The 57,671-nt window shown below is 53.4% G+C and carries 51 protein-coding genes (2 of these 51 running past the window's edge); 24 read left to right on the top strand and 27 right to left on the bottom strand.

The window, feature by feature from the left end; all coding sequences use genetic code 11:
• From THS27_RS09365 to THS27_RS09355, 3 genes are all read right to left on the bottom strand, one after another.
• A protein-coding gene (locus THS27_RS09365) for an anti-sigma factor (protein WP_085590118.1) crosses the window boundary here: on the bottom strand, nt 1-271 show its beginning. The gene continues 878 nt to the left of window position 1, outside the view; only the first 271 of its 1,149 coding nucleotides appear in the window; its start codon is at nt 269-271; its stop codon lies beyond the left edge, outside the window.
• Complete coding sequence (locus tag THS27_RS09360) at nt 268-798, bottom strand: RNA polymerase sigma factor (RefSeq protein ID WP_085590116.1); 531 nt, start codon at nt 796-798, stop codon at nt 268-270. Before THS27_RS09360 ends, THS27_RS09365 begins: the two co-directional genes overlap by 4 nt.
• A gap of 84 nt (nt 799-882) precedes the next feature.
• A complete protein-coding gene (locus THS27_RS09355; protein WP_085590114.1) occupies nt 883-1,263 on the bottom strand; it encodes a hypothetical protein in 381 nt (126 codons plus the stop codon).
• A gap of 294 nt (nt 1,264-1,557) precedes the next feature.
• Here THS27_RS09355 and THS27_RS09350 point away from each other — a divergent pair, with 294 nt between their 5' ends.
• Nucleotides 1,558-2,349: a sirohydrochlorin chelatase gene (locus THS27_RS09350; protein WP_085590112.1), complete on the top strand. Its 792-nt coding sequence runs from the start codon at nt 1,558-1,560 to the stop codon at nt 2,347-2,349.
• A gap of 76 nt (nt 2,350-2,425) precedes the next feature.
• Here the strand turns inward: THS27_RS09350 and THS27_RS09345 are convergent, their stop codons facing one another.
• Together THS27_RS09345 and THS27_RS09340 are read right to left on the bottom strand one after the other, a co-directional pair.
• Nucleotides 2,426-3,349 (bottom strand): LysR family transcriptional regulator, encoded by a 924-nt coding sequence (locus tag THS27_RS09345; RefSeq protein ID WP_085590110.1) that lies wholly within the window; start codon nt 3,347-3,349, stop codon nt 2,426-2,428.
• Nucleotides 3,350-3,427: 78 nt separating this feature from the next.
• Nucleotides 3,428-3,619, bottom strand: coding sequence for a hypothetical protein (locus THS27_RS09340; RefSeq protein WP_085590108.1), 192 nt, complete (start codon nt 3,617-3,619; stop codon nt 3,428-3,430).
• Between the two features lie 285 nt (nt 3,620-3,904).
• Between THS27_RS09340 and THS27_RS09335 the strand changes: the two genes are divergently transcribed.
• Nucleotides 3,905-4,366, top strand: coding sequence for a PaaI family thioesterase (locus THS27_RS09335; RefSeq protein WP_085590171.1), 462 nt, complete (start codon nt 3,905-3,907; stop codon nt 4,364-4,366).
• Between the two features lie 220 nt (nt 4,367-4,586).
• On the opposite strand, the gene THS27_RS09330 is transcribed toward THS27_RS09335, so the two are convergent.
• The 3 genes from THS27_RS09330 to THS27_RS09320 all read right to left on the bottom strand — a co-directional run bounded on the left by THS27_RS09330 (nt 4,587) and on the right by THS27_RS09320 (nt 8,593).
• A complete protein-coding gene (locus tag THS27_RS09330) occupies nt 4,587-6,164 on the bottom strand; it encodes an aldehyde dehydrogenase (NADP(+)) (RefSeq protein ID WP_085590106.1) in 1,578 nt (525 codons plus the stop codon).
• An 875-nt stretch (nt 6,165-7,039) separates the two neighbouring features.
• Nucleotides 7,040-7,711 carry a FadR/GntR family transcriptional regulator gene (locus THS27_RS09325; protein ID WP_085590104.1) on the bottom strand — a complete coding sequence of 224 codons (672 nt, stop codon included), beginning with the start codon at nt 7,709-7,711 and terminating at the stop codon, nt 7,040-7,042.
• A 48-nt stretch (nt 7,712-7,759) separates the two neighbouring features.
• Entirely contained in the window at nt 7,760-8,593 is an 834-nt protein-coding gene (locus THS27_RS09320) for a sulfite exporter TauE/SafE family protein (RefSeq protein ID WP_085590102.1), read from the bottom strand.
• Between the two features lie 236 nt (nt 8,594-8,829).
• On the opposite strand from THS27_RS09320, the gene THS27_RS09315 reads away from it, so the two are divergent.
• From THS27_RS09315 to THS27_RS09300, 4 genes are read left to right on the top strand one after another with little or no spacing between them, the layout of a single operon-like run.
• Complete coding sequence (locus THS27_RS09315; protein WP_085590100.1) at nt 8,830-9,777, top strand: tripartite tricarboxylate transporter substrate binding protein; 948 nt, start codon at nt 8,830-8,832, stop codon at nt 9,775-9,777.
• Nucleotides 9,774-10,325 (top strand): tripartite tricarboxylate transporter TctB family protein, encoded by a 552-nt coding sequence (locus THS27_RS09310; RefSeq protein ID WP_085590098.1) that lies wholly within the window; start codon nt 9,774-9,776, stop codon nt 10,323-10,325. The genes THS27_RS09315 and THS27_RS09310 overlap by 4 nt, the downstream gene beginning before the upstream one ends.
• Nucleotides 10,326-10,368: 43 nt before the next feature.
• Nucleotides 10,369-11,883, top strand: a complete 1,515-nt coding sequence (locus THS27_RS09305; RefSeq protein ID WP_085590096.1) for a tripartite tricarboxylate transporter permease — start codon at nt 10,369-10,371, stop codon at nt 11,881-11,883.
• A gap of 24 nt (nt 11,884-11,907) precedes the next feature.
• Entirely contained in the window at nt 11,908-13,506 is a 1,599-nt protein-coding gene (locus THS27_RS09300) for a gamma-glutamyltransferase family protein (protein WP_085590094.1), read from the top strand.
• Between the two features lie 141 nt (nt 13,507-13,647).
• Here the strand turns inward: THS27_RS09300 and THS27_RS09295 are convergent, their stop codons facing one another.
• The gene (locus THS27_RS09295; protein WP_085590092.1) at nt 13,648-14,379 is read right to left on the bottom strand and encodes a GntR family transcriptional regulator; all 732 of its coding nucleotides are present in this window, start codon (nt 14,377-14,379) and stop codon (nt 13,648-13,650) included.
• 322 nt (nt 14,380-14,701) lie between these two features.
• On the opposite strand from THS27_RS09295, the gene THS27_RS09290 reads away from it, so the two are divergent.
• From THS27_RS09290 to THS27_RS09255, 8 genes are all read left to right on the top strand, one after another.
• The gene (locus tag THS27_RS09290; protein ID WP_085590090.1) at nt 14,702-15,787 is read left to right on the top strand and encodes an ABC transporter ATP-binding protein; all 1,086 of its coding nucleotides are present in this window, start codon (nt 14,702-14,704) and stop codon (nt 15,785-15,787) included.
• A gap of 34 nt (nt 15,788-15,821) precedes the next feature.
• Entirely contained in the window at nt 15,822-17,135 is a 1,314-nt protein-coding gene (locus THS27_RS09285) for a PotD/PotF family extracellular solute-binding protein (RefSeq protein ID WP_085590169.1), read from the top strand.
• 96 nt (nt 17,136-17,231) lie between these two features.
• Complete coding sequence (locus THS27_RS09280; RefSeq protein WP_085590088.1) at nt 17,232-18,089, top strand: ABC transporter permease; 858 nt, start codon at nt 17,232-17,234, stop codon at nt 18,087-18,089.
• Between the two features lies 1 nt (nt 18,090).
• Complete coding sequence (locus THS27_RS09275) at nt 18,091-18,915, top strand: ABC transporter permease (RefSeq protein WP_085590086.1); 825 nt, start codon at nt 18,091-18,093, stop codon at nt 18,913-18,915.
• Between the two features lie 10 nt (nt 18,916-18,925).
• Nucleotides 18,926-19,672 (top strand): aspartate/glutamate racemase family protein, encoded by a 747-nt coding sequence (locus tag THS27_RS09270; protein WP_085590084.1) that lies wholly within the window; start codon nt 18,926-18,928, stop codon nt 19,670-19,672.
• A gap of 789 nt (nt 19,673-20,461) precedes the next feature.
• The gene (locus tag THS27_RS09265) at nt 20,462-22,486 is read left to right on the top strand and encodes a glucan biosynthesis protein (RefSeq protein WP_246832910.1); all 2,025 of its coding nucleotides are present in this window, start codon (nt 20,462-20,464) and stop codon (nt 22,484-22,486) included.
• 73 nt (nt 22,487-22,559) lie between these two features.
• Nucleotides 22,560-24,653: a glucans biosynthesis glucosyltransferase MdoH gene (gene mdoH, locus THS27_RS09260; RefSeq protein WP_085590082.1), complete on the top strand. Its 2,094-nt coding sequence runs from the start codon at nt 22,560-22,562 to the stop codon at nt 24,651-24,653.
• Between the two features lie 174 nt (nt 24,654-24,827).
• Nucleotides 24,828-25,307, top strand: a complete 480-nt coding sequence (locus THS27_RS09255) for a hypothetical protein (protein ID WP_246832906.1) — start codon at nt 24,828-24,830, stop codon at nt 25,305-25,307.
• Between the two features lie 317 nt (nt 25,308-25,624).
• On the opposite strand, the gene THS27_RS09245 is transcribed toward THS27_RS09255, so the two are convergent.
• The 12 genes from THS27_RS09245 to THS27_RS09190 all read right to left on the bottom strand — a co-directional run bounded on the left by THS27_RS09245 (nt 25,625) and on the right by THS27_RS09190 (nt 38,922).
• Nucleotides 25,625-26,515, bottom strand: a complete 891-nt coding sequence (locus THS27_RS09245; RefSeq protein WP_085590079.1) for an NAD(P)-dependent oxidoreductase — start codon at nt 26,513-26,515, stop codon at nt 25,625-25,627.
• Nucleotides 26,516-26,587: 72 nt separating this feature from the next.
• On the bottom strand, nt 26,588-27,394 hold the full coding sequence (locus tag THS27_RS09240; protein ID WP_085590077.1) for an enoyl-CoA hydratase/isomerase family protein: 807 nt from the start codon (nt 27,392-27,394) through the stop codon (nt 26,588-26,590).
• Nucleotides 27,395-27,494: 100 nt separating this feature from the next.
• Entirely contained in the window at nt 27,495-28,028 is a 534-nt protein-coding gene (locus tag THS27_RS09235) for a thioesterase family protein (protein WP_085590075.1), read from the bottom strand.
• A 63-nt stretch (nt 28,029-28,091) separates the two neighbouring features.
• Nucleotides 28,092-29,876: an acyl-CoA dehydrogenase C-terminal domain-containing protein gene (locus THS27_RS09230; RefSeq protein ID WP_085590073.1), complete on the bottom strand. Its 1,785-nt coding sequence runs from the start codon at nt 29,874-29,876 to the stop codon at nt 28,092-28,094.
• An 11-nt stretch (nt 29,877-29,887) separates the two neighbouring features.
• Nucleotides 29,888-32,212: a 3-hydroxyacyl-CoA dehydrogenase/enoyl-CoA hydratase family protein gene (locus THS27_RS09225; protein ID WP_085590071.1), complete on the bottom strand. Its 2,325-nt coding sequence runs from the start codon at nt 32,210-32,212 to the stop codon at nt 29,888-29,890.
• On the bottom strand, nt 32,212-33,348 hold the full coding sequence (locus tag THS27_RS09220; protein WP_085590069.1) for a thiolase family protein: 1,137 nt from the start codon (nt 33,346-33,348) through the stop codon (nt 32,212-32,214). Before THS27_RS09220 ends, THS27_RS09225 begins: the two co-directional genes overlap by 1 nt.
• Nucleotides 33,349-33,392: 44 nt before the next feature.
• Nucleotides 33,393-33,800, bottom strand: a complete 408-nt coding sequence (locus THS27_RS09215) for a MerR family DNA-binding transcriptional regulator (RefSeq protein WP_085590067.1) — start codon at nt 33,798-33,800, stop codon at nt 33,393-33,395.
• Nucleotides 33,801-33,902: 102 nt separating this feature from the next.
• Nucleotides 33,903-35,597 (bottom strand): long-chain fatty acid--CoA ligase, encoded by a 1,695-nt coding sequence (locus THS27_RS09210; RefSeq protein ID WP_085590065.1) that lies wholly within the window; start codon nt 35,595-35,597, stop codon nt 33,903-33,905.
• Between the two features lie 96 nt (nt 35,598-35,693).
• Nucleotides 35,694-37,007: an OmpP1/FadL family transporter gene (locus THS27_RS09205; protein ID WP_085590063.1), complete on the bottom strand. Its 1,314-nt coding sequence runs from the start codon at nt 37,005-37,007 to the stop codon at nt 35,694-35,696.
• Nucleotides 37,008-37,074: 67 nt separating this feature from the next.
• Entirely contained in the window at nt 37,075-37,728 is a 654-nt protein-coding gene (locus THS27_RS09200) for a DUF6134 family protein (RefSeq protein ID WP_085590061.1), read from the bottom strand.
• A 37-nt stretch (nt 37,729-37,765) separates the two neighbouring features.
• Nucleotides 37,766-38,065 carry an SCP2 sterol-binding domain-containing protein gene (locus THS27_RS09195; RefSeq protein ID WP_085590059.1) on the bottom strand — a complete coding sequence of 100 codons (300 nt, stop codon included), beginning with the start codon at nt 38,063-38,065 and terminating at the stop codon, nt 37,766-37,768.
• A gap of 215 nt (nt 38,066-38,280) precedes the next feature.
• Nucleotides 38,281-38,922: an RT0821/Lpp0805 family surface protein gene (locus THS27_RS09190; RefSeq protein WP_085590057.1), complete on the bottom strand. Its 642-nt coding sequence runs from the start codon at nt 38,920-38,922 to the stop codon at nt 38,281-38,283.
• 389 nt (nt 38,923-39,311) lie between these two features.
• Here THS27_RS09190 and THS27_RS09185 point away from each other — a divergent pair, with 389 nt between their 5' ends.
• The 6 genes from THS27_RS09185 to THS27_RS09160 all read left to right on the top strand — a co-directional run bounded on the left by THS27_RS09185 (nt 39,312) and on the right by THS27_RS09160 (nt 45,584).
• Nucleotides 39,312-39,968: a LysE family translocator gene (locus tag THS27_RS09185; RefSeq protein ID WP_085590055.1), complete on the top strand. Its 657-nt coding sequence runs from the start codon at nt 39,312-39,314 to the stop codon at nt 39,966-39,968.
• 80 nt (nt 39,969-40,048) lie between these two features.
• Nucleotides 40,049-41,317, top strand: coding sequence for an MFS transporter (locus tag THS27_RS09180; protein ID WP_085590053.1), 1,269 nt, complete (start codon nt 40,049-40,051; stop codon nt 41,315-41,317).
• Between the two features lie 328 nt (nt 41,318-41,645).
• Nucleotides 41,646-42,704 (top strand): hemin-degrading factor, encoded by a 1,059-nt coding sequence (locus tag THS27_RS09175; RefSeq protein WP_085590051.1) that lies wholly within the window; start codon nt 41,646-41,648, stop codon nt 42,702-42,704.
• 2 nt (nt 42,705-42,706) lie between these two features.
• Nucleotides 42,707-43,579, top strand: a complete 873-nt coding sequence (locus tag THS27_RS09170; RefSeq protein WP_168184860.1) for a hemin ABC transporter substrate-binding protein — start codon at nt 42,707-42,709, stop codon at nt 43,577-43,579.
• Nucleotides 43,576-44,718, top strand: coding sequence for an iron ABC transporter permease (locus THS27_RS09165; RefSeq protein WP_246832905.1), 1,143 nt, complete (start codon nt 43,576-43,578; stop codon nt 44,716-44,718). The genes THS27_RS09170 and THS27_RS09165 overlap by 4 nt, the downstream gene beginning before the upstream one ends.
• The gene (locus THS27_RS09160) at nt 44,715-45,584 is read left to right on the top strand and encodes a heme ABC transporter ATP-binding protein (protein WP_085590047.1); all 870 of its coding nucleotides are present in this window, start codon (nt 44,715-44,717) and stop codon (nt 45,582-45,584) included. Before THS27_RS09165 ends, THS27_RS09160 begins: the two co-directional genes overlap by 4 nt.
• On the opposite strand, the gene THS27_RS09155 is transcribed toward THS27_RS09160, so the two are convergent.
• Both THS27_RS09155 and gcvA read right to left on the bottom strand, forming a co-directional pair.
• Complete coding sequence (locus THS27_RS09155) at nt 45,585-47,297, bottom strand: methyl-accepting chemotaxis protein (protein ID WP_246832909.1); 1,713 nt, start codon at nt 47,295-47,297, stop codon at nt 45,585-45,587.
• 126 nt (nt 47,298-47,423) lie between these two features.
• A complete protein-coding gene (gene gcvA, locus THS27_RS09150; RefSeq protein ID WP_085590043.1) occupies nt 47,424-48,377 on the bottom strand; it encodes a transcriptional regulator GcvA in 954 nt (317 codons plus the stop codon).
• 428 nt (nt 48,378-48,805) lie between these two features.
• Between gcvA and THS27_RS09145 the strand changes: the two genes are divergently transcribed.
• From THS27_RS09145 to THS27_RS09130, 4 genes are all read left to right on the top strand, one after another.
• Nucleotides 48,806-49,993 carry an FAD-binding oxidoreductase gene (locus tag THS27_RS09145; protein ID WP_085590162.1) on the top strand — a complete coding sequence of 396 codons (1,188 nt, stop codon included), beginning with the start codon at nt 48,806-48,808 and terminating at the stop codon, nt 49,991-49,993.
• Nucleotides 49,994-50,083: 90 nt separating this feature from the next.
• Nucleotides 50,084-51,385: an aspartate aminotransferase family protein gene (locus THS27_RS09140; protein ID WP_085590041.1), complete on the top strand. Its 1,302-nt coding sequence runs from the start codon at nt 50,084-50,086 to the stop codon at nt 51,383-51,385.
• A 77-nt stretch (nt 51,386-51,462) separates the two neighbouring features.
• Nucleotides 51,463-52,962: an aldehyde dehydrogenase family protein gene (locus tag THS27_RS09135; RefSeq protein WP_085590039.1), complete on the top strand. Its 1,500-nt coding sequence runs from the start codon at nt 51,463-51,465 to the stop codon at nt 52,960-52,962.
• 115 nt (nt 52,963-53,077) lie between these two features.
• Nucleotides 53,078-54,655 carry a LamG-like jellyroll fold domain-containing protein gene (locus tag THS27_RS09130; protein ID WP_085590036.1) on the top strand — a complete coding sequence of 526 codons (1,578 nt, stop codon included), beginning with the start codon at nt 53,078-53,080 and terminating at the stop codon, nt 54,653-54,655.
• A gap of 65 nt (nt 54,656-54,720) precedes the next feature.
• On the opposite strand, the gene THS27_RS09125 is transcribed toward THS27_RS09130, so the two are convergent.
• From THS27_RS09125 to thiE, 4 genes are all read right to left on the bottom strand, one after another.
• Entirely contained in the window at nt 54,721-55,329 is a 609-nt protein-coding gene (locus THS27_RS09125) for a superoxide dismutase (protein WP_085590034.1), read from the bottom strand.
• Between the two features lie 333 nt (nt 55,330-55,662).
• Nucleotides 55,663-56,610: a cyclase family protein gene (locus tag THS27_RS09120; protein ID WP_085590032.1), complete on the bottom strand. Its 948-nt coding sequence runs from the start codon at nt 56,608-56,610 to the stop codon at nt 55,663-55,665.
• Nucleotides 56,611-56,785: 175 nt separating this feature from the next.
• The gene (locus THS27_RS09115) at nt 56,786-57,091 is read right to left on the bottom strand and encodes a hypothetical protein (RefSeq protein WP_246832904.1); all 306 of its coding nucleotides are present in this window, start codon (nt 57,089-57,091) and stop codon (nt 56,786-56,788) included.
• A gap of 499 nt (nt 57,092-57,590) precedes the next feature.
• Nucleotides 57,591-57,671, bottom strand: the 3' portion of a protein-coding gene (gene thiE / locus THS27_RS09110) for a thiamine phosphate synthase (RefSeq protein WP_085590031.1). It continues 582 nt past the right edge of the window; 81 of the gene's 663 nt are visible here — the last part of the coding sequence; the start codon falls outside the window, past its right edge; the stop codon is at nt 57,591-57,593.

Here is a 57,671-nt window from a genome sequence, read left to right as displayed (position 1 = left end):
CTGCCGGGTCATGGCCGGAATAATCGTTTTGTTGTGTCTGTGCTGTTATGCGGGCCTGCGCGTTAATTTCCTGATCATCAGGGGAGGCGGCGGGCTGGAAAATGGTTTGCAAAAGCTGATTTTGCGCCTGCCAGTCTGCGACCTCGGCTGCTGCGTTTGGGTGCTGTGCCAGCCAGGCTTCAACCACGCGGTGGCGTTCGGGCGATAATTGACCATCAACATAGGCGTGAAGGTCGTCTTCCCCAATATCTTCGTTGTTCTGCCCGGTCATTTTGGTCTCCGTAACGCAATCACATTGGGGGGTGTCGTATGGTCGTCACCATTTTGCAAGGACAGATGTGTTGCCAAAAATTTGCGGGCGCGCGACAGGCGTGACATCACTGTGCCCTGGGGAATTTGCAAAATATCGGCACACTCCCCATAGCTATAGCCTTCAATTGCCACCAGCATTAGAACAGCCCGCTGGTCGGGATCAAGTAATTCAACAGCGCGGCGCAGGCTATCGTGTGTGGCAAAGTCGCCTGCGGGTGGGCTGGCGACGGTTTCGACGATATTTTCGCCGTCCTCGTCAAACAGGGCGCGTGTACTGCGTTGTTTGCGCAGCCGGTTATAATTCAAATTGGTCATGATCTTCATCAGCCATGCCTTGCGGTTGATCCCGCGCCAGCTTTGCGCATTGCCATAGGCAGAAACCAGGCAGTCCTGCAACAGATCCTCGGCGTCGTGGCTGTTGCGTACAAGGGCACGCGCATAGCGACGCAAATTGGGGATCAGTTCAAGAATGCCTGGTTCTTTCATCCGGGGTGCCTTTTTGTGCCCGTCATGCTCTGGTTGATCAAATTGATCGGAGGTAAGGCATTATGCAGCAGGGAGGCCTGGCCGTCAGGGGCGCGCAACATCCCAGACATTCAAAACACCGTTACCGGTCGTGTCACCCGGTTTGCTGTCCTTGATCCAGAAATAAAGCGGTTTGCCATCGTGCGCCCACTGCTTGCTGCCATCCTTACGGGTGATGATGGAATATGCGCCATCTGCCATCGCGCCTTCGGTTGCCGTGAATGGCGGCCAGTTGGCAGCGCATTTGTCATAGCAGTTTGACATATCCTTGCCGTCTTTCTGGAAGGTATAAAGGGTCATGCCGTTTTCTCCGGCCAGGACGGTGCCAAGGTCGGTATCCATGGATTTAACCGGCGCGGCAAGGGCGCTGGTCGCCCCGGCAATACACAGGGTCGTGGCGACCAGGATGGTTTTGACTGTAAACATGGTGGGTGTCCTTTTGTCTGATGTTCTGCTGCGTTTGTTGCCGTCAGAACAGGAAGGGATGAAGCGGCTGTTTTGCCAAAGTGGACAGGGCCTTAAAAAGCGTCTCATCCTGTCAGACACCACAGGCGGCTGATTTATTCCCGCCGGGACTAAAATTATTCAAATTCAGCGAAAAAAACTATTTAGGCTCAAAAAGCTGGATATAATTTTGATCGAAATTTCGTTTCGCTTCGTACCCGAATGTAGTTTGGCAACGTTATTCTGTTTTATCAGGCTGCAAAGTGACCGGTAACCATGCCCTATCGCGGTAAAACGACGTTATTGATTGTTGCACATGGCACCAGTGTTGCCGACGGCGACCCGGCCGGTGTGCTGGCGCGCCAGTTGCGCCCGCACTGGAACGGCCCTGTTACCCATGCCTATATGCGCAGTGACCCAGGCTTAAGGTCGGTGCTGGGAAAAATGATGCAAGCGGGGCAAACCGCACGGCTTGTGGTGGTGCCGTTGTTTTTTAGTGCCGGATATCTGGTGAATGATGAATTGCCCGCCATTCTGAACGAAGCGGGGCTGCGCCATGCGATGGTGTTACCCCCGGTAACGGGGCTACACGGGTTTATTCCGATGGTGGCCGATTGTTTGGCGACAACCCTTGCCGCCAGAAACTGGCAAGCAGGCGAGACAACCCTGTTTCTGGTGCCACACGGCCTTAAATCCCTGAAAGAACCCAGTGACGAGCAAATCTGGCAGGCCCAGCGCATTGCCAATGTTGTTCCTGAATTATCGGTGAAAATTGCCAATGTCGAGGGTCAGCCCTCGCTTGCTGACTGGAGATCGATGGCTGATCGTCCGCACAGCATGTTTTTGCCATTGCTGGCAGGCGGGGGCGTTCATGCCCGTACCGATGTGCCTGAAATGATGGCATTGACCGAAGCTGATGAAGCAGTCGTTTTATCGCCAATTGGAATATGGCCTGAATTGCCGCCATTGATTTTGGATCAGGCTCAAAAAAGAACCCGCCATGCTGTGGTGCTGGCAAATTTTACCACGGCTGATAAATTTGTGTCGCAAAGTGTACCGGCGGGCTGAATGTTCGGCATGTCAGGCGCGCCAGATGTGCAGGATCCCTAACGCGATGATCGACCATAGCCCGGATGAAAGAAATTTATTCCGGGGAAGCGGCAGCGTGGGATTTTTTCAGCAGATAATCGCGCAGGGTGCGGGTGGCGGTCGACAGGTTTTTTTCTGCCTCATGCACAATCAGCAACTGGCGCTTTGCCCAGTCATCGGCAATGGGTGTGCCGGAAATATTCATATGCGAGAGGTGTTCTTCAACGCTGGAGCGGCGTAAAAAACCGATACCAAGTCCGGCGGCTATGACACGGCGCAGTGAGCCAAAACGCATTACCTTGATATGCGGATGCATTTCATGGTTAAGTTTGTTGGCCGCTTCGCTGATCAGGTCATCAATAACGCCGCCCTCATGCAGGGAAATGATCTGATATTTGATGGCGTCGGCGAAATGAACCGGCTGCGGATTTTGCGGATCAGGAATAAGAGGATGGCCTTTTGGCGTTACCAGCCAGATAGGGTCGTCGCAAAACACATGATAATCAAGGTCATACCGGCCAACATTGTCGGCAACCACGGCCAGATCAGCCCGGCCATCACGGATTGCATCCACCGATTCACGGCTGGTCAGTTCGCTGACATCAACTGTAATACCGGGGAAATCAACCCCGAAATCAGCCAGATAGGTTGGTAATCCCGTCAGGATACCTGACGTGACAGTGGCCAGAAAAATCTCGCCTTTTTCACCGTAATTGAAATCACGTAATTCGTTTGACAGATGGCGCAGGTCGCCCAGAAGCTTTTCGCCATAACGGGCGAAAATAGTTCCTTCCGGCGTGGGTTCAACACCGCGCGGCAAACGCCGTAGCAAACGCACACCCAACAGGGCCTCAAGTTCGCCAATGCGGCGACTGACGGCGGATGTTGCGATATGTTCGCGCCGGGCTGCTTCGTTAATGCTGCCGGCCTTAACAATGGCGACGAACAGCCTGATCGTGACGATATCAAACTTTTGCATATAATCGTTTAGGTCGCCTGCAATGAAGCGGTCAAGCGCGATTATTACGGATCGTCGTCAAAGTTGGGGGAAGAACAATCAGTTCTTCGCATCCAGCATGTTTTTGCGCCATTCGTTGATCAGGGCAGTGTGATCACGGGCCGGGCTGTTTTGCAGAATCTGGGCCACGCGAACGGCTTCAAGAAAGTTTACAAACCAGCCAAATTTCGGTTTTGCGGCAGCCGGTTCGGTGCGGGCAACAGGGGCGCTGTCAAATGCGAGAGTAGCCATTTTGAAGTCTCCTTTAAGAAGAAGTTTGGGTCGTTTTCCTTGAGTTGAAAGTTAGCAAAAGCCAGCATTGCCCACTATCACCGGTTTGCGGCGTCCCCGTTCTTGTTTGGAGAACGATAGCTGTTAAGTTATTGAAAAATATCAATTCTGTGTTTTTGCGCCGCACAATCAAACTGCTTTATTTATGTTTTTACTTCAAAGAACACCTCGTTATTGATTGTTATTATGTGTAAAAAATTCATCAATCATGTGAAAAAATGGCACATATTGGAAAAGGAGGGCCTTTTGAGCAACGACGATGACAATCTTGCTTTCGAGCAGCAACATGGCAGTGGTCTTCAGGAAATGCTGGGATACCGGCTGGTCGAATGGCGCATGAACGAGGCCGTCGTCACATTGAAGGTTGCAGCGCAGCATTGTAACCGTGCGGGAATTTTGCACGGGGGTGTTTTGGCAACCTTGCTTGATACTGCATCGGGATATGCGTGTTGCTATTGCCCGGTGCCAGGCAATATTCGCCGGTGTTTAACCCTGTCGCTGACCACCCAGTTTATGGGGCAGGCAAGGGCGGGCGAGACTGTTTCTGTCGTGGCTCAATATCAGGGTGGGGGACGTAAAATTATTTTTACCACCGCAGCGGCCTATGACCAGCAAGGAAGCATTATTGCCTCGGCCAGCGGTACATTTCGGTATCATCGCGGCAGTGAAGATGAAGCCGGAATGCCGCGTGGAAGCGGGCAGCCCTAACCCGGTCGCGTTTTTGCTTTAAGATCCGGCGAATGCTGTATTTGTCCTTAAGGGAAAGCCGTGTGCTGTGGGGATTGGTATTGGTGCTTCATCTCCCCTTCTTCATCCTCTCCATTATGTATTCGGGTTTGCCTGACAGCAGGTTCACGGGGATAAACAAAAGGCGCTGCAATGAATGCAGCGCCTTTGTCATTTTATCGGGATATATGGTGACCGATGATTATTTCGGCATCTGCCATTTACCATCGACCAGACGCGGAATGTTCAGCGGATTGCCGTCTTTCAGCGCATCGGGCAGCAAGGCATCGGCAAAGGCCTGATAGGCAACCGGGCGGACAAAGCGTTTGATCGCCAGCGACCCAACCGAGGTTGCACGCGAGTCGGTGCTTGCCGGGTAGGGGCCACCGTGGACCATGGAATGGCAGACTTCAACGCCGGTCGGCCAACCATTGACCAGAATACGGCCAGCGCATTTTTCCAGAAGCGGGCGCAGCTTGCCTGCAAATTCGGCATCAGCATCGTCCATCTGGATGGTGGCGGTTAACTGACCGTGCAGTTTGGCGGAAATGGCCAAAATCTGATCGGTGCTGTCGCATTCAATGATGATGCCGGCCGGGCCAAACATTTCTTCGGCCAGTTCCGGGTTGGCTTCCCAGTCGGCAGCAGAAACGCGGTAAACAGCGGGGCTGCCTTCAAACGGGCCGTCACCATCGCGGCGTTTAAGCGCACAGGTGACTTTCGGGTGTTTTGCCATCGCATCATTGACGTCGTGATAGGCGCTTGAAACCCGGTCGGTCAGCATGGCCTGGCTGGCAACGCCGCCCAGTTCTTCAACGGCGGTGGTGACGAATGTATCAATATCGTCGCCCTTAAGGGCCAGCAAAAGACCCGGATTGGTGCAGAACTGGCCGACACCCATGGTCAGCGACCCGGCCCATGCCTTTGCAATGCCTGCGGCATTTTTCTTCATGGCGTTGGGCATCAGGTAAACCGGGTTGTTGCTGCCCAGTTCGCCGTAAAACGGGATCGGTTCCGGGCGGCTAACAGCAATATCAAACAGGGCACGACCCCCACCGGTAGAACCGGTAAAGCCAACAGCCTTGATCATGGGATGGGCGACCAGCGACTGACCAACAACCCGGCCCCCACCGTGAACCATGCTGAACACACCCTTGGGCATGCCGGTTTTTTTGATCGCAGCATCAATGGCCTGTGCCACGATTTCGGATGTACCAGGGTGGGCCGCATGGGCCTTGAACACGACCGGGCAACCCGCGGCCAGCGCCGATGCGGTATCACCACCGGCAACCGAAAATGCCAGCGGGAAGTTTGATGCGCCAAATACGCCAACTGGGCCAAGGGCCTTGAACATCGAACGGATGTCGGGTTTGGGCAGCGGGGCGCGGTCGGGCTGGGCGGTTTCGATGCGGGCTTCAAACCACGAACCTTCTTCGATCCAGTCGGCAAAGAAACGCAGCTGACCCACGGTACGGCCACGTTCGCCTTGCAGACGTGCGGGCGGCAGGGCCGATTCGAGGTTGCCCATTTCAGTCAGCTCATCGCCGCGGGCATCAATTTCATCCGCGCAGGCGCGCAGGAAACCAGCCCGTTTGGACGGCGACATGGATGCAAATTCTTCAGCGCATTCATTGGCCGCACGGGCAGCCTGATCGACATGCTGTTCAGTGCCCTGCTGAAATTTGGTCGGCAGCTTTTCGCCGGTTGCGGGGTTGTCCGCCTGAAAGACGTCCGGTCCGTCCAGCCATTCGCCTGCAATATAGTTTTTTCCGCTCAGCATCGGGTTCTCCTGTGGGTTGGATTTGATCATCCGTTATTGTGGCGCGCGCAGCGTCGACAGGTTTGACGCAGGTTTTATGGTTCTATTCGGGCCTTTGCCGTGACGGGAAAGGGCCGGTGTGAACTGCAAAAAACCTCCTTCTTTATAAAACTCATACAATAGTACGATACAAAGCAGGGCTTTGTCATCCGGCGCGCCTGATCCGGACGGGTGTTTGTTGATCGGGAATGTATGGTTCAGACCGTGGCTTGTAAAGTCATCATATGAAAAGTAATGCGGTTGACATCAATTCGCGCGGGCGGGCAACAGGTGTCGAAACAAATATATCATGATAACAAATGCATATTGGCTTTGTTCCCGCGCATTTGGGTAAGTGAATATTTTATGCAATTTAATCTGTTGCGAAAGATGAGGACTTTCCAGGTGCCAGACTGGTTGTGAAAGCCGACCGAATGGTATCGTAGATGGTCTTGCCAATAGAGGACATGACGGGACAAGCGCGCAAGGCTTGCAAACAAACGGCGTGCAATGGGTGGGGCATGGTGATGGTGGTGTCTGGCAGGGGCGTTTTCGCGGTGCGGGGTGCGAAGCCGGTACAGGGCGGTTAAATCCGGGGGCTGTGTGCTGTGTACCTGATCGCACGGGCGGAGAGCTGCAGTGTTAACTGCATTGCCAATCGACACATGTGTTGGTCATAACCGCACGGCAGAGGCAGCGTGCTGTTATCCATGTGTTTTGCTGTGTGGTGGGGGCGAAAGACTGACGTGAATGGCGAGTTCGCCCGGCAAGGGTGGGGTAGGCCGGTGATTGGCGGGGGCGGAGCGATATTTCAGGGCGGTGGCACGAAGGGATTAAATACCGGTTCCTGTTTGTAATCAGTTTTGGTGCAGGGCGCGTTCGACTTGTGAGAGGTGAGCGCGCATGGCTTCTTCCGCCTGGTTGGGGTCACGCATTTCGATCGCATTGACGATGGCGCGGTGCTGTTCGGACAATTTGGTGATCAGACGGTCGGAATGTGTACTTTCGCGCATCCGCGACCATGCGGCATCGCGTCTAACGGCGTTTACGGCCTCAAATACCGCTAAAAACAGGGTATTGCGCACACTTTCGGCCAGTTTTTGATGAAAGGCCGAATCCCATTTTTCATAATCGGCCTGATTTTGGGCATTGGCCGCGTTTTCAACCATCATGCGCATGGCATCAATATCGGCTTGTGACGCGCGCAGGGCGGCAAAACGCGCCATCGACGGTTCAATTTCCAGGCGAACTTCCATAATTTCATAAGGGCTGGTTTTGGTGGCGAGCCCTTCAAGGCGGCGCAAACGCGGGGTAGGCGGGGTGCCGACAAAGGTACCCTGGCCCTGACGGCGCCAGATCAGCCCGTCGGCTTCAAGTTCGTCAAGCGCCTTGCGCAGGGCGCGGCGGCCCACATCGAGTTTTTCGGCCAAGCTGCGTTCGGCAATGACGCGGCCATTCTCTACATATTGCCCCTGGTTAAAGGCATTGCGCAGCGTTTTGGCCAGCCCCTGTGTTGATATATCGTTCATGGCAGGTGTTTTTCTTGTTGCTACTGACGTTTCCGGTGCAATCAGCTATCAAAAAATCAGGTCGTGGAACATACGAATTGACGTAACGAGCAAGAAAAGCCCGAAACAGATGCGTAAGGCCCGCTGGGGAATGCTGTGGGCAATACGCGCGCCAACCGGCGCAAAAAGCACGGTCATGGGTATCAGAAGGGCGGCTGCCAGTACATTGACATACCCCACGGAAAAGGGCGGTCTGCCCGCAATGCCAATGCCCGACATGGCATAACCAATGGTGCCGGGCAGGGCAATGATCAATCCGATTGCCGATGCTGTGCCAACCGCTTTGCGAATGTCATAGCCCAGAAAGCTAAGCAGCGGTACGCAAATGGTGCCGCCGCCAATGCCCATCATCGCCGATAAACCGCCCGCCAGAACCCCCAGCGCAGCCCATACCGATTTGGGCGGGTTTTTTTGCGAATCGGTTGATCTGTCGCGTGCCAGCATCATGTTGGCAGCTACCAGCAACGCCACCACAGCAAAAACAACGGTTAAGACCCGCCCGTCAACATGGCCGCCAATGGCTGTGCCAATAATAACGCCAATAACAATGGCAGGGCCCCAGCGTTTAAGCAGCCCGACATCAACCGCCCCTTTTTTGTAATGGCTGCGTGTCGATGACAGGGCGGTGGCAATGATGGTGGTCAGCGATGTTGCCACGGCAATTTGCATGCGCATGCTTTCATCCACCCCCATCACGGAGAGGAAATGATACAGCACCGGCACAATGACAATGCCGCCGCCAACGCCAAGCAACCCGGCCATAATGCCGCCAACCACACCGGCAAACAGCATGGCGCCGCCCCAGATAAGATAAAGATGCGCGCCGCTTCCCAGATCCATCATTTTAAACCAATCCAAACCAATTTTGATTTAATCAATTAATGGTTCTAGTCACAAATTTCCGTTTTTGGCTAGAATTTTTGCACGTGCGAGCGCTAAAAATGGCAATTTATGGCAAATTTGTGTTTTTGTGCTTGCGCCGCAGCAATGAAGGTGCAAACAATATTGGCATAAATATAACGAACCATGACTAAAATGGTTTGAGGAAATGATGAACCACTTATCAGGAGGCTGGAGATATGCTTCGCAAAATTGCGATGGCGGCGGGATTGATGCTGGCCGCAGCGGCGGTAACACCGGTTATGGCGCAGGATTATCCGAATAAACCGATTGAATTTATTGTGCCTTGGGGCCCGGGTGGCGGTAGCGACACCCTGATGCGTATTGTTGGCCTTGGCCTGTCGGAAGTGACCGGTCAGCCGGTGCCAATTATTAATATGCCCGGCGTTGGCGGAACGGTAGGCCTGAAGGAATTTGCCAAGCGCCCGGCAGATGGCTATACGATTTCGCAAATCCACGAAGGGTTGTTAACGGCAAATAAAACCGGCATCACCGATCTGGATTGGGACAGCTTTATTCCGGTCGCGCTGGTAGCATCTTCACCGCAATATCTGACGCTTTCCAAAAACGACAATTTCAAAAATCTTGAAGAATTAAAAGCCTATGCCAAGGCCAACCCGGGCAAGGTGCGCGCCGGTGTGACCCTGGGCGGGGTGCCGCATTTGCACATGGCCATGATCGAGGATGCCCTTGGCGTTCAGTTCAGTTATGTCGGGTTCCGCGACACGGGTGAACGTATTCGCGCCCTGGTGGGCGGCAATATTGATATTGCCATTGGCGATGTTTCATCGGCGAGCGAGTTTGTTAAAAACGGCGATCTGATTTTTGCCGGTGTGGGTACAGAAGAACGCACCGCCGAAGAACCCGATGTGCCAACGATGAAAGAACAGGGCTACGATTTGCAAATGGCGGTGACACGCGGCGTTGTTCTGCCCAAGGGCACACCGCAGCCGATTGTCGACAAGCTGGCGGATGATTTGAAAAAAGCCATGTCGCTTGATGACATCAAAACCAAAATGAAAAATGCCGGTTCTGCCAATGTCTTTATTGGCGAGGAAGATTACAAAGCCTATCTCGAAAAACTTGATGCTGACGTGACCAAGCTGGTCGGCAAGTTGCAGGGATGACGGCCGATACCCCGAAACCGGCGGCAGCAGATGCAGTGGCATCTGCTGCCACGCGGGCCCGAAATGAACTGGCCCGGCTGGTTTCCTATATTGTTTTTGGTGTTGCTGCGGTTTATTGCGCCTGGCGGGCATCATCCTTGCCGACATCACGCTGGGAGCCATTGGGGGCCGGGTCTTTCCCCAAACTGGTTTTCAGTGTGCTGGCGGCCTTGTGCCTGTTTGCCGCGATCAAGTCGGTGATTGATATTCACCGCAATGGCGGCATGCCCGAAGCGGTTTATGCTTTTGGGCGCTGGCTTAAAATCCGGCGCATTTCCTTTGCGATTTACGGGTTGCTGGTGGTTTACCTTGGCGTGTTGTCCACGTTGGGCTTTTCGCTGGCGACGTTCGGCTTTTTGCTGATTGCACAATTGCTGATCGCGGGTGTGACGCGCCGAACGGTTATTCAGTCTGTTATCGCTGCCCTGGTGTTTTCGTTCGGGCTGAACATGCTGTTTGCCGATGTTTTCAATGTTTTCCTGCCGCGTGGTGTTCTGATTGCCTTTTAGGCAGCGATACAGCGCCGTCACATACTGCTGAAAGTTCAGACATATGTTGGATGCTTTTTTTCAGGGCGCGCATCAGGTTTTTGCCTTTGATACCCTGATTTATATGTTGATCGGGTCGGTCGCCGGTATTGTTGCCGCCGCGATCCCCGGTTTTACCGTGACGATGGCCATTATCCTGACCTTGCCGCTGACCTTTGCCATGGAACCCCTTCAGGGCATTTCGGTGATGTTGTCGGTTTATGTCGGGGGCTATACCGGCGGCCTGATCAGTGCGGCTTTGCTGGGTATTCCCGGCACCCCCAGTTCGGTTGCTACCACCTTTGATGCCTTTCCCATGGCACGCAATGGCGAGCCGGGCCGCGCCTTGTCGCTGGGGGTGTGGGCATCGTTTTTCGGCACCATTATTTCCACACTGGTGCTGATTGTTGCCGCCCCGCCGCTGGCGGTTGTGGCGGTGCGCCTGGGCCCGTGGGAATATTTTTCGCTGATCGTTTTTGCCTTAACCATTGTTGCCAGTCTGGTGGGCAATTCGCTGATCCGCGGCCTGATTGCCGGGGTGATTGGCCTGGGTCTTGCCACCATCGGGCCGGACCCGATGATGGGCCGCCCGCGCCTGACCTTTGATATGGATCTGCTGGCACCGGGCCTGCCGTTTCTGGTGGTGCTGATTGGCATTTTCGCCATCAGCCAGCTTCTGGACGAGGTCGAAATTCACGGCAAAAAGGTCAATCATGCGCTGATTCCCAAAAGCATTGATTTCAAAACCTGGGAAGTGATGCGCGAAGTTTTGATGCGCCCGGTTAATTTGATCCGGTCATCGCTGGTCGGGGTTGTAATTGGGGCGTTGCCCGGTGCCGGGGGCTCGATTGCCAATTTGCTGGCCTATGATCAGGCGAAACGCAGTTCCAAAACGCCGGAAAAATTCGGCCAGGGAATTGCCGATGGGGTTGTGGCCTCCGAGGCAGGTAATTCGGCCACGGCAGGCGGCGGGTTGATCCCGCTGATTTCGCTGGGCATTCCCGGATCGGCAGTGGATGCCATTTTAATGGCATCCCTGATGGTGCATGGCATTAGTGTCGGCCCCAGGCTGATTCTGGATCATGCCGATCTGGTTTATGGCATGTTTATCGCCCTCACCGTTGCCAGCTTTATGATGCTGGTGGTGTGTGTGGCCTCGATGCGGCTGTTTTTGCGGGTTACCGATATTCCCAAACAGTTCATTGTGCCAACCGTGATGATCTGCTGCGTGATCGGGGCTTTTGCCCTGAATAACCGCATGGGCGATCTTTATCTGCTCGGCGCGATCGGGTTGGTGGGCTACATTTTGAAATGTCTGGATTATCCGCTGGCTCCGTTGGTTTTAGGCGTCATTCTTGGCCCGATTGCCGAAACCAATTTGCGCCGTGCGTTAATGAGTGATGGCGACTGGACGGTGTTTTTTACCCGGCCAATTTCTGCCCTGTTTTTGGCAGCGGCGGTTTTGTCGGTTATTTTGAGCATCCGGTCGATCTGGAAAGCCCATAAAAAGGGCAATGGAAACAAAGATGCGCTCGTCTGAGTGCCGCGAGGAGGAATTAAACCCATGAAATTTACCACCGAAGGGCTTTATGCCTCGCGCCGGTCACCGGTGATGGCGCGTAATATTGTTTCGACATCGCAACCACTGGCAGCGCAGGCCGGTTTGCGGATGCTGGCCCAGGGCGGTAATGCCGCCGATGCGGCCCTGGCCGCCGCTATCGCCTTGCCGGTGGTAGAGCCAACCGGCAATGGTTTGGGGTCGGATGCCTATGCCATTATTTGGGATGGCACGGAAATTCATGGCTTGAATGCATCGGGCCGTGCCCCGGCGGCGTGGTCGCCCGAACGGTTTGCCGGGCAGGAAAAAATGCCGCAACGGGGCTGGGAGGCTGTCACGGTGCCCGGTGCGGTTTCGGCGTGGCGGGCGATATCGGATAAATTTGGCAAATTGCCGTTTGAAAAACTGTTTGAACCCGCCATCGAATATGCCAGCCGGGGTTTTGCCGTATCGCCCATCATTGCCCAGCTTTGGGCCAATGGCGCAAAAGTTCTGCATGACAAACCCGGCTTTGCCGAAGCCTTTATGCCCGGGGGCCGTACCCCCAAAGCAGGCGAGTTGTTCGTCAACTCGGCGATGGCCGAAAGCCTGCGCGATATTGCCGAGACGGGTGGGGATAGTTTTTACAAAGGCCGATTGGCGAAAAAAATTGCCGATTTCGCACGCCAGCATGGCGCTGCCCTGAATGAAGAAGACCTTGCCAATCACAAGGCGGATTGGTGTGGCACCATCAGCCAGGAATTTGGCGATGTCGCCCTGCATGAAATTCCACCCAACGGGCAGGGCATTTCGGCGCTGATGGCCTTGGGCATTTTGCGCCATTGCCAGATTGACCAATATGGCCCGGATGACCCCGAAGCGCTGCATCTGGAAATTGAGGCCATGAAACTGGCCTTTGCCGATTTGCACACTTATGTCGCCGATCTGGACCATATGCGCGATGTGACGGTGGAACATTTGCTGTCAGATAAATATCTGGCATCGCGGGCCGCCTTGATTGATCCGGCGCACGCGCAGGATTTTAAGGCCGGTGCGCCCGAACATGGCGGGACGGTATATGTCACGGCGGCGGATGAAAACGGCATGATGGTGTCGTTTATTCAGTCGAATTATCTGGGTTTTGGCTCCGGCGTTGTGGTGCCGGGTACCTCGATCAGCTTGCAAAACCGGGGGCATGGCTTTTCGTTGCAACCCGGCCATCCTAACCTGGTTGCGGGTGGAAAACGCCCGTTCCAAACCATTATTCCGGCCTTTTTGATGGGCAAGGATGGCAACCCGGTCATGAGCTTTGGCGTCATGGGTGGGCCGATGCAGGCCCAGGGGCATTTGCAAATGACGCTGCGCACCCAACTTTGGGGCCAAGACCCGCAAACTGCCGCCGATGCCCCGCGCTGGCAGGCCATTTCCGGGCTGGATGTGGCGGTCGAGCATGTTTTGGGGGATGAAACGATCAAAGCCTTGCGCGCCAAGGGCCATAACGTTTTGGTCGAAACGCCCGATCAAACCAATTTCGGCTTTGGCGGGGCGCAGCTGATTGCCAAAACCGATGCCGGCTATGTTGCCGGGTCCGACCCGCGCAAGGATGGTTGTGCGGTTGGTTTCTAAGGTCCGATAGGATCGGGCGATATTATTTCTGTCGGCTTTGCGATCGAAAAGTAAGGGGGCGGGGTGCTTTGGCATCCGGCCCTTTTTTGTTTTGCCGGGGCGGATTGATGCAAAGCAAGGGGGCAGTGGCCCAAAAACGTTTTAACCTGCCTTGCTGCTGGGATGGCGGCCAAAGATGCTGGCGAAATCGGTTTTGCCGGGTTTTTCGCGCTGAAGCTGAAGCCGGTCACGGATATTATCAAGATGCTTTGCCATGCAGGATGCGGCTTCGTCGGCGTCGCCACCGGTCAGGGCGCGCAACAGTTCATCATGGTCATCATGCGAACAATCGGCGGGTTGCGGGCTTTCATACATCGCAATGATCAACGAGCTTCGCAAAATCAGCCGTTCCAAAAATTCCTCGATCACCAGATTATTGGCAAGGCGGGCCAGTAACAGGTGAAATTCACCGGACAAAATGATGGCTGCACGGTGATCGCCCTCGTGGTGGGCTTTGTGTTCGGCTTGCAGGTGAGCGCGGATTTGTTCGGCCTGATCGTCGTTCATATGCGCTGTCACCTTACGCACCACGCCATCTTCGATCATGCGGCGGGCGGAAAAAACCTCGATGGCTTCGGCAATAGTCGGTTCGGAAACAAACGCGCCGCGATTGGGCACCAGATTGATCAGTTTATCGTGGGCCAATTGTAAAAAGGCGGCACGAATACGCGCCCGGCTGACGCCAAAGGTTTTTGCAAGGTTTTCCTCAATCAGCTTCATGCCCGGTTCCAAACGGCGATCAAGGATGGCACCCAGCATTTCCTGATAAATCTGTTCTTCCGGCCGTAATTTTCCGCTGCCAGTGAAGCGTTGGGGCTCGGCGGGGTGGGCCATGGGGCGGGTCTTTCCTGATGGGGGGCGAGAAGATGTGATCTTTAGTTTTTACAAAATTGTTGACGATTTGCATAACAAAAAACTGTCCAACGGCCAGCTTATTGTCAAATAAGTCTAAAAAATATGCATATTATAAAGATTGTCTAAAAACTGTTCATTCGTTGCGTATAAAATTAGCATTTATTCGCGAGGTGGCCCCGAAAACCTCAACCTATAAGATCTGAAATGACGCTTTTGCGCGTTATTTTTGATGTGGCACAGCATTTGCTAACAATCAAAACACAGATTGTTGACAATTTTGCATGCAGTATCGGGTGGGCGGATGACGGGTAACGGGGCCATTGAGCTGATCGCTGTCAGTAAATATTACGGCAGTACAATCGCAGTCAAATCGATCGATCTCAAAATTCCGGCTGGCGCTTATTGCTGTCTGATCGGTCCATCGGGCTGCGGCAAGACAACAACCCTTCGCATGATAGCCGGTCACGAGGCGATCAGCGAGGGGGATCTGCTGATCGGGCAGCGCAACGTTACGGAATTGCCACCGGTTAAACGTGGCACGGCAATGATGTTTCAGAACTACGCGCTGTTTCCGCACATGAGCTGTGCTGAAAATGTTGCGTTCGGCCTGCGTATGCAGGGTGTCTCCCCGGCGGAGCGGGCCGAACGTGCGACCGAAATGCTGGCCCGTGTCCATATGGAAAAATTTGCAGATCGCAAGCCCGACCAGCTTTCGGGTGGGCAGCAACAGCGCATTGCGCTCGCTCGCGCCCTGATCACCCAGCCCGAAGTTTTGCTGCTTGATGAACCTTTGTCGGCGCTGGACCCGTTTTTGCGCGCCCGGATGCGTGATGAATTGCGCCGCCTGCAACAGGATTTGGGCATTACCTTTGTTCATGTGACTCACGCCCAGGACGAAGCCCTGGCCCTGTCGGACATGGTGGTGGTGATGGAGGACGGGGTGATCCGCCAAAAGGGTCGCCCGGAGGAAATTTTCAACCGGCCCAAATCGCGCTTTATTGCCAATTTTATGGGTGGGCAGAACATTTTTAAAGGCAAGGTCGCCCGGGCCGATGCCACAACCACCATTATCGAGCGCGGCCCTGACCAGTTTGTATTGCCGGTTCACGGGGATGCGAAGACGGGCGAAGACCTGGAATTTACCATTCGTACCGACCTGATTGGTCTGGCGCAGGAAATTCCCGCCGGGGCAGGGCAAAGCCAGATTCCGGTTGAAATCACCACAGTGGAATATTTGGGGCTTTGGGTGCGGATCGTTGCCACCACGATGGATGGCAAGGACATCACCCTTATGAAGACCGAAAGCGAATTTCGGCGTGCGCCTGTGCGCAGGAAGGAAAAGTTTATCGCCTATTGGGAACCCGAACACGCACATGTTCTGGCCTGAAATCAAAAAAACATCGTTTTATCAGGAGCTTCACATGACGACCGAAAAAAGCAAATTGAAGTCCATTCTTCCAGGCAAGGATGTTACCCGTCGCGGTTTCCTTAAAGGGGCTGCAGCCACGGCCGGTGTTGCGATTGGTTCGGGAGCCATTACAGGTTTCCCCACCATTTGGGCGCAGAACATTAAAAATGTGACCTTGCGCCAGTTTGGCACCGGGGTTTCCAACATCAATGCCGTTGCCGACAAGGTGAAGGAAGATCTGGGCTTTACCCTGCAAATGACGGCCCTTGATTCCGATGCGGTGGCCCAGCGCGCCGTCACCCAGCCCAATTCATTTGATATTGCCGATATTGAATACTGGATTTGCAAAAAGGTTTTCCCGGCCGGCACGCTTCAGCCGATGGACGTTGCCAAGATCAAGAATTACGACAAAATCTCGCCGCTGTTCATTACCGGCAAGCTGACGCCTGATTCCAAAATTGCCCAGGGCACAGCCCCGCACAAGGTTGGCTTTGTCGAAGGCCCGGACAGCACCGATTTTGCCAGCGCCCCGACCCAGTGGATGACGCTGATTCCGACGATTTACAATGCAGATACCCTGGGTATTCGCCCCGATCTGATTGGGCGCCCGATCAATAGCTGGGCCGAATTGCTGAATCCGGAATTTAAAGGCAAGGCATCAATCCTGAATATTCCGGCGATTGGCATTATGGATGCGGCGATGGTTTCCGAGGCAATGGGTGAAATCACCTATGGCGACAAGGGCAATATGACCCAGGAAGAAATCAATAAAACCATTGCCCTGATGATCGAAGCCAAACGGGCCGGGCAGTTCCGCGCATTCTGGAAAAGCTTTGATGAGTCGGTCAATCTGATGGCGTCGGGCGAAGTTGTGATCCAGTCGATGTGGTCCCCCGCGATTGCCGCTGTTCGGTCCAAAGGCATCGAATGCAAATATCAGCCGCTTAAGGAAGGTTATCGGGCATGGGGGGGCGGCATTGGCTTGGCCAAGCACCTGTCGGGCCTCGAGCTGGAAGCGGCCTATGAATATATCAACTGGTATCTGTCGGGCTGGGTTGGGGCGTATCTTAACCGTCAGGGCTATTACAGTGCAGCCCCTGCAACCGCCCAAAAATTCATGTCCGATGATGAATGGGGATACTGGATGGAAGGCAAGGAAGCGCAGGGCGACATTATGAGCCCCGAAGGCAAGGTTATGGAAAAGGCCGGTGCCGTGCGCGATGGCGGTTCTTACGAAGAACGTATGGGCCATGTGGCGTGCTGGAATTCCGTTATGGATGAAAACAAGCACATGGTTCGTAAATGGAACGAATTTATCGCTGCCTGATGCGATGAAAATTTGGGCCGGGTCGCTGCCAGGGCGGCCCGGACTTCGCCCATGACGGCGAACCTTTTTCACGATTTCTGATTTTGGCGGGATGGCATGTCAGCACCCAATTCCAAACGCGGTTCCTATTTTCTGATCACGCCTATGGCGCTGGTGTTTGCCATTTTTCTGGTCATTCCATTGCTGACCATCGTTGTGGTCAGTTTCTGGGATTACGATGAATACCGCATCCTGCCTGATTTCATTTTTGAGAATTACAGCTACTTGCTGGGGTCGTCAGTGACCTGGCAAATCTATTTAAATACGTTCAAATACGCCGCCCTGACCTGGGCCTTTACCCTGGGTATCGGTTTTACCGTGGCTTATTTTCTGGCCTTTCATGTGCGCAGTTTAACCTGGCAGATCATTTTATTTATGGTGTGCACCATCCCGTTCTGGACCTCAAACATCATCCGCATGATTTCGTGGATCCCGTTTTTGGGACGCAATGGCTTGCTTAATCAGGCATTGATGGGGACCGGCATTATTCACGAACCACTTGAGTTTTTACTGTTTTCCGATTTCGCGGTGGTGCTGGCCGATGTGCATTTATATACGCTGTTCATGGTGGTGCCGATTTTCAATTCGATGATGCGCATTGACCGGTCATTGATCGAGGCCGCGCGCGATAACGGTGCCAGTGGCTGGGCAACGCTGCGTCATATTATTGTACCGCTTTCCAAACCGGGCATCGCCATTGGCTCCATTTTCGTCATTACGGTGGTGATGGGCGATTTCATTACCGTGCGACTAATGAGCGGCGGGCAAAGTGCCTCGGTCGGGTTACAAATTTCCAATGAGATCGGGCTGTTGCAATATCCGGCGGCAGCGGCCAGTGCGGTTGTGTTGCTGATTACGGTTTTGCTGATCGTCACCGCCCTTTTGCGCCTCGTCGATATTCGCAAGGAGCTTTAACATGGTCAGAACCCGCGAAAAACGGCCCACGGCCTTTTATATCCTTGCCGCATTTTTTGCCCTGTTTGTGCTGTTTTTATATGGGCCGATGCTGACCATTTTTATCCTGTCTTTTCAGGGCGAAAATGGCGGGCTGACATTCCCGATGAACGGATTTTCGTTTCACTGGTTTGTTAACCTGTTTCAGCAACAGGCAGTGGGCGACTTTGGCGGGTCTTTTCTGCGGTCATTGAAACTTGGCGCAATTGTTATGGTGGTAACAGTTGTCGTATCCTTTATGGCGGGGCTGGCATTTCGGCGGCGCTTTCGCGGTGACACCTTTGTTTTTTACCTTGCCATTGCCAGTTTGATTGTCCCTTCGATATTGATTTCGCTGGGCATTGGCCTGCTGTTCAATATTTTTCAGATCCAGCCGCATTGGTACAGTTCCGGCCTTGGTGCCCATTTGACCTGGACATTCCCGTTTGGCCTTTTGATCATGTTTGCGGTGTTTAACCGGTTTGATCCCTCGTTCGAGGAAGCCGCCCGCGATTTGGGGGCGTCGAACTGGCAAACCATTCGCCATGTGGTGTTGCCGATGGTGGCCCCCAGCCTGATCGGCGTGGCGATGTTTTCTTTTACCCTGTCTTACGATGAGTTTGCCCGCACCCTGATGACGGCTGGTTCGCTAAATACCTTGCCATTGGAAATTTATGGCATGACCACAAATGTCACAACGCCGGTTCTTTATGCGCTGGGCACGTTAACCACCGTATTTTCCTTTGTCATCATTGGTTTGGCATTTGGGGCGGTTTTATTGTTGCGCCGTCGCAAGGCGATAGGGTGAGGCCGCTAAGATGTCAAAAATAGCCATCATCAACCCCAACATGTCGGCGGGGTTTACCAATAAAATACGCGAGCAGGCCTGCAAAATTGCCTTTCCACATAACGAAATTCTGGCCCTGAACCCACGCTTTGGCCCCGATAGCATTGAAGGTTATTATGACGAAGCCTTTGCCAGCGTGGGGCTGTTATCGGTTATCCGCGAGATCGACCCCACCGGGATTGAAGGTTATGTCGTGGCCTGTTTTGACGATACCGGCGTTGATGCCGCCCGATGTTTGACTACCGCCCCCGTGATGGGGCTGTGTGAAGGGGCGGTGCGCTTTGCCCAGGCCCTTGCCGGGCGTTATGCGATTGTGACACCGATGGCGGTTTCTGTGCGCCCGCTGGAACATCTGGTGCGTAAATATGGCGCGGATCGCGATTGTGTGGTGCGTGCAGCCGGGGTGCGGACCCTTGATTTTGAAGGATCGCAGGCCGAAATCGCCTATACCGCCTTACATGATGCCGCGCGCAAAAGTTTGCAAAGCGACGGTGCCGAGGCGATTGTACTGGGCTGTGCCGGCATGACCGACATTGCGGATCGCTTAAAAAATGACCTGGGTGTGCCGGTGATTGACGGGGTACAGGCCGCAATTAAAATGATTGAAGGCATGGCAGCCTTGAAGCTTTTTACCAGCAAACACAGTACCTATGGCCAGCCTCCGGCAAAATCATATCATGGGATGTTTGGTGAGTTTGCTCCGTTACCCCTGATTTGAAAATAAACCGTGGCGGTATGTCGATTGCCGGACCTCAATACAGGGCGAGGGGGAGGCATATATTCGGGGAGCCGATTTTTGCATAATTGATGTTTATGCTGGCAAGACCTGTTTATCGGGGCGGTTGCATAGCCACGGGCGCATAGTTTTGTGTGTATCAGGAAGTAGGTTTGCCTGCCAGATAACGGCCCGATGATTGGTCCCGGTTTTCGGGATTTGGCATAATCGGTGGTGTAAGAACGGTGCGGACTCGGTTCGCACTGGTTTTTTTTATTAAAATCGCATCCATACCCAAGTATAGATCGTTAAAATTAAACACGATTGTATCGGTGAATCAAAATTGCAATTCAGGGTTTTGTTGCTTTGCAAAATAAAGCACCGTTTTGGGGAGGTCGGCTTTATGTGTGGGCTGGTAATAACCGTGAAATGACGGTTTCCTTCCCATGGAAGCCTTGTTTTTCAACAAAAATTGCACTGAATTTGAGAGGGACTTTACCGGGCGACGATGCCGGGCAGGCATAATTCTGGTGAATTTATTGCGACGCACAATTTCAAAAAATCAAAGGTTTTTCATGCTTCTGGCACGGTTTGTGGAAACATTCCCATCGCCCCTGCGTTGAACATGCGAAAAACTGGCTTTTCAAGACCTTAAACAGGGCCTAAATCCGTATAGGCAAGATCGACCGGGCGGGGGCGTCGTTGATGATTGTTCCATGCTGTCACATTGCTGCCCCGTTCATCGTGCAAAAGCCCGCAAGGCATTCAAACAAAGGTTTCGGCGTGAAAAAAATGCAAATTTGCCAGCAGGTTGACCAGCAGCGTGTCGCACGGAAAGGCTTTTCTGTTTCCCGGATGGGGATGGTTTCCGCGTTTGTTATTGCCGCGTTGTGCCTTGGGGCGCAACCGGGTTTGGCCGCAAATAGCAAGGCGGGCGCTGCAACAAAGCAGGCTGCTGCCCCGGCCCCGGCAAAGAATGAACCGTTAGCTGCCACCGATAGTGGCGGCACGGATGGCGCGGCACCACAATCAGCCGTGCCTGTGGCCGAGACGCAAGACGCGGCTAATGATGGAACCGGCAAAGCGCCAGCCGCGGATAATGCGGCAGCGACGGCAAATGCCAATAATTCCCCGACGGCCGAGCAGGCGCAGGCCACGGGCAATGCCGGTGGTGACGAGCCAAAAACCGATACCGGAAATGGCGAATCCGCCCCGGCAACGGATGGCGGGGCCAGCGCTGAGGGTTCTGCCGCAGGCGAAAATGCGCAAACGCCGGGTGCGGATGCTGCAAATGATGCCGTTAATACGGGTGATGCGGCGAAGGCCGGTGATAACAATGCCCAGGCGGCCAATGCTGACCAGAAACCGCCGTTTAGTCCGGACCTGGTCATTGATCGCGCGCGTGAACTGGCAAAAAAGCCGTTTGAAAATCCGCACCGTGAATTGCCCGGTGCGCTGGCCGATCTGGATGCGGCACAATATGCCAAAATCAAATTCAAGGCAGATCAGGCATTTTTAAAGGATTCCGCCACCGGTTTTTCGATGGAGCTGTATCATCCTGGTTATATGTATGATGTGCCGGTTGGCATTAATCTGATCAGGGATGGTAAAACGCAGCCGGTTCCCTATTCATCCAGTCTGTTTGATTTTGCCGATACGGGCCTTTCCGATAATAATGTCGGGGCGCAGGGCTATGCCGGGTTCCGCCTTAAATATCCGCTCGACTCGGTTAAAAGTAATGAAGAACTGGCATCTTTTTTAGGGGCCAGTTATTTCCGTGTTATGGGCCGTGATCAGGTGCGCGGCCAGTTGGCGCGTGCCCTTGCTATTGATCTGGCGGGGCCGTCGGGCGAGGAATTTCCGGTATTTCGTGAATTTTGGGTTGAACAGCCGACCGACCCCTGGGGCAAGGTTACGGTTTATGCGTTGCTAGACAGTGCGCGTGTGACCGGCGCCTATCAATTTGATATTTTCCCGGGTGAACGGACTGTTTCGTCGATCAAGGCGACATTGTTTTTCCGCGATCAAATTCAAAAACTGGGGATTGCCCCGCTGAGCAGCATGTTCCTGTTTGGCGAGCAAAAACGCCGCCATTTTGATGATTATCGCAACGAAGTGCATAATAGCGATGGCTTGCTGATTCATAATGGCCAGGGTGAATGGTTGTGGCGGCCGCTTGATAACCCCAAAAATTTGCAGATCAGCTCGTTTCTGGATCAGAACCCGCGTGGATTTGGCCTGATGCAGCGTGATCGCAATTTTGACCATTATCAGGATGCCGGCGCACATTTTGAAAAACGCCCCGGTTACTGGATTACGCCGAAAGGGGATTGGGGCAAGGGCCATGTGGAACTTGTTGAAATTCCCTCGCCCGATGAAACCAACGAAAACATCGTTGCCTTCTGGGTGCCGGACACCAAGCCAAAAGCAGGCGATGAACTGCAAATTTCCTATGATCTAACCGCCATGAGCGATGGTCGCGAATTGCATGGCATGGCACGCGCACTTGATACACGTATTGCGCCAATCCCCGGCGGGGACGAGGATAATGGTGGTATTCACCGCTTTATTCTGAATTTCCGTGGTGGCGACCTGGATTATTATATGGATGATATTGCCAGTCTTCAGGCCGATGTCAGTGCATCGAATGCCAATGTCAGCAATATCCGGGTGGAAAAAGATGCGGAGAATGGCGGCGTGCGGATGACGTTTGATCTGGCCGGGACGGGTGAAACACCAACATCAAACCTGCGGGCTTTTCTGCATTACAAGGATCGCGTCATTAGCGAAACCTGGACGATGCCGTGGGCATTTTAACGCGGCGTTCGGCCTGCCCGAATTTTTATGTGTGTAATTTCCAAACAGCCCTTTCTGCTCAGGAACAAAATTAATGACCGACAGCCCGGCGATGCCCCGTACCCCAGAAGAACTTGACCCGGCCGTTAAGCTTGCCGGGCCATCGTCGGTGGTGCGGCGCATATTTTTGTTTGGTGCAGCCCTGGTAACCACGTTTTACGCCGCGTGGTTGATGTCGGATGTTTTGGGCGCTGACCAGTTAACGGCGATGGAAATGGTGGTGATTACGTTTTTCACCATTAACTTCGCCTGGATCGCGTTGTCATTTTATACCGGGGTTGTCGGTATTTTCCTGCGCGCCTTTAGCATTGATGCCATCACCTTGCGCCGGATGAAGCCGATTAACCGCAAAGGTAAGCTGAAATCAAAAAACGTGGTGGTTATTCCGGTTTATAATGAAAGCCCGGACCGGGTTTTTGCCGGTTTGCGCGCCAGTTATGAAAGCCTGGTCGCCACGGGCGAAATTGATGCCTTTGATTTTTTTGTTCTGTCTGACACCCGCGATCCTGATATCTGGATTGCCGAGGAAATGGCATGGTCGCGTACCTGTGCGGAACTAAATGCGCGCGGAAAAATATTCTTCCGTCGTCGCTCGGAGAATACCGAACGTAAATCGGGCAATCTTAAGGAATTCTGCGAAACCTATGCATCGAACTATGATCATATGATTGTGTTTGATGCCGATAGCGTGATGTCGGGCGAGGCCATGGTGAATATGGCTTACCTGATGGAAAACAACCCGGACTCGGGCATTATTCAAAGTCCGCCGCAGCCAACGGGGCGGTCCACCCTTTTTGCCCGTATTTTGCAGTTCATTTCGCGGGTTCACGGCCCCACCATGTCGGCCGGGCTGGCGTTTTGGTGCATGGGCAGTTCCAACTATTGGGGCCATAATGCCATTATCCGGGTGCAGGCCTTTATCGATTGTTGTGGCTTGCCGGTTTTGTCGGGTAAGCCGCCGATGGGCGGCCATATTTTAAGTCACGACTTTGTCGAGGCCGCCTTTATGCGTAAGGCCGGTTGGCGGGTATGGCTGATCCCGCAGCTGGAAGGCAGTTGGGAAGAGTTACCGCCAAACCTGATTGATTTTGCCGTACGCGACCGGCGCTGGTGCCAGGGCAACATGCAACATGCACGGCTTTTCTTCGCGCCGGGCTTTTTGCCGCTGTCGCGCCTGCATTTCTTTATGGGGGTGATGAGCTTTCTGTCCTCGCCATTGTGGTTTTTGCTGCTGTTAAGTTCGACCATTGCAACACTGCAAAATTCGCGCCTGACCTATAGCTTTTTCCCGGGGCAGTTCACGATGTTTCCGCAATGGCCGGTTGACCGGTCGATGGAAATGGTGGTGTTGCTGGTTTTCACCATTGGCATGTTGATTGTACCCAAGGTGATTTCGGTGTTCATGGTGTTTTTGGGCCGGGACCGGCGCAAATATGGCGGGGCCGCCGTGTTGTTAAGCGGCCTTTTGGAAATGGTTTATTCCGCACTTCAGGCGCCAATTATGATGACCCTGCATTCGCGGTTTGTGTTTTCGGTTTTAACCGGGAACCAGGTTGGCTGGGATGCGCAGGAACGTGACGATACCGGTGTGCCGTTTATGGCGGCTGTCAAAACCCATATCGGCATTATTATTGTTGGTCTGGTTTGGGGCGCGATTGCGCTTTACGTCGATAGTGCGTTTTTCTGGTGGTTAACGCCTATTCTGGCCGGGCTGGTTTTGTCGCCCTGGTTAACGCATTGGTCCAGCCTGTTGTGGCTGGGGCAAAAGGCGCGCAAATTTAAGCTGTTTCTGACCCCTGAAGAAACCGCAACGCCCGAAGAACTGGCATCGTTATATCGACTGATGGATGACCACCCGGGCGACGATGTGCGCGACGGATTGCTGCAATTGATCGAAGATCCTTATGCCAATGCCCTGCACAGTGCGTTGTTGCCTGCCCGCAAGCCTGATCGCCGTACCCAGATTGAAGTGGGCATTATCTATGAAAAACTGGCCCGTTTGGGGGTTGAGGCGCTGACAAAGGAAGAGAAGCTCAAGATTTTGTCGTGGCCGGTAAAGCCGCTGGACCAGATTATGGCCGGGCAGCATTTGATCGGGGCAGAAAGCCCTGAAAAAACTTCGGCTTAGCCAGCAAAAAATATACGCATAATTGGTATGGCCCCATGTGGGCATTGCATGGCCCCTGCCACAAAAACGTCTAAGTTTCGGCAAAGATTCGGACTATATTCAGGGCATTGTGAAGATCAACGACAACAAGAAAGTTGCAGTTAACTTTCACATAACCCGAGCAGGGAATGCATCATGGTTGAAATGAGTAACGTGGAAATTTCAAATTCAGGTACGTCGAACGAACCGGCAGCAATGTCGCGGTTGTTGAATGAAACGGCACGCGCATGGACCCGGTCCTTTGGTGTTCGCAGCGAGATTGCTGAAGATCGTTTGGTGAACGAACTTCGTGCGGCTCTGCGTGACGACATGGTTGGTGCGGTTGCCAAGGGCAATTTGCAGGACATGCTTGATGAAGCTGCCCACACAGCTATTGCAACATGGTTGTCCCATGTAACGGGTGACGAAGCGACACATGGCGCCAACAAGTTTGCCATGCTGCGCTGCGCATTTTTATCAGCCAACGAAAACAAGGGCTGGTGTGAACGTTTTCTAGATCGCAATCAGGGCTGCCAGGATTTGAATATGGCCTTGCAGGCGCAGATGATGTTGCCGACTCCGGCCCGTCAGGAACGTGTGATGCCGCGCCAGACGCTTGAAACACGCGCTTCGTAATCGTTTGATTTAAAAATTTTTGCCGGAATACAATTCCGGTTGCCCAAAAGATGCCGCCCGGTACCAAAGCCCGGCGGCACTTTTGTTTTTAGCCCGTTTCTGACAGGCCGCTATGCGCAAAAAAGAACCCGCCCGGTAGGGGGCGGGTCGAGTTCGCGGGCGAATGGGGCCGCCCCGTCATTGGTTTGGCCCCTATTGTGGTATCCGGGCCAAGGCCCCGATACCGACGAATGGTATGATTTTCAAACTGGCAAAACGGACGAATTGTTTAATGTAGTGGCAATCTGGCGTCGGCAGCGTGCCGCGCCGTTGCGCGGTCAGTTTTGGTAATGTGCGCCAATAATTTTCAGCAACCCGGCGACATGCGGGGCATTGGCACCGTTTTTATCGGCTTCATAAAAGAAATCGGGAAAGGGCTCTTTACCCGGTGTCAGGTTATAGGCCTCAAAATCGTTAATGCCGATGGCTGCAAGCACGCATTCATCCGTGAAAAAACCACCACTTACTTGCCGTGCCGGGCTGGTTAAAATGGCGTGGGCGGCATCAGCCAGAATTTGCGGTTTGCGTGCCCTGCCTGCTTCAAGACCGGGGATCATGTTTAAGGCGGCGGTTTCAATAACCGTGACCGGCCACAACGAATTAACGCCAATGCCATCATCGGCAAATTCAGCAGCCAGACCAAAGGTTGCCAGGCTCATGCCGTATTTTGACATGGTATAGGCGGGGTGGTTGGCAAACCAGTGCGGGCTCATGTTTGGCGGGGGCGACATGGTTAAAATATGGGGGTTATCCGATTTTAACAGATGGGGCAGGCAGGCCTGGGCACAGGCGAATGTCGCACGGGTATTAACCTGGGCCATCAAATCATAACGTTTCATCGGGGTTTGTAATGTCGGCGTCAGGTTAATCGCACTGGCATTATTGATCAGGATATCAATGCCACCAAAATGATCGACGGTTTGTGCCACGGCAGCGGCGATCTGGTCTTCATCGCGGATATCGGTTTTCAGGGGCAGGGCCTTGCCGCCTGCGTCTTCAATTTCCTTTGCCACGCTATAAATGGTGCCGGGCAGTTTTGGGTGCGGTTCGTCGGTTTTGGCGATAATTGCAATATGCGCCCCATCGCGGGCAGCGCGCAGGGCAATTTCACGGCCAATGCCGCGCGATGCCCCGGTAATGAAAAGGGTTTTGCCTTTGAGGTCGGCCATGATTTTTCCCTGAATATTATTTTGTTTAACAGTGGTCGGACGGGTACGGTTTTCTGTTTTTTGTGGCCTGGTTTAAGTGCGGTTAAAGGCCGGTTTGCGCTTTTCAACAAAAGCAGCCACACCTTCGCGGAAATCATCGCTGATGGCGCATTGGGCAAAGCATTGTGCCTCGGCGGCCAGTTGGGTGTGCAGATCATGGTCCGGTGCGGAATTAAGAAGTGCTTTGGTTCGGGCCAATGCCGCGCGCGGGCCGGCGGCCAATCGTTTGGCAAGTTTGGCGGTGGTCCAATCAAGTTCATCCTGGGCGACCATTTGGTTAATCAGCCCCAGACGCAGGGCGTCGCTGGCATCAAACCTGTCCCCCAAAAAGGCAATTTCCTTGGCTTTTTTCATGCCGACAAGCCGAACCAGCGAATGGGTAGATCCACCATCGGGGGATGTGCCTATATGGCAATAGGCCAGGGTGAAAACGGTTTCATTGCTGGCAATTGCCAGATCACACGCATTCATCAGGCTGATGCCAAACCCGGCAACAGCACCATTAAGCCGGGCGATAACCGGGCGGGGTAAATCGGCCAGACGGGTGATGATTTGATGAACCTTATCAATCATGGCGGCGATTTTGGGTTGGGCTTCGTCAGCGGGGATTTGACCAAGTGTGTGAAAAAACTTTACATCGCCCCCGGCCATAAAAGTGCCGCCGGCACCTGTGATGACAACCGCGCCAATATTTTCCATTTCGGTATCGATTTGGTCTAGTGCTGCCAACAAACCTGTGATCATCGCGCCATCAAGGGCGTTCATGCGGTCTGGCCGGTTCAGGGTGATGGTGGCAACATCGTTTTCAATGTTCAGGGTAACAGCATCTTGCGATGTCATTTGGCTTCCTCCCCGCGCAAAGGCGGTCCTGTTATCTATTGGTATTTTGTTTGATGATGCCTTCTTTGGTTTGGGCATCTGCGGGGTGGTTCGGGCCGGGTTAAATTGCACCTAGTCGTTCTTCAATGGCATTTTCGATGTCGGGCCAGCCACTTAACCAGTCGGGAACATCGGGCGACGGGTCCATCATGCCCAGTTCATTACAGATATGGGCCGGGCGAATAACCCCGCCGCGCCCAACAAACACTGCCTTGACCACGGCCAGCGCCAGTGTTTTACCGTCGGCAACAAAGCGTTGTTCCAGATAAAACCCCTGTTCGTCCCAATACAGCGCCTGTGTTTCGAGATGAAAGCGCTGAAACGGTTTGATGGCGCGTTTGAACCGCATGGTCGATACCGAAACGACCGGTTGCCATTTGTGTTTTAACACCAGCCGGAAAATACCGGTCCGCAGGATCAATTCGGTGCGGCCCAAATCCATCAGGGCAAAATAGCGCGAATTGGTCATGTGCATATTGATGTCAAGATCGGTCGGCCATGTACGAAATGCCAGTGCCGACGGATCCATCGGGTGCATGGCGGGCCGCAACCACCCCAAAAACAAAATGCGGATCAAGCGAAAGATCAAATTCATCGTCTGCCCCGAATTTTCCCGCTATTGTGCGGTTTTAAAAGGAAGTTGTGGACCCGAAACAAGTTAGAATGCGTCTTCGTCCATCGCCATCATGGTTTTGGAACCGGCCATGATGGAGGAAAACAGGGCACCTGATTGCGGCAGGATGCGTTCCATGTAAAACCGGGCTGTCACCAGCTTGGCTTTATAGAAACCGTCATTGTCATCATCCTGTTTTTGCAGGGCAATTTCGGCCATGCGCACCCACATGAAACCCACGGCGACCAGACCGAACAGGCGCAGATATTCGGTGGCTGCGGCCCCGGCTTCGTCGGGGTTTTTCATACCGCGCTGGGCAATTTCGGCTGTGGCCTGTTGCAGGCGCATAAAGGCCTTTGCCAGCGGTTGCACAAATTCGCCCAATCCGTCGTCATTCACATGGGTTTCGATATATTCCTGCACCGGGTGGAAAAACCGGCGCAAATAACGCCCGGCCTTGGCCCCCATTTTACGCCCTACCAGGTCCAGTGCCTGAATGCCGTTTGTACCTTCGTATATCTGGGCGATGCGGGCATCACGCACATATTGTTCCATGCCCCATTCGCGGATATAGCCGTGCCCGCCAAATACCTGCATACCGATATTGGTGGTTTCAAACCCCCAGTCGGTAAACAGGGCTTTGACGATGGGTGTCATAAGCTGAACAAATTCGTCGGCTTCTTCGCGGACCTGGGCATTTTCGTGATGCTTCATGGTGTCCAGCGCGCGGGCCACCCAAATGCCCATTGCGCGCGACCCTTCATTATAGGCCCGCTGGGTGAGTAACATGCGCCGCACATCGGGGTGAACCAACAGGCTGTCGGCCTCTTTGTCGGGCGATTTTGGCCCGGTCAGGGCGCGGCCCTGTAACCGGTCGCGGGCATAGGCAGCAGCCCCCTGATAGGCGGCTTCGCCTAGTCCCAGCCCCTGAATACCAACCGAAAGCCGTTCCTGGTTCATCATGGTAAACATTGCGGGCATGCCCTGATGGGGTTCCCCCACCAGCCAGCCAATGGCACCGTCAAAATTCATCACGCAGGTCGAAGATGCCTTGATACCCATTTTATGTTCGATCGAACCGCATTTGACGCTGTTGCGATCGCCAAGGGTGCCATCGTCATTGACCATAAATTTCGGCACCACAAACAGGCTGATGCCTTTGGTGCCCTTGGGCGCGTCGGGCAGTTTGGCCAGCACCAGATGAATGATGTTTTCCGTCAGGTCATGTTCACCGGCAGAAATGAAAATTTTGGTGCCGGTAATGGCATAACTGCCGTCATCGCGCGGTTCGGCCTTGCTGCGGATAATGCCCAGATCGGTGCCGCAATGCGGTTCGGTCAGGCACATGGTGCCCGACCATGTGCCCGCAACCATTTTGGGCAGGTATTTGTCTTTGAGCGCGTCCGATGCGTGGCTGTGCAGGGCGGCATAGGCACCAAAGGACAGGCCGGGATACATGCCAAAGGAAAGGTTGGTCGAACAGGTCATTTCCTCGACCAGGGCATTCAGGGTTTTCGGCGCGCCTTGCCCGCCATAGACCGGGTCGCAGGCAATGCCGGTCCATCCACCTTCGGCAAAGGTTTTATAGGCTTCCTTAAAACCTTTCGGGGTCGTAACAACACCGTCGTCCCAGGTGCAGCCTTCTTCATCGCCACTGCGGTTGATCGGTTGCAGGACTTCCTCACACACCTTGGCGGCTTCTTCCAGAATGGCATCGACCACGTCGGGTGTGAAATCCTCGCAACCGGGAAGCTGGTTGATGTCGTTGAAATCAAACAGTTCGGTCAGGACGAAACGCATATCGCGCAGGGGTGCTTTAAATTCAGCCATTTTTCTGTCCTTTAATTCCGCAGCGGTTTGCCGGTCAGCAGCATGGTTTCAATGCGCGCCAGCGTGCCGGGGTTGCGGGCCAGACGCATAAAGCTGTCACGTTCAAGTTCCAGCATGTCGTCTTCGGAAAGTTCGGTGGTAACGTCGGTGTTGCCACCGGCCAGAACCGTTGCCAGTTCACCGGCCACCACACGGTCATAATCGGTGGCTTTGCCCAAACGGTAAAAACCATCAACCGCCATTTCAAAACCAACACGGGCACTTTCGCCGGGCAGGCGATACACCATTTCTTCGGGTGGTTGGTATCCGTCCACCATGGCAAGGGCACGCTTCTTGGCATCAAACAGCAAACGGTTGCGGTTCATGGTGATGCCGTCATCGGGGCGCAGAAACAGGCTTTCCTTGGCTTCATAGGCCGATTTGGCCACAGTGGCGACACTGATGATTTCAAATGCCTTGGCACTGGCGGCCATGGGCCCCTTGGGGAATTTGGGGTTTTCGGCCCAGCGGCGGATCATTTCCTTGCAGCCGCCCCACGCCGGCACCAGCCCGACACCGGGTTCAACCAGCCCGATATAGGTTTCGCCGTGTGCTTGCACCGCATCGGAATGCAACACAATTTCGCACCCGCCGCCCAGTGCCAACCCGCTGGGGGCCGCCACAACCGGGAAGGGGGCATATTTTAGCGCCTTATAGGTCATTTGGCCGGTTTCAACCAGATTTTCAATTTCCGGCCAAACGGCAATATTGGCAGCAAACAATGCCAGACCCAGATTGGCCCCGGCGGAAAAATTGCTGCCTTCGTTGTAAATGACCAGTGCCTTGTATTGCTTTTTCACTGTGCGAATGGCGGATTTCACAATCGCCATGACATCAGCATCCAGCGCATTCATTTTTGTATGAAATTCCAGGCAAACAGCACCGTCGCCAATATCCCACAGCGATGCCGACCGGTTGCCCAGAATACGGTCCGATTTGCGTTTGATATCTTCAAGCAGCAACACGCCTTCGGGGCGGGTGATGGCCTGATAGCTGCCATCGAATGCCAGATAATGCAGGGTGCCGTCTTCAACCTTGTAAAAACTTTTGCCCGCCGCGCGTTCAAGAAGCGGCGGCACATCAATACCGTCTTCCTTGAGCATGGCAATCAGGGCATCGACGCCAATGTCGCCGATCAGTTCAAACGGCCCGGTTTTCCAGTTATAGCCCAGCTTCATTGCCTCATCGACATCGACAATGCTGTTGGCGGCTTCTTCGGCGATGAAGGCGGCATAAGCGAGGGTCTTTGCCATAACGGCCCGGCCATATTTACCGCCCTTATCCGGGCTTTGCATCAGGATACGCGGGTCCTTGCCCGCTGCCTTTACACTTTCCAGCCGGGCTTTTTCCGATTTGGCAAATTCACCGGTTTGCAGATTGACCGATTCTTTAACCTTGCCGCCATTTTCGCGGTTAAGGCGGTAAAACCCGCCCTTGCCCTTGCGGCCGGTATAGCCGTCGGCAATAAGTTTGGAAACCAGCTCGGATTCGCGGTAAATGGCATGGAACGGGTCCGATTTGGGCAGGGCACCGGCCATGCTGGACTGCACATGGGGCATCAGGTCCAGCCCGACCAGATCCATCAGGCCAAAGACCCCGGTTTTGGGAATGCCAAACGGGCGACCAATAACGCTGTCGGCTTCTTCGACGGTTAATTTGGCATCGATGGCCTCGACCATCGCGGCCTGAATCCAGTAAACGCCCAGACGGTTGGCAATAAAGCCCGGTTTGTCATGGCAGACAACGCAGGTTTTACCTAGTTTTTCATCGGCAAACGCCGCCACCATATCCACCACGCCATCATTGGTTTCCCCGCTGGAAACCAGTTCCAACAGGCGCATATAACGCGGCGGGTTAAAGAAATGGGTGATGATGAAATCACTGGCAAAGCTGGCTGGCATGCCTTCAATCAGGGTTGCCAGCGGAATGGTTGATGTGTTGGACGACACAACCGAGCCTGCTTTGCGGACTTCATCGATTTTGTGATAAAGGTTCTGTTTGATATCAAGGCGTTCGATGACGGCTTCGACAATCCAGTCGCAATCGGCCAGTTTGCCCATGTCATCTTCGATATTGCCGCAAGTGATGAGGTTTGCCGCCCGTTTGTTCATAAAGGGGGCCGGGTCGGTTTTCAGCATCTTTGCCACCGCGCCCTCAGCCACGGCATTGCGGTTTTTGGCCCCTTCGGGCACGATATCAAGTAACAGAACCGGGGTTCCCGAATTGGCGATATGGGCCGCGATGGACGCCCCCATAACGCCGGCGCCGATTACGGCGACCTGTTTGATTTCAGCCATTACATTGCCTCCAGAACCGTCGCGATCCCCTGGCCACCACCAATGCACTGTGAGGCCAGGGCATATTTTGCGCCTTCGCGTTTCATCAGGGCGGCTGCCTTGCCAACGATGCGGGCACCTGTCGCCCCCAACGGATGACCCAGGGCAATGGCCCCGCCATCGATATTGACGGTTTTGGGATCAAGGCCCAGTTCGGAGATCGAGGCCATCGCCTGGGAGGAGAAGGCTTCGTTCAGTTCAACAACACCCAGGTCAGAAGCGGTAATGCCCGCCCGTTTCAGGGCCTTTTTGCTGGATCCGACCGGGCCAATGCCCATAATCTCGGGTAGGCAGCCGTCAATCGCGACCGATTTGATCCGTGCGATCGGGGTTAGGCCATTGGCCTTGGCAAATTCTTCAGAACAAACCAGCACAGCCGATGCCCCGTCTGTTAAAGGCGAGGAGGTCCCGGCGGTAACAACACCATCGGCACGGAAAGCCGGTTTTAAATCAGCCAGCCCTTCGGCGGTGGTTTCGGCGCGAATACAACCATCCTGGTCAACAATGCCATCGGGGGTGGTGATCGGAATGATTTCGTCGCTAAATTTACCCGCCTTTTGCGCAGCGGCCGCCCGTTTGTGGCTTTCAACGGCAAAGGCTTCCTGATCGGCGCGCGACAGGTTCCATTTTTTTGCGACATTTTCGGCGGTGTCGCCCATGCCGATATAGGCTTCGGGCATTTCTTTATACAGGGCCGGGTTCGGCATGGGGTTAAAGCCCATCATCGGCACCCGGGTCATGCTTTCGATACCGGCACAGATAAAAGCATCGCCTGCGCCAATGGCAATGGCACCTGCCGCCTGATGGATGGATTGCATGGAAGAGCCGCAGAACCGGTTGACCGTTACCCCACCCACCGAACGTGGCAGCCCGGCCAGAAACGTGACCAGTCGGGCAACGTTTAACCCCTGTTCCCCTTCGGGAAAAGCGCAGCCCAGAATAAGGTCTTCGATGGCATTGGGATCGATGCCGGATCGTTCCACCAGCGCCTTGACGACCTGGGCGGCCAGATCATCGGGGCGAACCTTAGCCAGCGCACCTTTGCGCGCCGGGGTGAAGGGGGATCGGGCATAGCCGACGATAACAGCATTGGTCATAGCGGGTCTTCCTTCCTGAGCTTTTTTGCGATGCCGGTGCGGTTTTATTCCGTATCCGGATCGAGTCCTTTTTCTTTAAGCGCATCAATCGATTGTTGTTCGATGTCGCGCAATTCATCGAGTGTGACATCCAGCGCCTGACGCTGTTCGGTCAATTCTTTCATCCGTTTACGAACCCGGCCCAGTAGCATTCTGATTTGTTCGGTCTGGGTTGGATCAGCGCCGTAAAGATCCAGATAATCTGCAATCTCGCTCAGGCTGAAACCCAGTCGCTTGCCCCGCAAAATGATCAACATTCTGGCCCGGTCTGATCGCGTATAGACCCGGGTGCTACCTGCGCGTTGCGGGGAAACCAGTCCTTTTTGTTCGTAAAACCGAATGGTTCGCGGTGTGACGCCCAAATCCTTTGCCAGTTCGGGAACGGTATAGATCCGGTTGTCAATGTTCGTCATTTTCTGACCCTATTGGTACATTTTTTTATCTATACGTCAACTAATTTACGTTAACGTCACATTGATTTTTCTTTTTTGTCATCTGTGCGCAGACTCTTCACGTCAGACATGGTTACCGGCTTTCAGGCGTTCCTCATCGATCAGCTCTTTTTTCGACAATTTACCGACCATTGTTTTGGGTAATTCGTCACGCATTTCGATTTCCCGGGGCATTTCAATGCGCGAGATTTTATCTTCCAGAAAGGCACGTAATGTTTCAGGTGTGATGGCCTGAGGGTCCGCATCATCCTTTAAACGTACAAATGCCTTGGGTGCCTGACCGCGATAGGAATCGGGAACGCCGATCACGGTAACTTCGGCAATATCGGGATGCAGATAGAGGGCTTCTTCAATGGCACGCGGATAAACGTTATATCCGCCGCACATAATGACATCCTTAAGGCGGTCGACCAAAAACAGGTAACCTTCCCGGTCGCGATAGCCAACATCACCGGTGGCAAGCCAGCCATCCTTCAGGCAGGCAGCGGTTTCTTCGGGGTTTTGCCAGTATCCGGTCATAACCTGAGGTCCGCGAACATACAGTTCACCTTTTTCACCATCGGGCAGGGTGCGGGTTTTATCGTCCAGCGATCTTATTTCCACGCCGGCCCCGGGCATCGGAATGCCGATGGACCCTTCCTTGTTGGTACCCAAAAGCGGGTTGCAGGTACAAACCGGGCTAGCTTCGGACAAGCCGTAACCCTCAACCACTTTGGCACCGGTTAGGTCTTCAAACTGGTGTTTTACCTCGACGGGCAGGGGCGCGCCCCCCGAAATGCAGCATCGGATTGATGACAGGTCGTGTTTCACGGTTTCGTGGGAATTGTTAATTGCGGTGTAAATGGTCGGCACACCGGGGAAAATGGTCACTTTTTTGCGATCCAGCGCCTTAAGCAACGCTTCAAGTTCAAAGCGGGGCTGTAAAACCAGTTCTGCGCCCATATTAATCGAGGTGTTCAGCGCAACCGTCATGGCAAAAACATGGAAAAACGGCAAAACGCATAATGTGACTTCCTGCCCCGGCCGCGCATTTGGCATCCAGCGGGTAAGTTGCTCGACATTGGCGCTAAGATTGGCGTGGGTCAGCATCGCGCCTTTGGGACGGCCAGTCGTGCCGCCGGTATATTGCAAAACCGCCAGATCATCCGGGGTTGCACCGCAGGATTTTTGCAAGGGCGGGCAATTTACCAGGCGCGAATAGGGAATATTGCGTAAATCGTGCGGGACATCGGCCAGTTCGCTGCGTTTGAAAAGCGAAAACAGAACACTTTTGACGGCAGGTAAAATGTCGCTCATTTCGCACACGACAATGCGCCGCAGGCTGGTTTCATCCAGACAGGCGGCGACTTTGGGATAAATCTGTTTCAGGTTCAGTGTGACCATGATCCGCACACCGGAATCATTGATTTGGAAGGCAATTTCGCGTTTGGCATAAAGCGGATTGAAATTGACAACCACGCCGCCGCATTTCAGTACGGCATAGTAACAAACCACATAATACGGGGTGTTGGGCAAGCAAAGGCCAACCTTGTCCCCCTTGCGCACGCCAAGCTGGCGAAACCCCTCGGCAACCTTGTCGATTTGGTCGGAAATTTCCTGATAGTCATATATACGGCCCAGAAAATCGATGCAGGGCCGGTTGCCAAAAACATGTGCAGCATCGTCGAAAATATCATGAACCAGCCGTGGCGTGATTGGCGTTGTCATATCGACACCGGGTGCGGTCGAGGGGGCTTGTTGAATGTTCATTTGGATCATCCGCGTTAACTCCATTACGTTAACGTCACTTTCGCGGCAAAAAAACCCGGTACGGTGCGATCCGTCAGGAAACACCCGTACCGGTATTATATAGGATCAGAACTGGAATTTTGCTTGCAGGGCGATGATGTCGACTTTGGATTCATACTGGCCCTGGAAGGAGCCGATATTATCTTCTGAGTGATCCACGGTCGCGTTGTGGGCAAAAATGTGGGTGTAGCCCAAGCTTACGTCAGCCCAGTCGGCAACCTTGTAGGATGCGCCAAGTGACAGCCAGTAACGGTTTGAATCCGGAATGCGTACAGAGCGGTATTCATCCGAAATTGGCGTCTGGTCATAGGCAACACCGCCTCGGAACGTCCAGTTTTCATCATAGCGGTATTTGGCACCCAGCGAGACGAACCAAGAGCTGCTCCAGTTATAAACTTCCGAGCTACTGTCCTCAACCCCCGGTGCGAAAGCTGCGACGTTCGTATCGCCACCATAATTAAAGGTCAGCGTGTCAATTGATTTCCAATTGGTCCATTGACCGTCGGCCATTACAGTCCATTTCTCGCCAATGTCCTGAGCTACGCCAAGAGTGATATATTCTGGCGTTGTAACATCGGCTTCAGCGCTTTGATCACGATAACCACCGGCTTTGGCGGCACTGTCAAACTTAATGTCGCCTTTCAGGTTGTGGGTGATTTCTGAAACATAGGACGCACCGATGCGGGTGCCGGTTGGCAGTTCCCAGTTCAACCCGGCGGTCCAGCCTGCGGCAAGGTCGTCACCAGTGACGTCGCCATTACCCTCGCCCGCGCCATACCCCACGGCCTTTGCAAGGCGGGCATCCATATACTGGATTTGTGCACCACCACCAATGGCCAGGCCGTTATCGAAGCGATATGCTAGAACCGGTTTGACGTTTGCGGTCTTGATTGACGAAGTTGTGCCAAAGAAGCGACCGGCAAAGTCGCTTTCATAGTCGGTGACCAGCCCCCATGGCGTAGTAAGCGAAATACCGAAATTGACGTTGTTGCTCAGCTTCCAAACAGCATGTGCGTTGGGAACCAGAGCGTCCTGGCCCATATCGCCATAGGTTGCATTTGAGACACTGCCAGCGGCAGTGGTCAGGCCACCCGCTGTAAAGCTGCCGCGTTTAAGCTTTACATTTGGCATAACAAGGCTAGAGCCGACGGAGTAGGTTGATTCCTTGAACTGGCCGACACTGCCCGGGTTAAAAAACATCTGCGAGGCATCGTCAGTCTGAGTCGACATGCCAGCAAAGGATGAGCCTTGCAGGCTGCCGCTAACTTCACGAAGCTGAAAGCCCGAGGCTTGTGCATCGCCACTAATAGCCATAGCGGCTATGAACGCGGTACCCGAAACAGCCGCACAAAGGCAGGCTTTGTTCAACGTCTTTGTCATTTGTTTCTCCCTAGAAACGATTTCGGTGCTGTTGCGCTTTTTGCGCCCGCATTTTATTGGTCAGGCTTTATTGGGCATCGACCCTGATAAAATCGATGTCATAGCCTTTTTTCTTAAAGCTGGTTTTCAGCAATTTACCGTCTTTGTCGTACCAAAGGTCACGGGCAACATCCCCGGTCATCACATAGTGGGTGGCGGGGATTTTGCGGTTATCAATGGTCAGGCTGGTATCAACGGTTTTTGTGACCGACACCGCATAGGGTGCTGCGTCGATGACACTATAGAGGCTTGTTTTGGCAGTAATATCTTCGCGCCACAGTGTCAGGGGCCAGGCCGCGTTACATTCTTCACGGCGTGGAACACCCTTTCCGGCGACTTCGTAACAATCGCCTTCATATTCCGCCAGCCACGCATAAGGGGTGCCATCATCGTCGGTTTCGGCTTTGACGGAAACCAGATGGTCATTCTTCCACGTTTCTGTGCGGTCATGATGATAGTGGAACTGTAAAAACAGCACCTGGACAGAGGTTTCGGTGGTGATATGTGCGATCTGGCCGTCGGCTGTATCGCTTAACACCACTTTTTCAAAACCAATCGGGTCGCCATCCTTGAACACCTTGTAATTCAGGGTTTCATCGGCTTTGGCACCGTGCAGTCCGGCATAAAGTGTAGCAAAAATTGCGCAAGCAGTGGCGACACCGCCCAATAATTTTCGAGACATAAGAGTTCCCCAACCCCGATCAAAAACAGAAAAGCCGTCAGTCCAGCATGGAGGACAGCTTGGCGGCGATGCCCATGGACCCCTTTACCTTGAGCTTGCCCAGTGTAAAGGCCAGCATCGGGTCGAGTTTTCCGGTGATCAGTTTTTGTAAATTGGCTTGGGAAATCTTCAGGATGCAATCGGCATCCGAAACATCATCATCGCTGATTTCCGGGGTTGGCCCGGTTGCATCAACAACAATGCTGCCATCATCACCACAATCAAAGGCGACAACGGCGTTCAGCCCCCGCAATTGCGGTAATCTGGCTTCGACGGCTTCGAGGATGCTGTTATCCACGAAATCCTCCCTGGACGTTTGTTGATTTTGTTTTTGTGTTCTTGTTGCCGTAATGTAGCGCAAAGTGACGTAAAGGTAAATTGTTTTACTTCAAAGTCATTCAATTGCTGCTAGGGCATTGATTGTCAGGGAGAATTTTCAACCTATAGACGTGCATAAAGCCTGATTGCACGTCTGCTAACGTGCAGTCAGGCTTTATTTTTATCGCATCGATTTCACGACAGGATACGCCATGACCCGTCGGATTGCAGGCATGCGGTGCCATAGGTTTGCTGGCGCGCATCGTTGATTTTGACGGTGGCACTATATTCCCGGCAATATTGGCTGTTTTCGTTCTGGAAGGTTTTTACCGGGGTAATGCCATATTGCTGGTTCGAGTCGGGATTGGTCCAGACCGCAGTTTGACCGTCGGGCAGGCGGTCCAGCGCATAACCGCCGCAGGCCTGATCGGTGGCGTCCATGCCTGATCCAATGGCATTTCCCGCCAACATTCCAAAGATGCCCCCGCCAATGGTGGCAAGCAGGCGCCCATCACCTTTGCCAACTGTCGAGCCCGCCGCGGCCCCGGCGACACCGCCCAGAATTGACCCGATTACGTCGCGGTTGCATTGCAGGATATTACCATTTGGCAAAAACAGGTCACCAAAACCATCTGCGCCAAAATCGTGTCCATTATGAATGGCAGGGCCATTTTTGAAACCCGGCCCTTTGCCGGGATGCCCGTCTGGCCCGCCTTTTGCGCGGTAACCATGTGCTGGCGCCCATGGGGGCGGGTCTGCCTGGGCCGGACTGACGAAAACACCGCTTAGGCCCAGCGCAAAAATTCCGATCACGAAACGAAAATTGTTTTTTGCCATTTTTCGGCTTTCCTTTTGGCGGGGCAGCGTAACGCGCTTTGTCTTAACACCCGCATGGTTTGCCTGAATTTGTATGCGAATTTGCCCTGCAACTATGTCCCGGATATCTCTATGGACGGTATTTGTGGGGTAGATGAGGCTTAGTTAGGGCAAATTATGGCGGTGATACCGGTGTGGTCAGGTGTGATTAAGGGGGCATCGGTTGGTTTTTATATAGGTGTTGATATACAGCACCACGCCGAACAGCTGGCAACCGGGGCCAAAACGGAGTGATTTCGGTGGTTGCCTATACGTCTGAAGGACGTCATTTGCGTTGAAACCGTTTGCACAGGCAGATAGCTTTCTGTCACTTACTTAAACCGTTTAAAAAGAAGTGCCGGGGAAACGTTATGACTTTCACTGCGTGGCTGTCGGTTGCCACCATTTGTATTTTGGGGGCAATGACACCGGGGCCCAGCCTCGCTGTTGTCTTGCGTCATTCAGTTGGGCAGTCACGGCGGGCCGGTTTTGCCTGTGCGCTGGCACATGGTGCCGGAATTGGCTTTTATGCTGTAATCACGATGGCGGGGCTGGGTGTCCTGTTTCAAACCGTGCCGGTGTTTCGCGAAGCTGTCAGCATTCTGGGGGCGCTTTATCTGGCATGGCTGGCATTTAAAGCCTGGCGCGGGGCAGGCAGTGCCGCACGTTTTCAAAATGACAATCACCCCGGTGCCATTGCCGATACGCTGGGCCATGCTGCGCGTGATGGCTTTATGATTGCGTTTTTAAACCCCAAAATTGCATTGTTTTTTCTGGCTTTGTTTAGCCAGTTTGTCTCGGCTGATGCCAGTTGGACCGCTAAAATATGGCTGGCCCTGACGGCGGCGGGCATTGATTGTGCATGGTATTGTCTGGTGGCAGTCGGGTTTTCGCATGGGGCGGTTTTGCCGTGGTTGCGGCGCAATTCCGGTATTATTGAACGGTTGATTTCAGTCCTGTTTCTGGTCATTGCTGTACGGGTGTTGTGGGGGATTATCCCGGGCCTGATGGGCATGACATCCGGTTAAGGCTGCCATGCCTGCTACCTTTCATTCTGTTTAAATTTTTGGCCCTGTCATCTGGCCCTGCTTAACGGACAGTATTTTCCATGTCTGATCCCAAATTGTCTGCTTCGTCCCCTGCGGTATCTGAACATCGTCGCTCTTCTCCAAATCCATCCTTGCCCGCGACCGATCAGGCAGAGCGCGGGTTTCGCCGTGTTGCGCCGCATCTGGGTTTTTTGGCGGCCTTGCTGTTGCTGGCGTTTAACATGCGCGGCAGCATCGTTGTGATGGGGCCGCTGGCCGAAACAGTTGGTCTTGATTTGCAGTTATCAGGGGTGCAGTTGGGGCTTCTCACCACCATTCCGGTACTTTGTTTCGGTGTGTTATCGATATTTGCGCCGCGTTTGGGACAGCGGTTTGGTCTTGAAGCCACGCTGGTTTTGATGCTGGCACTGGTGGCAGTGGGGCAGGGGTTGCGCGCCAGCGGGCAATATGGGGTGATGGTGATTGGCACCATTGTGCTTGGTGCTGCCATTGCCGTGATGAATGTGCTTACCCCGTCGCTGGTACGGCGCAGTTTCCCCGGCAAGGTTGCGTTGATTACCGCCCTTTATACCTTTGTTATGTCCAGCGGGGCGACGATTGCTGCCTTTAGCGCGGTTCCCTTGCGCAACAGCATGGATGGCGACTGGCGTTATGCGCTGGGGGTGTGGGCGGTGGTGGCTGCCATTGGCTGTGTGTGCTGGTTGCCAATGCTGCGTTACCATCATCATGCACAAGGGGCCTCGCCGCGTATATCGCTGTGGCGTAATAGCGAGGCGTGGTGGCTTAGTCTGTTTTTTGGTTGCCAGTCGATGGTATTTTATACCGGCACGGCGTGGGTTGCGAAAATCTTTATCGATTCCGGTATGTCGGATGCCGAGGCTGGCACGCTTTTGACGGTTTTTAACGTTTTTGGCATTCCGGCGGCGTTTCTGGCCCCGCTGATTTATTCGGCCATCCCCAACAAAAAACTGGCAATGGTTGTTTTGCATGTGCCGTTATTCATTGGCATTCCCGGGTTCGTTTTTGCCACCACCGACATGCCCTATTTATGGGCATTATGCATGGGGTTGGGCCAGGGCAGCATGATCAGCATTGCCCTGACGCTGGTCGGTTTGCGCGGGGCAGATCCGCAAACTTCGGCCAAACTGTCGGGTATGTGCCAATCGCTGGGCTATTTGCTGGCGGCAACCGGCCCGGTCCTGTTTGGTGCCCTGCACGATTATTTGCAAAACTGGCAGATACCGTTGCTTATTTTGTTTGTAGTTGTCGTGGTTCAGTTCGTTTCCGGCCTGCGGGCCGGGTCGCCTGACAGGATTGTGTCACGCTAACGCTTGTTCTGTTACCGGTTTAACACCCCGATGGTTTTGCCTTCGGGGTGTTTTTTTGCCTGGTGTGAGGGGACGGTAAAATGTTTCATGCTGCCTTTCGCGTCCCGAAATTTTGTTTTGTATTGTTAACAATGTTGTTCCGGGAAGCGACGCCGCGCCGGTAAACGCGATTGTATTAGTTCTTTAGGTGTGCGGCTTCAAACTGGCATTTGTTGATAATAATAATTGTTATTATCAAAATAAGTTTCAGAAAACAGATGTATTGCTTCGTCATGGGTTCAGGCGGTTTTGCCGCAGGAAACATCCATCACGCCAGGAAAGTGACGATATGACACCAGAATTAACCGATATTGCAAAGGCCTGGACGGGTTTTGCTACCGGAACCGCCAAGGGCTATGCCGTTGATATTGCGCGGCAACTTGAGATTAGCGAAGCCGAACTGGTAGCAGCAGGGTGCGGAACCACGGTCACAAGGATGGATGCCGATTGGGGCGATGTGATCAGGCGGCTAGAAGACCTTGGCGAGGTAATGGTGTTAACGCGCAACCCCAGTGTTGTGCATGAAAAAACCGGCACATTTGGCGCAGTCAGCATTCATGGCGATATGGGGCTGGTGTTAAATGGCGATGTCGATTTACGGCTGTTTTTGGGCCATTGGGGTTTTGGCTTTGCGATAAATGCGCGTGGGCGCCGCAGTTTGCAGTTTTTTGGTCATGATGGCACCGCGATCCATAAAATCTTTCTAACCGATAAATCCGATCTCGCGGCCTATGAGGCATTGGTAAGCGATTTTGGCGCGCCCGATCAAAGCCCGGAAATAGCGGTTTTGCCGCCTTTGCCCGCCCCGGTTACGCGGGCGGATCAGGATGTGGATATTAAAAACTGGCGTGCCCATTGGGCACGGATGACAGACGTGCATCAGTTTCACGGCCTGTTGAAAGATTTTAACCTGGGGCGGCATCAGGGATTGCGCCTGGCAGGGGCGGAATTTGCCGAGCAGCTTGACCCGGCCCATTTTCAAAACTTGCTGGAAAATGCAGCCACCCGCCAGGTGCCGATTATGGTTTTTGTTGGTAATTCGGGGGCCATTCAAATTCATACCGGGCCGATCAACACCATTCGGGTGATGGATAACTGGGTCAATGTGATGGACCCGCGTTTTACCCTGCATTTACGGGCCGATCATTTGGCGGAAATGTGGCTGGTGCGCAAGCCGATTCGCGAGGGTGTAATTACCACGATCGAGCTTTATGACGCCGCGCATAACAACTTTGCCATCCTGTGTGGTCAACGCGCGCCCAAGGACCCGGAAAACCCCGATTGGCAAAAGCTGGCCGAAGATATGCCCCGGCTGGCATCCGCACGATTGATGAAGGCGGGGGGATGATCATGCGGTTTTATGGTGTTTTTATCGCAGCGTTGGTTGGCTTCGTCAGTTTGTGTTTCCCTGCCTTTGCCGCCGATATGCCCAAACGGGTGGTGACGGTTGGTGCACCGGCGAGCGAGATTGTCTTTGCATTGGGCGCGGGGGAAATAGTTGTTGCCACCGACACCACCAGCACCTGGCCTGAAAAGGTGAAAACCCTGCCCAAAGTCGGCTATATGCGCAATCTGGCGGCAGAAGGCATTATCAGCCTGAAGCCCGACCATGTTATTGCCGTCGCCGACAGCGGCCCGACAGCGGTTTTGGATGATCTGCAAGCACTTGGTATTCCGGTAACGGTTTTGCCGTCTCTTGCCACCCTTGAAAACCTGCCCGATGCGATCATGGTGGCGGCAACGGCCCTTGGCCGCGAGGGTCAGGGGCAGATATTGGCACATCAGGTGAAAGCCGATATTGAAGCGCTTCAGCATCTGGCTGGTGGGAACAAGACAGGGGCAAACCGCAAGAAAATTGTGTTTTTGATGTCGGTAGGGCACGGGCAGCCGATGTCGGCCGGGGCGCATACCACCGCGAACGAAATTATCGCGTTGATTGGCGGGGAAAACCCGATGGCAGGGTATGACGGGTTTAAACCCGTTTCTCCCGAAATTATCGCAGCCAACGGCGCTGATTACGTTATGGTAACGTCTTCAACGCTCGATCAGCTTGGCGGGCTGGCCGGGTTGCAAGCCGACCCGGTTTTGGGTTTGCACAAGGCCGTGGCTGCCGGCCATGTGTTAACGGTGTCGGCCTCGACCATTTTGGGCTTTGGCCCGCGCTCAGTTGGTGAAATTCGCGATCTTGCCATGCAAATTCAGCAATACGACGCCATGCAATGACTTTGCCAATGCTCAAAATGGGGGCTGGTACACTCAAGCAGGCCTGCCGGGTTTTGTCCGCCTTGTATGTTATCGGCGATGACGCGGACGGGCGGGGACGCATAAGCCGAAAAGCCCTGTCTTTGCTGGCATTGTTTGTGCTTTTGCAGGTTGCTGTTGTCATTTCGTTGGGGGTTGGCGGGGCTGACATTGGGGTTGCCAAGGTGCTGTGGCATCTGGCCGATAAAACAGGCTTGGCCGGTAGCAGCGTGGATGATTTTAGCGCCCGCGTGCTGGATAGCCTGCGCCTGCCGCGCATCATACGCGCAATTGTGATAGGTGCGGCCTTGGGCGTTGCGGGAACCGTGATGCAAAGCCTGTTTCGGAACCCGATTGCCGACCCCGGAATTATTGGCGTGTCGGCCAGTGCGGCCTGTGGGGCGGTGGCGATGATAGTGTGTGGTCATGCCCTTTTAGGTAGCCATTATGCCGCTATTGGCCCCTATGGGGTGCCGGTGGCGGCCTTTTTGGGGTCCGGGCTGGCAACAGGGGTGATAAGGGTTTTATCGCGCCAGGACGGGCATACCGATGCCGCGATCATGCTGCTGATCGGGGTGGCAATTAATGCCATTGCGATTGCCGGGGTGGGGATTTTCACCTATCTGGCCGACGATGCCCAGTTGCGCAGCCTGACATTCTGGCAAATGGGCGCTTTGTCGGGCAATGGCCCGGCGGATGTGCCGGCCCTTGTGGGGATGGCAGCCGGGATGGCATATTTGCTGATGCTGGGTACTCCCTTAAACCTGTTTTTGCTTGGCGAGGCCGAAGCCCGCCATTTGGGGCTTGAGGTCGAGGCCTTAAAACGCCGGGCGACCATTATCACCGCCCTTGTTGTTGGCGCGGCGGTGGCGGTTTCGGGGATTATTGCCTTTGTGGGCTTGCTGGCCCCGCACCTGGTGCGGCTGGTTTGCGGGCCGGATAACAAAATTGTGCTTCCGGCATCGGCTTTATGCGGGGCAATTTTGTTGGTTGGTGCCGATGCCGTGGCGCGGATTATTGTGTTACCCGCCGAATTGCCGATTGGTCTGGTCACCGGGATATTGGGCGGGCCGTTCTTTCTGGGGCTTTTGATGCGCGAAAAGAAAAGGCGGCGGATATGACCCTGTGTGCCCAAAATGTGACCTTTGCCGTGCGCGGACAGACCTTGTTAGACGATGTATCGCTAATCCTTCATCCTGGCGAGGTTCTGGCGGTTTTAGGCCCCAACGGGGCGGGTAAATCGACCCTGTTAAAGGTGCTGGCGGGCGAGATTGCCCCAAATAAAGGGCGTGTAACCCAAAACGGGGTTGATATTGCCCATGTGCCCGCCCTTGCCCTGGCGCAAAACCGTGCTGTGATGCCGCAGGCTGCCGCAATGGCATTTCCTTTCATCGTGCGCGATGTGGTTTTGCTGGGCCGGGCACCCTTTCGTAAAACATCATCCCGGAAAATTGACCGCGATCTGGTGGAAAAAGCCATCGCATTGGCCGATATTGCCCATTTGGCTGACTATGCCTATCCCGCCCTTTCGGGCGGTGAAAAACAGCGGGTGCATTTGGCACGTGCCCTGGTGCAATTATGGGGGATGCCTGACAGCGCCGGAGTGGATTCATCTGCCTATACATCCGATGTGGTCGATACACGCGACACACCCCAAAGCATCCGCCATCCGGCGCGTTTTTTGTTGCTTGATGAACCAACCGCCGGGCTGGATATTAGCCATCAGCATGGTTTGCTCTCGATTGCGCGTATGCAAGCACAGTACCATAAAACCGGGGTTTTGATGATCTTGCACGATTTCAACCAGGTCTGCGGTTATGCCGACCGGGTGGTGATTTTGCGCAAGGGGCGGGTCGCGGCCCAAGGCCCGACAGACCAGGTCATGCGGCCTGATCTGCTAAGCGATGTATTTGAAAGCCCGATCCGGGCGGTGCCCGACCCGGATGGTGCAACTGACATCCTTATAAGCCGGGCCGGGTTTGCCTGATCAGGCTTGCTGTGCGGTGATAGTGCGGGCTTCGCTGGCAAGCTGACCCAGTTTTTCCAGAACCTCGCGGGTGGCGGCTTCCATTCGGGTAAAGTGGGCCTGAGCGGTGGCCATGTCTTTTTTGCGACAGGCGGCAAGGGCTGCGGCACCTTCGTCATGCTGGGTCTGGTGTGAGGCCTTTATCGCCTTATAGGCGCTAAGGTGGCGGAAGGGTTCGGACGCGGGGCCATCATACCATTTACCAAACCGGCAGGTGGTGGATTTGGTCATTGACGGGTCATGTTCGCTGGCAAGACCGGCCAGTATTTCGGCGATTTGTTTGCAATAAACCGAATGGTCGGCCTTGGCACTGCGAATGGTGCGGTTGGGGATGTCATATTGCACCAGTTCGCTGATTTGAACATCGATCAGGCTTTCCACATTGCCAATCACGTCAATGATGGAGCGAATGGCGCTGACCTGATCGCCGGTCTGGCGGGCAATTTCGGAAATGCCACTTTGCACGGCATCGGCGGATCGGGTTTGTTCGGCCAGAATGTGGGAAATATCTTCGATCCGGCGGGTCGAATCGCCCATTTTTACGCCGATATCCTCGATCCGGGTGGAAACTTCGCCAATCACTTGCTGGCCGTTGGTTACGGCCTGGGTGCCGCGGGCCATGGCTTCGACAATATTGCGCATTTCTTCTTGCAAATTGCCAATGCGCTGGCGGATTTCCTCGGTTGCGCGGGCTGTTTGCTGGCTAAGCGATTTTACCTCGCCCGCGACCACGGCAAACCCTTTGCCCGCTTCGCCGGCGCGGGCGGCTTCGATGGTGGCGTTTAAGGCCAAAAGGTTGGTTTGGCTGGCAATATCTTCGATCGACTGCACAATTTCGCCAATCCTTTCGGAGGCTTCGGCCAAAATACCCACCCGCTCGGCGGCATCTGAAACGGCGCTGGCGATATCGTCCATTCCGGCAACAGCGTTTGACACGGTTTCCTGGCCATTGCGCGTGGCTTCGATGGCTTCGGCGGCATTGGCGGCGGCAAAGCTGCTGTTTTCATTAATGCTGTTAATGCCTTCGACCATTTCATCAATGGCGCTGGAAATGGAGCGTGCCCGATGATCAACCTGTTGCAGGCCACGCATCATTTTGGCGTTGGAAATAACCCCTTCATTGATTGCAACCGACATATCCATGGTGCGGTCCATCAATTTGTCGGCAAATTCGGTTTCTGACAGGGCCTTTGCATGGCTGCCCTGGGCGGGGTTGGCGCCCGGCGCGGTATTGTTTGTATTTGGGGTTAGCAGCAGGTTTAAATCAAACATCAGGGTGGTATTTGCCAGGGTCGCCAGGGCCCCTGCCTGACCAATATTCCATCGAAAGCGGCCCAAAATGCCGGTGGCAAGCGATTGCTGCACAGTGGACATTGCCAGAATGATGGTGGCGGGTGAAACCCCGGCCCCGGCGTGCAATTGCGCCAGTTCAGCCGCCTGATCACTTAATTTACGGTCGATCTTGCCGTTAAACAGGCGTGTCCAGTGGGTTTCAAGCAGCGCTGTCAGCTTTTCTATCCGGGCATCGTCGATCTTCACCGCGACGTTTTCAGAAATGATCTGGTAAAACTGTTTTGCCCTTTGTCCCATGGGGGCAAATACAACATCTGAAACGCGTTGAAATTTTACGAAGTCTTCTGCTTCGATTTGAAAAAGATGAAGGCTGCTCTCCACGACCGACAAAGTTATTCCCCTTTGTGCTACCCCGATTGATCAATTTGACGCCCGTTTTGTTATATATGGCTTGCGGGCTGAAAAACATTAGGGGGGGCCGGGATGTGGTGCAATCAAAAACAAAGATCAGGCACTTGCAAGGGCCATGTCACCTTGTTGATTTTCACCAATAACCTTGCCAACCGGGTTGTTGCCACTGGCGGTCAGGATCCAGTCGCGAAAGGCGCGCACGGCAAAGGTGCTTTCCTTTTCTTCGGGGTAAACAACGTAATAGGCATGATGACTGGGGATGCTTAGATCAAACGGGGCCAGAAGACGGCCATTGTCGAGTTCTTCGCGTACCAGAAATTCCGGCATTAAGGCCAGCCCCAGCCCGGCAACAGCGGCTTGTATCACCATATGAAAATGTTCAAATCGCGGCCCTGCCAGATCATCGACGGCGGGCACACCGGCGGCCATCAACCAGTCCTGCCAGGCGGTGGGGCGGGTGGCGTGTTGTAACAGCGTGCAATTGCGAATGCGGTCACGCGCAATGGGTAAATCGTCGTTGTCTTTTAGCAGTTTGGGCGCACATACCGGGATCAGGGTTTCGCCCATCAGGCGGTGAAAAACGCATCCCGGCCAGTTTGCCTCGCCAAAATGAATGGCGATATCAATCGCTTCCTCGGCAAAGTCAAACGGGCGGATTTGCGTGATCAGGTTTAACTGAATGTCGGGCCAGGCGGTGCGAAAATCGCCCAGACGCGGTACCAGCCAGCGCGCCCCGAAGGTGGGCAGGGTGCCCACATTTAGCATGCCGCCTTCGCCGCTATAGGCCATAACTTGCAACGTGGCGGCTTCGGCGCGGTCCAAAAGGTCGCGCACCTGGGCGGCATAGGCATCGCCCGCCGGGGTAAGTTTAAGACGTTGGCGAATGCGTCGAAACAGATCCCGGCCCAGATATTCCTCCAGCGACCTTACCTGTCGGCTGATCGCACTTTGGGTTACGTTAAGTTCCTGTGCTGCCTTGGTAAAGCTAAGATGGCGGGCCGATGCCTCGAAAAACTGCAGGGCTGTTAAAGACGGTAAAACACGACGCATCCGGGGAACTCCCGCCTCAATACTTCATTCCGAAATGGAATGATATCGTGCCAATATATCGTTTGCGATGCCCTTCGCCAAGGCCTAGCGTGTGAGCGGCCCGGAAAGCGCCCTCGCGCCGCCCGCGTGACGATTGCAAGGTGTTGATTGCGATAAAATGGAAAAATGCGACGTACGGTCTGTCGTTATGTTTCCTGTGGGTATCGCATTTGTCATGGCCTTTAAGGCCCTGTGGTTTGGCCCCACCAACCCTGTGGCATAACCGGCATTGTCACGTCGCAAGTTCGCTTTTCGGGTCGAAAAACATCGGCTATTTTGCAGATCAGCCCCGTTGAAACAAAGCGGGCAGTTAAACAACAAAAATAACGATTTTCAGGAAAACCAATGGTTGTTCCGGTTTCGTTATGTTTATCGGGAAGTTGGCTTTTATGGGTGTAAGTGGCGAGTTTTATGATGTCATCATTGTTGGCGGCGGAGTTATCGGCTGTTCGGCGGCATGGCATTTGTTGGGGCGCAGTGATTTTGATGGCCGGGTGCTGGTGATCGAAAAGGATTCCAGCTATGAATTTTGCTCGACCGCCCTTTCTGCGGCCTCGATCCGCCAGCAATTTTCAACCCCGATCAATATTGAAATGTCGGGTTATGGCATTGAGTTTTTGCGTAACCTGAAACGCGATGTGGACTCGGATGCGGATATTTCCCTGCATGAAAAGGGGTATCTGGTGCTTGCCACCCCCGATGGCCGCGATATTTTAACCAGTAACCATCAAACCCAGTTGGCCCACGGGGCCGATATTGCCTGGATGGAACCAGGTGAGCTAAAGGCGAAATACCCGTGGATGAGCGTTGATGATTTATCTGCCGGCTGCTGGGGGCGCACCGGCGAGGGCTGGTTTGATGCCTATTCCCTGCTGCAAATTTTTCGTCGTCAGGCCAAGCTGCGTGGGGCGGATATCGTGGAGGGTGAAGTTTCAGCCCTTTTGCGCGACGGTAACCGTGTTACCGGCGTGACATTGGCCGATGGGCGGCAATTTAGCTGCGGCACCGTCATTAATGCCGCTGGCACCGGGGCGACCAAAGTGGCGCGCATGGCCGGGCTTGATATTCCCGTAGAGCCGCGCAAGCGCTGCATTTTTGTTTTTAACTGCCGCGATGCTGCCGATATTGTTGCCACATGCCCGATGCTGATTGACCCAAGTGGCCTGTATTTTCGACCCGAAGGTGAATATTTTATCACCGGCATTCAGCCCCCGGCAGACCGCGATGGCGAATGTTGGGATTTCGAGGTTGATCACAGTCTGTTTGACGACATTATCTGGCCCGGCCTGTATCAGCGCTGCGAACGGTTCGAGGCGGTTAAAGTGGTCAATTCCTGGGCCGGGCATTATGCCTATAACCTGCTGGATCAAAACGCCATTGTTGGTCCGCATCCCGATGTTCCCAATTTTCTGTTTGCCAATGGTTTTTCCGGCCATGGGTTGCAACAAAGCCCGGCTGTGGGCCGCGCGCTGGGCGAACTGGTGGCAACGGGGCGCTATCAAACGCTTGATATGTCGGTGTTTGGCTATGAACGTGTGCGCGACAATGCCCCGGTGCGCGAGCTTAATGTGATCTGACGTTACGATATAAAAACAAGCCTTGTGAAACAGGAAACAGAACGGTTTTGCCTGTGCCGTTCATCCCGGATTTAACTGGAGCTACCGACAATGCCCCGCGATGATATTGCCGTTTCATCCAGCCTTGCGAGCCGACAAAAACAGTCGGTTTCAGCCGGCATTCGCACCTTGCACCCGGTTTATATCGACCGGGGGGAAAATGCCGTGGTTTGGGATTGTGACGGTAAACGTTATCTGGATTTTGTTGGCGGCATTGGCGTTTTAACGCTGGGCCATCGTCACCCGGTGGTAATGGCAAAGGTCGCCGCCCAGCTTGAACGTTTTACCCATAGCTGTTTTAACGCGCTGCCCCATGAACCCTATATTGCCGTAACCGACTGGCTGGCAGATCATTGCCCGATCGAAGGCCCCGCCAAATCGATGTTAACCAATTCCGGCGCCGAAGCGGTGGAAAACGCCCTGAAACTGGCCCGGGCCTTTACCGGGCGCAGCAGCGTTATCGCCTTTGACGGTGGCTTTCATGGCCGCACATTGGCAACCCTGTCGCTGACCGGCAAGGTTGCCCCTTATAAAGCCGGGTTGGGGGTTTTGCCCGGAAATGTGCATCATGTGCCTTATCCGTGCCGCGAAGCCGATATATCAGATGCGGATGCGCTGGCGGCAATTGCCCGGATTTTCAAGGTTGTTGCCGAACCGCAATCAATTGCGGCGGTGGTGATTGAACCGGTGCAGGGCGAGGGCGGATTTCGCGCCTGTTCGTCTGCATTTTTGCAAAGCCTGCGTCACCTGTGCGACCAGCATGGTATGATTTTAATTGCCGATGAAATTCAGTCCGGCTTTGCACGTACGGGCAAATTGTTTGCCATCGAACATGCCGGGGTCTGCCCCGATATTGTGGTGATGGGCAAGGGCATTGGCGGCGGTTTTCCGCTTGCCGCCTTAACCGGGGCGCAAGATGTGATGAGTGCGATGGCACCGGGCGGCCTTGGCGGCACCTATTCGGGTAATCCGGTTGCCTGTGCGGCCGCAACCGGCGTGTTTGACGTGCTGGAAACCGAAAATATCCTGTCCCGGGCCAATCAGTTAGGCCAGCGATATGTGGATCATGTTGAAAAACTGCGCCTGTTGCCAGGCGGACATGTGATTGGCGGCGTGCGGGGCATCGGTGCCATGCGGGCCTTTGAGCTGGTCAATGATGACGGTGCGCCGTCGCCAAAACGACTGCAAACTTTATTGCAGCTGGCCCGTCAGAACGGGCTATTGTTAATGCCAAGTGGTGAATATGCCAATGTGGTGCGTCTTTTGGCACCCTTGACCATCCCGTTTGATCAGGTGGATGAAGCGTTCGAAATTATCGGGCGTCTTTTGCCTGCCCTTGCCGATGTGCAATAAGGGCGGTTGGATCCGACAGACAGTGATGGTTATTTGGCAAATCACCCCAACAGAACCAAAATGAAAGGGAGCTTATTGTGAGCCATGCAAAGATACTGAGCGAACTCGGCCTGACCGATGATGTCATCTCGGGCGGTGCCTTAAAAGTCCAGACCCCGGTGGATGGATCGGAGATCGCCAGCATTGCCGAAACGGACCCGGCAGCGATGGGCGATATCATTGCCAATGCGAAACGGGCATTTGCACAGTGGCGTCAGGTGCCTGGTCCGCGCCGGGGTGAACTGGCGCGTTTGCTGGGCGAAGAACTGCGCGCCGCCAAGGAACCGCTGGGCCGCCTTGTTGCGCTTGAATGTGGCAAGATCTATCAGGAAGGCTTGGGCGAAGTTCAGGAAATGATCGACATTTGCGATTTCGCTGTTGGTCTGTCGCGTCAGCTTTATGGTTTGACCATCGCGTCCGAACGCCCGGGTCATAAAATGATGGAAAGCTGGCATCCGCTGGGTGTTGTTGGCGTTATTTCTGCTTTTAACTTCCCGGTTGCGGTTTGGTCGTGGAACACGGCACTGGCGCTGGTGTGCGGTAATGCCGTGATTTGGAAACCGTCGGAAAAAACGCCGCTCACCGCCCTTGCCTGCCAGAACATTTTGCAAAAGGCGCTGGATCGCTTTGGCGATGCGCCCGAAGGCCTGCATCAGGTTGTGATCGGTGCGCGCGAAATTGGCGAAGCCCTGACCGACAGCAATGACGTTGCGCTGGTGTCGGCTACCGGTTCGACCCGTATGGGCCGCGAAGTTGGCCCGCGTGTGGCGGCCCGCTTTGGCCGTACCATTCTGGAACTGGGCGGCAACAATGCCATGATCGTTACCCCGTCGGCCGATCTGGACATGACGGTACGCGCGATTGTGTTTTCCGCCGTTGGTACCTGTGGCCAGCGCTGCACGTCGCTGCGTCGCTTGATTGTGCATAAAGATGTGAAGGACGAACTGCTGCCCAAGGTGATTGCGGCTTATAAATCGGTTAAAATCGGCGATCCGCTGGCCGATGGCACGCTGGTTGGCCCGCTGATTGATAAAGACAGCTTTGATAATATGCAGGCGGCCCTTGCCAATGCCAAAAAAGATGGCGGCACCGTGCATGGCGGCGAACGTGTGTTGGAAGACCAATATGGCGATGCCTATTATGTGCGGCCGTCTGTGGTTGAAATGCCGGGTCAGACTGACACCGTCAAACATGAAACCTTCGCGCCGATCCTCTATGTCATGACCTATGAAACGCTGGAAGAAGCCATTGCGCTTCAAAACGGTGTGCCGCAGGGCCTGTCATCATGCATTTTTTCAACCGATCTTCGTGAAACCGAACTGTTTCTTTCGTCTGTTGGCTCGGATTGCGGGATTGCCAATGTCAATATTGGCCCGTCGGGTGCGGAAATTGGCGGGGCGTTTGGCGGCGAAAAGGAAACCGGCGGCGGCCGCGAATCCGGTTCGGACGCCTGGAAGGGCTATATGCGCCGCGCAACCAACACGATCAACTATTCCCGCGAATTGCCGCTCGCACAGGGCATTAAGTTCGATATCTGAGCCATCCTGCTTTGCAGGATTTGAATTTGAGGATTTTATGAGTCGCTAACATTTTGTGTTGGCGACTTTTTTTTTGTGTTACTTTTTTGAGGAAGTTTTTAGAGGCGGGAAAAATATGGGAAGTAAAGATATTGCTGTTGTAGGTCAGGATTTTTCAATTTTGAAAGGTGAAAAATCTTGGGTATATAAATTTATAAATAATCATGAAATTCTAATTGCAAGAAATTATGTGGATTTAAGAAATTTTGTTTTTTCAATTTACGTGAAATGTTATTCTCATAATGAAGATGTTGTCTTAATCGTTAGATCAAAATATTTCTCGAACTCAAAGAAATACAGGTTGACAAAAAAATGGCAGAGAATATCTGTTCCTGTTGACGCTGATTTCAATGTTGAGTTGGTTGAAATTTACTTATTTTTCCCTGTGACGTTGAAACAATTTACAGTTTTATCTTGTGCCTTGCCTCAATTGGAGAAAGGAATTAAACCCTCAAGTCCTATCCCGCCGGATTCTCAGTTGCCGATTATACAGTTGTCAAAGGTTGTACAATCTAAGTGTCCTATGCGAGCGGCAGATATTCTAAGTATAGATTTTGATAAAATGGAAGATATGTCTGAAGGGGTGTCAACTATATCATGTTCATTTGAAATGATATTTAAGATAGTCCATGAAACAAAACAAATACTTGATGATATGTTTTTAACGGCACTAAGTTTTTATTCAAGGGTAGACCAAGACGTTAAAATTGTTGTCGGAGTTTCAGGGAGTCGAGGGTGCCGCTTTGTTGTTAAATTGTATAATGGTGATGAAGAAAAAATTTACGATACAGCTATAGTTGCCGCCAATCAAGTGTATCATGTTTTTCTTACGTTCGATAATAATAATTGCACTCTTTATGTGAATGGTTTTGTTGCATTGCTCTTTTATTTAGATTCTGAGATTGTTTTCAATAAGTGCTATATTGGTTCAGACAAGGGAGAAAACTCTATTGATGGATTACTAAGAGGTTATGGCGTGTATAGAGCGCCATTACTTTATCAAGCTGTATTGCATATAACTAAAGAAAAGGGAGAGGTGGAACATGACTACAATTTTGATTTTATGGAGGGGTATTTCAAATATGCTCTTGGAAGTAAAGATGAGAGGGATACATTCTCTGCATGCTTGGGTAATGAAGGGTTTTCATTTCTAATAAGAAATTTAGAGTTCTCTTTGCCTCAGGTTATAATGGAGTATTCTGGTGGACGAAAATTTACTGAAGATCAGGTCAGAGACTTTGTTTGGGCTTTAATTTCACGGCCGAGTTCTGTTCTTCAACGGGAGCGTTATTCGCGCCCAGGTAGATCAGATCTAGTGGTTTGTTATCCTGATACATATAGTGATAAATATAACTCATTTCCGGTTGAGTTTAAGATTTGGGGGCGAGCAGGATATAAAGATGCTCCAAGTCAACCATTGAAATATCTAAATGAAGATGAGTTGTGTGGTGTTTTTGTGATGCTCGACCGTAGAAAAAATGCAGACATAAGTGATTTTGAAAAAATTGTTTCTGAAAACGAAGAATATCCATGCGTGTCGATTAGGTATTTGAAAATTCTGGAAACTGATTTGAGATATTTCATTTCTTTTCATCGTACTTCGCGTTTTAATCATGTTAAGATGATGATAAATGTTTATCTGCCACTTAGCTGAATTTGAAACAAAAAAAACGGCCCCCGCAGAGGCCGCTTTCATTTTTAATCGGTTATGTCGGGCGATTAGCCAGCTTTGGCGAAACGCTCGGCGACATATTCCCAGTTTACCAGATTGTCGAGGAATGCCTTGAGGTAATCCGGGCGCTTGTTGCGGTAATCGATGTAATAGGAATGTTCCCACACATCGCAACCGAGCAGCACTTTATGGCCGGTTACCAGCGGGTTTTCGGCATTCGGGCTGTTGGTGGTGGTCAGCTTGCCAGAATCTTTATCCTGTACGAGCCAGGCCCAGCCGGAACCGAACTGGCCAACGCCAGCGGCGGTGAAGTCTTCCTTGAATTTTTCGATCGAGCCGAAATCTTCAATGATTTTCTTTTCGAGTTCACCAGGGATGTTGCCACCGCCATTCGGCTTCATCATTTTCCAGAATTCGATATGGTTCCAATGCTGGCCAACCTGGTTAAACAGCTTGCCTTTGGATTTGTCGGCATAGGTTGCCAAAATCAGTTCTTCGAGCGACTTGCCTTCAAGGCCCGAACCTTCCAGCAGTTTGTTGCCGGTTTGGACATAGGCATTGTGGTGCTTGTCATGGTGGAATTCGAGCGTTTCAGCCGACATATACGGTGCAAGCGCGTCATAGGCATAGGGGAGTGCCGGGAGTTCAAGAGCCATGATACAGTACCTCGAAGTTCATTATCGTTACACGGTGCGGATCGCACAAAGCTTCCGCAACATATCCCCATTTGGCGTTTGTGTGAAAGTTAAATTGCCATACAACCTGTTGTTATGCGGTAATTTTGCTTCCTATCCACCCAAATGGAGGGCGAAACTTGTCTGCCCGTTCTATCTAGGTCAAAGTTTGACTTATGCAATGTTTTTTACAAAAGCTTAAAACCTTTGGCTGCAGGGCAGTGTGTTGCCTGTTTTGAGTTAAAACGCGCCGGGATGCCAGGGCGTTCCCGACGCGATCAGAAATTTTACCTGATGGTTATGAAATCGACCGTTTTATTCCGGGGTTGGCCGCATCACACCATTTTCATCACGTTTTAGCGGCCAGGCCTGTTCTGGCAACGGGGCACCCGGGGCATCGGCAATGGTGACGCCATATTTCCAGTCTGCCGGTGCAATGGCGACATATCGGGCATAGCCGCCGGTGCCGCCCAGGGGTTTGGCAAAGCCAATGGAGATAAGCGCGCCTGATTCCGGCACCTTATCAAGGTTTGCAACCCCTTCGGCCTGGGTGAAATTATTGTGCATCAGCCAATATTCTCCTTCAAGATCGGGGGTCGCGTCGGTATCAAGCGGTTCGTGGCCGTGAAACAGGATGTGCCGTTTGAGGTGCAGGAATTTAAGCGCCTCAAGCCCGACGCCGGGAAACGGCGTTTCATTGAAACTTTTGATGTCGTCCCAGCGTTTATACCAGTCGGAACGGACCATAACGACGGACCCTTCGGGGATTTTTCCGTGTTTTTTCTCCCATTCCTCGATGTCGGAGACATGAAGGAAATAGCCCTGGTCTTTGGCAACCTTGTCGGCAATGTTGATTACCACAAGCGGGCGCAAGCTGTAGGTGGCGGGAAGGTCGCTGATGGTGGCACCCATCGGGTTCCAATGGGCGGGCGGGTCAAGCTGGGTGCCGTACTGGTCGGTTGGCAGGTCATAGGCTGTGGCAACAAACCCGTGGTTTTCGTAGGTAAATTCCTGACCGACATTGACATAGCCATCAATTTTCTGGCCCGCAATAGCCGCCTTGAATTTGGCATTGCCAAACCCCGGCCATACTGGCTGAACCGGGGCAAAGGCATGGGTCAGATCAATATATTTGGCGTTTTTAAAGGTATTGTCGTAGGCGGACCATAGACTGGTTTTGTCGGCTTGGCCTGTTTGGGCGCAACCGCTGACGGCCAGAAGGGCAGGCAATAGAACTCCGGCCAGTTTTTTTGATATGTGCATTTCATGCTTCCCTGAAAACGTGTTTGAACATGATGTTTTGTTCTTGAACGCAATGCCCCTTGATAAAGGGCTAGCTGATTTGGTTCAGCTTTTCAGGGTATCAATTCACGAAGATGCCAATCGATGCAAGTACCTGTGTGCCGGGTTGATGTGTCGGCACGTTATTCGTGGAAGATTATTCCTTATAAAGGCTAACCATATTCTGTATGTCGGTCCCCTGACGGATCATCACCCCGTATTCGCCTTTTTGCAGGCTGCTGATATTTAACTGACAGGGGAAACTGCCACAGGTTTTGTTTAGGGCCATGCTGCCATCAGGATATGTCAGAACGACCTCACCGTTTGGCGCATCGGACTGAATGGTGACCGTATCTGTTACGGCTTTCGGGGCAACCTTGATCGCAGCCAGGGCAGCTGTCGTCACTGACAAAAGACCGATCAGGGCGAGAACCACCGGTTTGCTGCGGAAAGACTTCGACATGAATGTCTCCTCGCAAAATGTTTGTGCGATAATACGGCAGGGTAAACATCATTTTAGTCTGTTCCGATACCACTGACCGGTGAAACTGCAGGATGCCTGACTGTGCCTTCGAGCCGGAATTGACCCTTGTTTATCGTCGTTGAAAGGTAATATTGCAGGCAATCAAGGGCTATTCGGGGCGCGAATGAGGCAATTCGATGCCATATTTCCTGTTGCAAATGCGAAAAAACCAACAAAAAAGCCCCGCAACGGTTTGATTGCGAGGCTTTTTACCCGGATATTTCGATTTTTGGCAGATTTGCCTTATTTTTTGCCCGATGTCGCATTTTTAGACTCTGTGCCTGGAATTTCTGTGGGTAATCCCTGGTCGGCAATCCGGTTTTACGCGTGCAACATCAAAGCTGGCGGGGCCGCGATTACTGGTTTCATCGCGGTTGCCTGGCTGTGCCAATCAGGGCGTTCTTTGAAACGTCCATCATTGACCCTTGCCGTCGCAATATCACTCGCCCCGATCAGAGAGGGTTGGGGGTGGTGCAGAAGCCGCCGAAATTGCAGTAGCAAGGGTACGGGTTGCAAGTTC

Origin of the sequence: Thalassospira sp. MCCC 1A01428, from assembly GCF_002115825.1 — a bacterium.
Lineage (GTDB): Bacteria > Pseudomonadota > Alphaproteobacteria > Rhodospirillales > Thalassospiraceae > Thalassospira.
This window is presented reverse-complemented; position numbering and strand designations above follow the sequence as displayed.

Excerpts from the sequence above, each read along its gene's own strand:
- THS27_RS09210 (WP_085590065.1), bottom strand. The coding sequence starts at position 35,597 with ATGATCCAAATGAACATTCAACAAGCCCCCTCGACCGCACCCGGTGTC.
- THS27_RS09275 (WP_085590086.1), top strand. The coding sequence starts at position 18,091 with ATGGTCAGAACCCGCGAAAAACGGCCCACGGCCTTTTATATCCTTGCC.
- THS27_RS09170 (WP_168184860.1), top strand. The coding sequence starts at position 42,707 with ATGCGGTTTTATGGTGTTTTTATCGCAGCGTTGGTTGGCTTCGTCAGT.
- THS27_RS09295 (WP_085590092.1), bottom strand. The coding sequence starts at position 14,379 with ATGGCCCACCCCGCCGAGCCCCAACGCTTCACTGGCAGCGGAAAATTA.
- THS27_RS09185 (WP_085590055.1), top strand. The coding sequence starts at position 39,312 with ATGACTTTCACTGCGTGGCTGTCGGTTGCCACCATTTGTATTTTGGGG.
- THS27_RS09175 (WP_085590051.1), top strand. The coding sequence starts at position 41,646 with ATGACACCAGAATTAACCGATATTGCAAAGGCCTGGACGGGTTTTGCT.
- THS27_RS09305 (WP_085590096.1), top strand. The coding sequence starts at position 10,369 with ATGTTGGATGCTTTTTTTCAGGGCGCGCATCAGGTTTTTGCCTTTGAT.
- mdoH (WP_085590082.1), top strand. The coding sequence starts at position 22,560 with ATGACCGACAGCCCGGCGATGCCCCGTACCCCAGAAGAACTTGACCCG.
- THS27_RS09345 (WP_085590110.1), bottom strand. The coding sequence starts at position 3,349 with ATGCAAAAGTTTGATATCGTCACGATCAGGCTGTTCGTCGCCATTGTT.
- THS27_RS09215 (WP_085590067.1), bottom strand. The coding sequence starts at position 33,800 with ATGACGAACATTGACAACCGGATCTATACCGTTCCCGAACTGGCAAAG.
- THS27_RS09115 (WP_246832904.1), bottom strand. The coding sequence starts at position 57,091 with ATGTCGAAGTCTTTCCGCAGCAAACCGGTGGTTCTCGCCCTGATCGGT.
- THS27_RS09230 (WP_085590073.1), bottom strand. The coding sequence starts at position 29,876 with ATGGCTGAATTTAAAGCACCCCTGCGCGATATGCGTTTCGTCCTGACC.
- THS27_RS09235 (WP_085590075.1), bottom strand. The coding sequence starts at position 28,028 with ATGAATTTGATCTTTCGCTTGATCCGCATTTTGTTTTTGGGGTGGTTG.
- gcvA (WP_085590043.1), bottom strand. The coding sequence starts at position 48,377 with ATGCGTCGTGTTTTACCGTCTTTAACAGCCCTGCAGTTTTTCGAGGCA.
- THS27_RS09280 (WP_085590088.1), top strand. The coding sequence starts at position 17,232 with ATGTCAGCACCCAATTCCAAACGCGGTTCCTATTTTCTGATCACGCCT.
- THS27_RS09240 (WP_085590077.1), bottom strand. The coding sequence starts at position 27,394 with ATGACATCGCAAGATGCTGTTACCCTGAACATTGAAAACGATGTTGCC.
- THS27_RS09125 (WP_085590034.1), bottom strand. The coding sequence starts at position 55,329 with ATGGCTCTTGAACTCCCGGCACTCCCCTATGCCTATGACGCGCTTGCA.
- THS27_RS09205 (WP_085590063.1), bottom strand. The coding sequence starts at position 37,007 with ATGACAAAGACGTTGAACAAAGCCTGCCTTTGTGCGGCTGTTTCGGGT.
- THS27_RS09140 (WP_085590041.1), top strand. The coding sequence starts at position 50,084 with ATGCCCCGCGATGATATTGCCGTTTCATCCAGCCTTGCGAGCCGACAA.
- THS27_RS09220 (WP_085590069.1), bottom strand. The coding sequence starts at position 33,348 with ATGACCAATGCTGTTATCGTCGGCTATGCCCGATCCCCCTTCACCCCG.
- THS27_RS09190 (WP_085590057.1), bottom strand. The coding sequence starts at position 38,922 with ATGGCAAAAAACAATTTTCGTTTCGTGATCGGAATTTTTGCGCTGGGC.
- THS27_RS09225 (WP_085590071.1), bottom strand. The coding sequence starts at position 32,212 with ATGGCTGAAATCAAACAGGTCGCCGTAATCGGCGCCGGCGTTATGGGG.
- THS27_RS09145 (WP_085590162.1), top strand. The coding sequence starts at position 48,806 with ATGGGTGTAAGTGGCGAGTTTTATGATGTCATCATTGTTGGCGGCGGA.
- THS27_RS09120 (WP_085590032.1), bottom strand. The coding sequence starts at position 56,610 with ATGCACATATCAAAAAAACTGGCCGGAGTTCTATTGCCTGCCCTTCTG.
- THS27_RS09130 (WP_085590036.1), top strand. The coding sequence starts at position 53,078 with ATGGGAAGTAAAGATATTGCTGTTGTAGGTCAGGATTTTTCAATTTTG.
- THS27_RS09310 (WP_085590098.1), top strand. The coding sequence starts at position 9,774 with ATGACGGCCGATACCCCGAAACCGGCGGCAGCAGATGCAGTGGCATCT.
- THS27_RS09270 (WP_085590084.1), top strand. The coding sequence starts at position 18,926 with ATGTCAAAAATAGCCATCATCAACCCCAACATGTCGGCGGGGTTTACC.
- THS27_RS09350 (WP_085590112.1), top strand. The coding sequence starts at position 1,558 with ATGCCCTATCGCGGTAAAACGACGTTATTGATTGTTGCACATGGCACC.
- THS27_RS09200 (WP_085590061.1), bottom strand. The coding sequence starts at position 37,728 with ATGTCTCGAAAATTATTGGGCGGTGTCGCCACTGCTTGCGCAATTTTT.
- THS27_RS09285 (WP_085590169.1), top strand. The coding sequence starts at position 15,822 with ATGACGACCGAAAAAAGCAAATTGAAGTCCATTCTTCCAGGCAAGGAT.
- THS27_RS09315 (WP_085590100.1), top strand. The coding sequence starts at position 8,830 with ATGCTTCGCAAAATTGCGATGGCGGCGGGATTGATGCTGGCCGCAGCG.
- THS27_RS09325 (WP_085590104.1), bottom strand. The coding sequence starts at position 7,711 with ATGAACGATATATCAACACAGGGGCTGGCCAAAACGCTGCGCAATGCC.
- THS27_RS09355 (WP_085590114.1), bottom strand. The coding sequence starts at position 1,263 with ATGTTTACAGTCAAAACCATCCTGGTCGCCACGACCCTGTGTATTGCC.
- THS27_RS09180 (WP_085590053.1), top strand. The coding sequence starts at position 40,049 with ATGTCTGATCCCAAATTGTCTGCTTCGTCCCCTGCGGTATCTGAACAT.
- THS27_RS09320 (WP_085590102.1), bottom strand. The coding sequence starts at position 8,593 with ATGATGGATCTGGGAAGCGGCGCGCATCTTTATCTTATCTGGGGCGGC.
- THS27_RS09255 (WP_246832906.1), top strand. The coding sequence starts at position 24,828 with ATGGTTGAAATGAGTAACGTGGAAATTTCAAATTCAGGTACGTCGAAC.
- THS27_RS09160 (WP_085590047.1), top strand. The coding sequence starts at position 44,715 with ATGACCCTGTGTGCCCAAAATGTGACCTTTGCCGTGCGCGGACAGACC.
- THS27_RS09300 (WP_085590094.1), top strand. The coding sequence starts at position 11,908 with ATGAAATTTACCACCGAAGGGCTTTATGCCTCGCGCCGGTCACCGGTG.
- THS27_RS09360 (WP_085590116.1), bottom strand. The coding sequence starts at position 798 with ATGAAAGAACCAGGCATTCTTGAACTGATCCCCAATTTGCGTCGCTAT.
- THS27_RS09290 (WP_085590090.1), top strand. The coding sequence starts at position 14,702 with ATGACGGGTAACGGGGCCATTGAGCTGATCGCTGTCAGTAAATATTAC.
- THS27_RS09265 (WP_246832910.1), top strand. The coding sequence starts at position 20,462 with ATGCAAATTTGCCAGCAGGTTGACCAGCAGCGTGTCGCACGGAAAGGC.
- THS27_RS09245 (WP_085590079.1), bottom strand. The coding sequence starts at position 26,515 with ATGGCCGACCTCAAAGGCAAAACCCTTTTCATTACCGGGGCATCGCGC.
- THS27_RS09330 (WP_085590106.1), bottom strand. The coding sequence starts at position 6,164 with ATGCTGAGCGGAAAAAACTATATTGCAGGCGAATGGCTGGACGGACCG.
- THS27_RS09340 (WP_085590108.1), bottom strand. The coding sequence starts at position 3,619 with ATGGCTACTCTCGCATTTGACAGCGCCCCTGTTGCCCGCACCGAACCG.
- THS27_RS09165 (WP_246832905.1), top strand. The coding sequence starts at position 43,576 with ATGACTTTGCCAATGCTCAAAATGGGGGCTGGTACACTCAAGCAGGCC.